The sequence below is a fragment of the Petrotoga sp. HWHPT.55.6.3 genome, assembly GCF_002895495.1.
Classification (GTDB): Bacteria; Thermotogota; Thermotogae; order Petrotogales; family Petrotogaceae; genus Petrotoga; species Petrotoga mobilis.
On record NZ_AZRJ01000025.1, the window covers coordinates 1 to 56,875 of the forward strand.

The following is a 56,875-nucleotide window of genomic DNA, read 5'->3' on the forward strand; positions in this document are numbered from 1 at the left end:
TGAAGGTGTTCGATCCTTATTACACAGAACTAGTTTAGTGAATTGAGATAAAACATTGTACAGGAGGAAAAGAAAGGTGATAGAGATGGTACAATACAACTATATAGATTTTTGTATTTTAACAAGCACAAGAGTCAAAGTGGCGGTATACTTTCTGAAAAGTGCAGAAGTTGAAAAGTGCATTAAAACCTTCTGATTTTGACCATATAGAGTTTCAGGGTTATTTATTGTTGAAAGAAAATTAAATGAGTTTACTTTAAATTAATCTTAAAATAGTTTTATTTTAACAATAGTATGTTGGAATATTTTCAGTAGTCAGTGCCAAGGTGTTCCTTGAGAGCCTTGGCCTTTTTTATATATATGGATGAGGTGGTAGTTTTGGAAAAAGTGTTTAAAACATTATAAGACTACAAAAAATACTTTGCTATATGAATATTTTGCAATTCCGAAAAATGTGCACTTGATAAACGAAAAGCGTACCTTCCCACAAATCTTGTATAATAAACTTAATAGCGCCCCTTTGCCCCGCAGCCCGTCCGGTTATAATGCAGGGGGAAGCTAAAAGACAAATATATTATCAATTGAGCCAAGAAAGAGCCAATTGAGCCAAAAATGAGCCAATAGGCAAATTTGACAATTACAAAAACGTAAGAATTCTAAAACAGGCATGAATAAATGTTATGTTTCGGCAATCAAAATTAGGAGATAAAAAATATCACTCCTCTTTTTAGTTTTATGAGGAGTGATATCTCTATTACTACAACATTTCACTTTAAAACTCTCAAAAATCTACCTGCAACAACTACTTCAATATTTCTTTTAGTTCTTCTATGGTTATACTTAAAATATTTTTCTTTATTTGGTTTATGGTTTCTTCATTTGCTTTTCTGATCTTTTCTTCTAATCTTTTATCAAAATCTTCTCCAAATCTTTGGTTTAGAATTTCTATGATTAATTCTTTTTCTCCTTCAATTTTTCCTTTTTCCATTCCTTCATTCTTCAACTTTTCAGCTATTGTCATTATCAATTCACCCCTTTCATCCATTACTTTTTTCGCTACTTCTTCTACCTTTTCTATGTTTATATCGTCCCTTGTATACATTAAATACAACATACATGATTCAAATAATTCATCAAACGTCTTTTTGTCTTTTATCCCAACAAGAAATTCAAACGCCTTTATTAATTCTTCGTCAAACTTTTCTCCTGTTTTTACTCTTGCCACTCTTGTCGTTTGTAATATCGCCTTTAAATTTGCTAACCCTACTATACCTAATTTTTCTTCTGGTGAGAAATCATATATCTCATATTGGTAAGTAGGTATGTATTGTTTCATTATTTCTGGTAGCTCTTCTATCCCTTCTATGAGATTTATTAACTTCGTCTCTATATTCCATTTGCTTTCTCCATTGTATATTACTAGTGGTATTATTATAGGTAATTTGTTCGTTTTGGTGTTGTATTTTTCTTCCCATATTCTGAGTATGTATTTTAAAAGTTGTAGAAGTACACTCGGATCATTGTAGCTTTTGTGTTCAAACAGAATGTATATGTATCCATCTTTTCCATTTATCTTTGTTTTGTACAACATGTCTGAGTGGCTTTCTTTTAAATCTTCATCCACATAGCTTTTGTCTTCTTTGGTTAAATAATTTAGGTCTAGTACTTTGGTAATCTCAGAAGGTAAATAGTTTTCTAAGAAATTTTGAGCTATTTTTTTGTTACCAAAATGTTTTTTGAAGAAAGCATCGTGTGGATTGTTTAATTCACTCATCTTTTGCCTCGCTTTATGCTATAGATTTTGTTTTGTTCAAAGTTAATTATACCATATCTTTTTGAAGGTGTGCTATCTTAACACACAACTTCTGTATAATGAGTTTTATAGCGCCCCTTTGCCCCGCAGCCCGCCCATAAGATTGGTGAAGTGTTTTCTTTGTTAACTTAATTATATCATTTCTTTTTGAAGACAAGTTTGTGAAAAAAGTTGACAAAAGCCGATAAAAATAGTAAAATTGAAGTGTATAAAAAAATAAAAGCCAAGGAACCCTTGGCTTTTATTGGTGGGCTCGGGTGGATTCGAACCACCGACCACCCGGTTATGAGCCGGAAGCTCTAACCAACTGAGCTACGAGCCCAATCACGTTGATTATTATAGCATTTAAAATGACATTTGTCAATACTTTTTTAATGAAGAAAATTTTCATCTATTATGATGGTTTAGCGAAGGGATAAATAAATTTTAAAGGAGCATCTAGTGAAATGAGCAACCACGTAGAAAGCCTAAAAAACCAAGATGACCCTGTTAAAACGCTAATAGGGAAATATCCAAGAATTATAGTGCTAAAAGCGGTCTTCAATCTCTTAGACAATGAAGAAAAGATAGATTTGGAAAGTCTTGAAAACGAAGTCGTCAAGTTATTAAAAAGATAAAGGGCTGATTAAATCAGCCCTTTAATTTTAATTATTTGGTACATTCACTAAAGGGTAAGAAAGCTCAACTCCCACCAAACTGGCTATTTTTCTAGGAAGGTCTGTGTTATCCATAATACCTACAAATTCCTCAGCTCCAGGTCCAAAAGCTAATACAGGTACTAACGCACCGGTATGATCATGTGTTGTCCAGCCAATACTTGCTCTTGCGCTTGTAATCTCTGCTAAAGCCTCTATTTTGTTACCAGCGGCTTCCAAATAAGCGACCTCTTCTTCTAACAAATCAAATCCATAATACTCTTTCACGTTAGATTTTAACTCTTCCATATTTTGAGAATTAGCTACAACCCAATCCGTAGTTTTCTGATAATTTCTAACCATTTCCAAATCCATCGTGTATCCACCCGTTGATAAACCCAAACCCCCGGTTTCGTGGTCAGCAGTGACAACTACCAAAGTATCAGGATTTTCTTTTGCAAAATCTAAAGCAACCTTCACCGCTTCATCGAATTCAACCGTTTCTTTCCAAACTCCAAAAGCATCGTTATCGTGACCCTCCCAATCGATTTGAGAACCTTCAACCATCAAAAAGAAAGGAGCGTCATCTTTTGACAAAATCTCTATTGCTTTTGCTGTCATCTCAGGTAAAAGTGGTTCAGCAGGCGTTCTTTCAGTAACGCTATTCATATGACTTGAAGCGAACAATCCTAAAACCTTTTCTCCGGAGTAAGCCATTAACTCTTGCTTAGTGGTTATATAATCGAAACCATTTTCCTTTGCAACAGATATAAGATCTTTTCCATCGGCTCTTTGTGTAGGATCAAAATATCTCCAACCCCCTCCTAAAGCAACGGTGAGGTTACTGTTAACCAACTGTTCGGCTAATACTTGTTCAGCATCTCTATCGTTCGTATGACCATAATAAGCCGCCGGTGTGGCGTGAGTTATCCTTGAAGTTGCAACTACACCCGTTTTGTAGCCTTGCTCAGCCAATACTTCCGCTATTGTTGGCACGATTTCACCATTTGGAAGCACGCCAATAAACCCGCTGTTAGTCTTGTAACCAGAAGCAAGGGCTGTTCCCGCTGCCGCAGAATCGGTAACGTTGCTATCTGCAGAATAAGTGATGGCGTAACCAGTGTAGGGCATTTGCATCATGTAAAGCTCACGACCTTCTAAATAACTGGATAACAACATCTGATTTGGGCCCATACCATCACCGATGAAAAATATCACATTTTTCACATCGCCCGCAAATGTGAGCAGTGACACCACAAGAACCAACATAACCAACAAAACAGTCTTTTTCATACTTTCTACCTCCCTGTGATTTTTTAGTTACTCTGTTTAGAAGCTCTGCAAACTGCTTTAGCGCCCCTTCGCCCCGCTCCCCACCCATTTCAAGGTAGGGACCTGCGGTTCCTTAGAGCCAAAGTCATTATAACCAAAAATCATTTGAGAGGTTTTAAGATATATAAAGAATTACTAAAAAAGCTCTCTATTTCTCAAAACTCCATCATCTATGTTCAATTCAAAATTCTTCGACTCTATTACCTTCATCAAGTCCATGAACCTTTCCTTTTCATTCCTCATTTGCCGTGAGGCTGTCTTTCCTTGAACCCCCTTCGGGGCGCTTGAGGCTGTCTTCCTTATTTGCCGTGAGGCCGTTTCTTTGATCCTATTTCTCAAAAAGTTCAAGATATTGATCTTCGTTTTTTCGTTCAAGTTATGATAATGAACTAAAAAACCACAATCTCTCTTTCCCAACTTCCAAACGATAGGCCTATCTTTATAAAACTTCTCATGAAGTTTTAGGTAATCTTTAAAGACATAATCTCTCAAATCTTTCTTCACAATACTCTCTAATTCAGAACGCTCCTTATTTGCCGTGAGGCTGTTTTTTTCGAATATTGAGGATAACAGTTTATTTTCTTCTTCAACTGAAAACCCAAAGGGGATAAAACCATCTTCGCAATTCAAAAGATACCTTTGGATCCCATTATCTATTCTTACAAAAGCTAATTTTGCTAAAATCTGATCTTGGTTACTCATACTGTTGTAGACGGAAATAGGATTTTGAAAACTTTCTTCTGCTTTTCTTTCCACATAGTTATCGTATGGCTCTCTTCGATGATAGTTGGTTACACCTTCATCAAAAGGCATAATGGAAATTAAAGACCTGATTTTATTATTATAAGCCTCTTTAATAAAATTTTCTATTTTGGTAAGTTGAGCTTCATTCAAACTAAATTCATAAAGATACTGGTTTTTCAACAGTTCTCTTAATGGAGGCAAACCTTTTACACCTTTACCGTTAGAAAAAGGAAAAAAGGCCGTAGGAATCCCCACTGTTTTATAAATCTCCTCAAATTTTCTTTCTTTCAAACTGTACAACTTCATCACCAGTATATCTATCAACCCTTCAGAAAGAAGCAGATAGGTATCAAGAGCGTTTTTCCTCTCTATAAACCCATAAAACTTAGAAACACTATCGATACTCTCCTCGTTGAAATGCAGTTCGTTTGGATATATCTCGGTATTCTGCTTTTTAATCGCCACGTTCAATCTGGAGAGGGCTTCTAACGCTTGAGTCTCAAAAGAATCCACAAACATACCTTGTGGAATAGGAAGTTTTTTCAAATCCCCAACCTCCAAATCCACGCTTCCTGCGATAAAACTCTCCAAGTAAGAAAACAAGCTACTATTGAGCAACCCCAAAAACCTAAAGATATCTTCATCTTTTGAAACAAACAAACTACTACCCTTACAATCGAACAAAAATCCAGAAGGAAGGTACCTAAAAGTTGCCCCTTTCGAGGTTGTCATCGTGTAAGTTATACCCTTTTTAAAATAATACTTTCTATTTGGAAGATAATTCCCCATTTTTGCCAACAGATTGTAATTCTCTTCATCGAAGGCTATAACCCACCACAAATTGCCGTACCATTTATTGTAAGGTCCACCTTTGGCATATGGGACCCATTTCTTTCCATCTTTAATATCTTCTCTTCTAACTTCCCAAAAGTACCTCAAAAACCTTTTGTTATCACCAGTAGCTATCCCCTGTCGTGCATCAGCGAACTTTTCTAACGGCTCGTTCTCAAAGGTACGTACAACGTCTGAATCCACCCAATAAATGAAAGGAACCCTCGGAACTTTTGTAAAAACGTTCTTATCAACCCTAAAAACATACTTAGAAAGATAATTCTCCCTCTTCTTTTCCTCACTTGCCGTGAGGCTGTCTTTCCTTGAACCCCCTTCGGGGCGCTTGAGGCTGTCTTCCTTATGTGCCGTGAGGCTGTTTCCCCAAATAGAAAATAAAGCCCGCTTCTTAGAATCTTTCCCGTTAAAAGAGGTCAAGTTTATGTATTCACCCAAACTCCCTTCATCATCTGCCGCGAGGCTGTCTTTCCTTGAACCCCCTTCGGGGCGTTTGAGGTTGTCTTGACCTCTTCTAAAAATAAACATCGCGGTGTCCACTAAAGCGTTATCAAACACCCCTCCAAGGCCAAAATGAACCAATCTCTCTATCTGAAAGTTATCTAATATGAACCTTCTTGTCTTCTCATAACTCCCAATAAACATAAAGGTTTGAGGGGTAATCATACCAACAAATCCATCCGTCTTCACCAATTCGCAACTCTTTTTGATAAAGCAGGCGTACAGATTTTTTTTAAACTCACTATAATCCTCGTTTATGTACCTCTTCAATTCAAAATCATAATCAGAGGAATCTAAATAAGGAGGGTTAGTCAAAACAATATCGTATTTCAAAGAAAGAATATCTAAAGCTTTCTTCAATGGTTCATCGTTTATGCCTGACTCCTTTAAACTTAAAACATCCTCTCTTCTCATCAAGCTCCCAATCTTTTCAAACTTCTTCAAATACTCATTCTGCCCTTCTTCATTTGCCGTGAGGCTGTCTTCCTTATGTGCCGTGAGGCTGTCTTTCCTTGAACCCCCTTCGGGGCGCTTGAGGCTGTTCCCTTTCGGAACAGCTACTATGTTTGTTTCAAACTTCTCATAAGCTCCATCCTCCAAAGCCTTCAATCTCAACAACAAATTTGTAATTTCAACAGCGTTCTCATCGATATCTATACCGTATAAATTCTTAGTAATTATAAGTTTTGGAATCGAAGCATCATCATAACCTTTATTTTGATACATCTCTCTCAACTTATCGTAAACCCCTATAACAAAGTTCCCACATCCACAAGCGGGGTCTATAATCTTAACATCCTCAAGGTCTACTCCCTTCTCATCACCTGCCGTGAGGCCGTCTTTCCTTGAACCCCCTTCGGGGCGTTTGAGGCTGTCTTCCTCATTTGCCGTGAGGCCGTTTCTTCCGTAATACTTCCCCAACGTATTTTCCACCAAATAATCCACTATCCATTTTGGGGTATAAAACTGGGAAATAACACCATTTTTACCCTTTAAATCCTTACTCGCCATGAGGCTGGCTTTGCTTGAACCCCCTTTGGGGCGCTTGAGGTTGTCTTCATTGAAATACTCGTAAGACCAAGAAATAATTTCCTCTTTCTTCCAATCTTCATCTTTCACACTCTGAAACAAATCTCTGATCTTTTCTATCGTTTGGCAAGTAATTCTGCTTTTAATGTCATCGACTAAATAACAACAATCAAAATTTCTATTCAGAAATTGCACCCCAGAAAGATAATCACCTAAAAGATTCGAATCTGAACCACTCTTTCCAAAAAGTTGTAAATCTCCCTCCATATTTGCCGTAAGGCTGTCTTTCCTTGAACCCCCTTCGGGGCGTTTGAGGGTGTCTTCCTTATTTGCCGTAAGGCTGTTCCTCTTTGCTTGTAATACTTTTAGAATAATAAAACTCAAAAACACATCCAACAAAACATTTTCCTCACCTGCCGTGAGGCTGTCTTTCCTTGAACCCCCTTCGGGGCGTTTGAAGCTGTCTTCCTCATTTATGACCTCTTTTTGCAGGATACGCTTAAGTTCCAATGCCATTTTTTTAACGGATCTGTTCAAAATAAGCCACCTTCTCTTCTCTCTTTTTCACCCTAAAATCCTCTTCACCCAAATAAATCAAACCTTCTTTTGGAACGATCTCTATCAACCTTGAAACGGTTCTATCGTCTAAAAAATTAACCAGCTCTTTTGGATTCAAGTTCGTAGAAATTATAACGCTTTTTTGGTTCCTATTAACCTCGTCTATAACGATTCTTATCTTCTGACCTATCCAATCATAACTCTTGGCACCAAGATCGTCTATAAAAATCAAATCAGATTCAAACGCTCTCTCAATAGCGGCATCGGCACCTTCAAAATTCTCAAAATCCCTCAATATATCCAAGACACCAATAGTACAACCCATAACAGCGGCCTCTTTCAACACAGTAAAACCTAACCTACTCTTCCCAGTACCGTATCCTCCATACAGTATCAAACCAACGCCCTTTTCCCACAACTTCTCCTCAACAAAGTAACGGCACTTCAGCAAACCTTTCTTCAAATGCTCATTCAGTGCAAGAAAATTATCAAACGATGCATCAAGATAAATCTTTGGAGAAATATCCCTGTAATTCCTACTCCCATTCAAATAATTCATAAAAATCGAACACATATATTTATTATCTAAAATCCCACGTGTTGGGCAATTTTCAGGATTCTTACAAAAACAACCCCTCTCAGAAGAATTTGGCATACTTGCTACCTCCCTTATCATAAACCTCTTTTTTCTCCTCCCTTATTTGCTGTGAGGCAGTCTTTCCTTGAACCCCTTTCGGGGCGCTTGAGGCTGTTTCCCTTAATTGCACTTCAGGAAACCAAAAAGTACTAGAAAAAGCCTCTTTGCCCTTCACATTTGCCGTAAGGCTGTCTTTCCTTGAACCCCTTTCGGGGCGCTTGAGGCTGGCTTCCTCATTTGCCGTAAGGCCGCCTTCCTCATTTGCCGTAAGGCCGCCTTCCTCATTTGCCGTAAGGTTGTCTTCCTCATTTGCCATGAGGCTGTCTTCCTCATTTGCCATGAGGCTGTCTTCCTCATTTGCCGTGAGGCTGTTAACTCTTCGCGGATAGCACGTAATCAATCCCCTATCCTCAAGCTCACTCAAAGACTTAGACACCGTATTCTTGCTAAAAGAAAGAAGTGAAGAAAGCTTTCGCTCAGAAAACATCAAAGGTCCCTCCCAATAACTCTTATTCGCCTCATAAATCAAAAAGAAATAAAGCTTTGTGGCAGAAGAAGAAACCTTCTCCCTCTCATTTTCCCTGAAAAAATGGTTCAAAAGACTAAAAACATTCACAAAATCACCTCAGCATTCCAAAAATTTTTTTCTTCCCAATAGTAATATCTGCAAAAAAAATAAAAAAATAATTTTTTAAAAATTAAAAATCCTCTAGGGGCGATACGCATCAAAAAAATAAATCCTTAAGGGGTGGCGGGCGGGAATAGATAAATAAAAATATTTTAAAAAAAACTCTAAAGCCTTTAAGGCTATCAAGTCTTCAACAAAATCATAAAGGGATTAAGCCCTTCTTCCAAAAAATCTATCAATTGCCCTTTTTTCTCAACCTACAAAATGAAAAAAAATATATTATATATTTTTATATATTTATATTAATAACATAAAACCTTATAGGGTGTCTCAAAAATTGACCCACAACTGGGTCAAAATTTGACCCAAAACTGTCCCAATTTTTGACCCAGGTGGATCAAAAATTTATCCTCTGAGGGTGGTGGGTGGGAATAGATAATAAATCTTAAAGTCAAAGCCTTTAAAAAAGTGTTCATAAGGGGCGAAGCCCCTTAACTCCTCCTAAGCTTCCCAAGCTTTAAAAAAAGGGGATCATAAGGGGCAAAGCCCCTTCATCCTCTGAGGGTGGCGGGCGGGAATAGATAATAAAAATTTTTTTAAAAACTCTCAAGCCTTTAAGGCTACCTAGCCTTCAGCAGTATCACAAAGGGCGCAGCCCTTTAACTCTCCCCAAAGCTTGATAAGCTTTAAAAAAAGGGATCACAAGGGACGAAGCCCCTAAACTTTCCTCAAGCTTCCCAAGCTTTAAAAAAAAGGGATAAAAAGGGACGAAGCCCCTTCATCCACTAGGGGCGGAGGGTGGGAATAGATAAATAGTAAACAATTATTTACCACAATTTAAGTATTCTTACGGATACTATTAGTGGAGGTGAGAAAATGAAAGAAATAGTTGGATTAATCCCTGACCTTGTACAAATGGTGGAAGTACCTGGTAACGGCAAAAAGAAAAAAGAAATCGTCCTAAACGCAGTGAGAGAATTCTTAAAATCCATCGGCAAATACTCTCCGATCATGGACCTAGTAATCTCCATACTCATCGACGGAGTAGTAGCGTTACTATTTCCAAAACCAAAAGAACCAGAAAAAGCATAAAATGATTTCTCCCCGGGGAAGCAAGGCAACACAAACCAAAGACAACAAAAACACACAGGAGGTGGTAACACATGGCAATGAACTTAGAATCAAGAAAGGGAAAGATCGTCTGGATAAGCATAGTAGACGGAAAAGAACAAAAAAAGTATAAAACCTACGACTTATTCACAGACGTAGAAGCAGACATAAAAACCGCCTTACAAGGATTAGTCTCACTCTGTGAAAACACCAACGCGGTTTATTACTTCGACGAAAGCTACGAAATAATCTAAAAAGGAGGAAATAGCGAATGAGAAGATTAAGAATGAAATTTTATGACTCAGCAGAAGGAAAAAGCAAAACCCTATCAGTTGACGGAGTATTAGAAACACTAACGCAAGCAGAAATAGAACCAGTAATGCAAAGCTTGATAGGTGTATTAGTACCAACAACCGCACAAGTAGACGAAGCAGAAATCGTTGAAACAACGACAAATGAAGTATTCAACCTCATTCAATAAAGAAACACACTCATGCCTCTTGACGGGGCATGAGTTTTTTTGATATATTAGTATACGCACGTATAATATACTTAAAAAATGCCACACAACTACCCATCCTCAAGGTCTTCCTTAGCCTTTAAACAGGGATCATAAGGGGCGAAGCCCCTTAAACCACAAGGGGTGGCGGGCGGGAATAGATAGATAAATGATAATAAAAAAGGGGGAAACCACCATAAACCATCAAAACTACACCAAACTAACGGACCACGAACTAATAGCACTCTCCAAAAGCGGCGACAAAAAATCAAAAGAAACCCTATTCACCAAATACAAAGGCTTCCTTGTCAACGAAGCAAACAAACTCACCAAAAGTTGCGGCATAGACTTTGAAGACAGCTTTGGAAGTTTAACTTACCTATTCTTATGTGCGATTGACAATTTCAATCTCAAAGGAAACTTCACAGGATACATGAAAAAATTCATACTACTAAAAATAAAAAGCGACATTGGAAAAAGAAAAGCAAAAATGCCCTACGTACCAAAAGAGTACCCCTTTTACCTAAGAAACTTAGAAGAAGTAATGATCGTTGAAGAAGAGATTGCCCACTACGAATAAATTTCTTTAAAATGGCCGGGCAGCTGAGTTTAAGGGACCGCAGGTCTCTTCCATAGAAGGGTGAGCTGCAGAATGAAGAAATAAAGATTTCCTTCCTTATGATCAAGCTGCAGGGTTAAGGGACCATAGGTCCCTTCCTTAAAATGGGTGGGGAGCGGGGGAAGGGGCACTAACAAAGACTAAGCGCAGCTTACATAAAAAGCACAAAAATTAATTCACAAAAGTAAAAATTTATTTTTAAAAAGGGTCACAGGGCGAAGCCCTCCCCCAGCCAGTTTAAGGGACCGCAGGTCCCTCTTCCACATGGGTGGGTAGCGGGGGAAGGGCGCTAACAAAGACTAAGCACAACTTAAATAAAAAAACACAAAAATTAATTCACAAAAATAAAAATTTACTTTTAAAAGGGTCACAGGGCGGAGCCCTCCCCCTGCCCGTTTAAGGGACCGCAGGTCCCTTCTTAAAATGGGCGTTATATAAAATAACAACATCCTCAATCAAAATGTAATCAAAATATAATAAAATATTTGACTTTTTAAAAAATTATGTTATAATAAAAACAATGAAAACGTTTTTTCATTTGAACAAAATGTCTCGGGGGAGGGGTTTCCCTATGTATATCGACATCAACACCCATCTTCTACCCAATGTTGATAACGGCTCACAAACTCTTGAAGAAACGTTAAGAGAATTAAATAAGTACAAACAACATGATATAACTCATGTTATCTTCACCCCACACATAAACCATCCAACCATAAAAACAGACATAACAAAAATAAAGGAAAAATACGCCGAAGTTAAAGAAACAATAGAATACAACACTGGTGTAAGAACTTATTTAGCATCTGAATTATACCTAACACCACAATATAACGAATTCATTCCATTCAACGATCACTTTGTTTTTATAACCCTACCAACACAAGAATTTCCAATATATCTCCTCGACTCAATTTTTCAATTACAGTTGGATGGATACGATATCGTACTACTACAAGTTGAAAAATACGATTGGCTACTCGAAATGAAAGACGTCCTTCACAGACTAAAAGAAATGGACGTTTATTTTTGTTTGAGCTTTAATGGCTTAAACTCAAAAGCAGCAAAATTCTATCGAGACAAACATTGTTTAGATTTTTTGGCAACGAACAACAAAGCCAACAACAACGAAAAAGAAATCGACTTGAGTCTGTTCAAAAAATACTCACAAATAACTGAAAAAGCCTTTGAAATATTGAACATAAGCAATGTACCAGAATAAAACAATTTTTAATATTCGTTTAATATTTAAACATTAAGATAATGTTATAATAAATCTCGAAAAACAAATTAGGGGGTTAGACTCGAAGATGCAAAAAGCAGCGGTTTACTTAATAGACATAGCGCTCATATTCATTATGAATGCCTTCTTAATGAACCTACCAATAACCATCTCAATAATCTCATCTCTAATAATATACCTCGGGATATACTCCTTCAGAACATACGACACAGAAACGATGAAAAGTTACACAGAATCTCTAATTAAAACCACCGTTGGAACTCTTGTGAGTTTCATCGTTATACTAATTATCTACTTCTTCCTCAGTAAGTACTTCAACAGATACTTTTTCCTTACCAACCTATTGTACACAATAGCCCTCTTGCCAATAATACACAAAATAGAATACAATATCTACGAAAAACACATGCCTGTAAAAAATTACCTCGTTATAGGCAGAAAAGAAGAAATAGGCAACATAATGGAAGAAATATCAGAAAAAGCGCTCAACAAAATAAAATTCACACAATACATAAACCCAAACCCAGTAACACTTGATGAAATAATAAAACAAAACACACAAAAAACATTAACCCAAACAATACACGGCATAGTAATAACAGACCCAGAACTAGAAGAAAGGGTAAAACCACAAATACAAAACTACAAAGCAGAAGGTTTAGAGATTCAATACTTACCGAATCTTGTTGATAGATACCTCAAAAGAATACCTATTGAGGTTATAGAAAAACATGAGGATTATTACAAGATGATTTTTGAAGGTTCAAGAACTTCTCCAATGATTAGAATATGTGATATAATTTTTTCTTTGATCTTGTTAGTTATTTCTTCTCCCTTTATATTAGCAAGTATGATCGTCATTTTGATTGACGATGTAATTCATAAAGAAAAAATCGAAATTTTCTTTAAGCAAAAAAGAGTCGGTCAAAATGGGAAAATTTTTAGAGTTTATAAACTTAAAACAATGAGAAGAATAACAAATAGCAATGGTGAAAAGATAGACGTTCTAACAAAAACGGGAAAGTTTTTAAGAAAATTCAGATTGAACGAATTTCCACAACTTTTGAACGTTATAAAAGGTGATTTGAGTTTAGTGGGCCCCAGGCCAGATATTGAATCAACAATACCTTTCTGTGAAGAAAATATTCCTTTCTACAATTATAGAACAAAAGTTCCTCAAGGGATCACTGGCCACGCTCAAGTTTTTTTTAGGTATCCTGAAGCATTAACAAAAGAAATATATTCAGAAAGATTAAGCTATGACCTATACTATGTAAAAAATTATAGTTTGATGTTATACATCGCAACTTTATTGAGAACGGTAGAAACAGTAATAATGGGGAGAGGCGAATAATGCTATATGGATTTAGGTTAGAAGACTGGATTTCAAAATCCTTTGCAGAAAAAATAGAAGGCTACAAGAAGTTAATAGACATTACCAGCAGGTCAGAATTCTATCAAATATTAGAGGGCGACGAAGTTAGCCTAGTATTTTCTTATCACTATTATAACAATTTAACTGAAATAGGACAAGTTTTAGATCACATTAATTTACTCGTAAAGTTAGAAAAAATTTCAAAAATAATCTTTGTATCCTCATACAACATTTACGAACCTGTTTATGGAAAACCATTCAAAGAAGACAGCCCCAAATCTCCCAGAAATTCTACAGGGATAAATGCATTAACAATAGAAGAATTCCTCATTTATCTACACAAGAAGTACAACGTCGATACTTACATCCTCAGGTTATTCAGCCTTTATGGGCCATATATGGACAATTATACCCTGATATCTAACTTATTTAAAAGTTATATCCACAATCAGATTGTAGAAATTGGAGATTTAAAAAAGGTTAGGGATTTTTTATTTATCAATGATTTAGTTGATATTGTGAATAGAATATACAAACAAGAAAAAACAGGCGATTTAAAGATATACAACATTGGAACCAGTATTCCAACATCTATTAAAGAATTAATATCAAAGATAAATGAATTAACCAACAAAACGCCAGACATAATCTTTAATCCAGATAGGATTAAAAATGAATATGACCATGATTATGTGGTGGCAGACAATAAAAAACTGTTGAATGAATTCCCTGATTTAAAAATCACCCCTTTAGAGAAGGGATTAGAATTAACCTATCTCTGGCAATTGGGAAGGGAGAAAAATGTTTGAAGAAGCATTGATTTTAGCAGGGGGACTAGGAACAAGGCTTAGGCCCTTGACATACGCCGTTCCTAAACCTCTTCTTCCAATCGGTGAAAAACCCATAATAGAAAGAATAATAGAAAATTTAAAAAAACAAGGAATAATAAATTTCTACATATCTATTAACTACAAAGGTGAAATGATCAAGAATTACCTAAAGGAAGGAGAAACATTGGGAGTAAATATACATTACGTTGAAGAAAAAGTTTTCACAGGAACAGCTGGCCCAATTCTCCATCTTCCTGATAATCTACAAGGAGATTTAGTAATATACAATGGTGATGTTCTAAGCAACATAGATTTAAAAAGATTGCATGAATTATTAGAAGAAGGCCAGTTCGATTTTGTTATCTCATCAGTAAAAAAAGAAGATTACATAGATTTTGGTGTATTAGAATTTGATGAAAATTCAAAATGCCTACTTGGTTGGAAAGAAAAACCTACATTATATTTTTATTTAAATACTGGAATATACGGTATAAAAAAAGAAACTATTGAATTTATAAAATCTCAAAAAGAAAAGAATATACAATTATCGATGCCTGATTTGTGGAGCCTTTTAATGGAAAAGGGCAAGAAAATTGGGATATATGAACATGATGGAGAATGGTTTGATATCGGTAAAATGGACGAATATTTGAGAGTGAACAAGGAAGTGGAAAAATGAAAAAAATAATATTAATTCTAATACTATTAACAACTATTATTACCTATGCAGAGATAGGAGAATATGCAGATGCAAGCATGTATGTTGAAACTAATTTTACCAGCAACGAGTTAAATATAAACTTAGATTTCAACGATCAAAAATACTTTTGGATACAATCAAATTTCTCGCTCCAAAATGATGAAAAATATAGATATGAGCCTTGGCAGGACGTTACAATGTTTGGTTATTACTACTTACTCAAAGAAGGATACGTAGGAATAAATCTAAACGAAAATACAGAAGTTGAAATAGGGCAAATAATACCAAAAGACGAAATTGAATCAAAATACTCCCTGTTTTTCAACGATCAAACCGAAATCGGAAAATACTCAGTTAATTTTAAATATGAAAACGATAATTTTTACTACAAATCCAATTGGATGTTGCTTAATAAAGATTCCGCACTGGACTTTCAAGATAGAGGCATGAATTACAAAACTTATGGAATTAAGGCAGGAGATTTTAAAATAGGCTTGCAGGATGTAATTTTATACAAAGATAGATCTTTTGACCCATATTATTTCTTGAACCCCTTTCCTTCCACCATGATTCAAGAGATTAGATACACTTACACAGCACCTTGGGTTCAAAAAAAAGAAATTGTTGATGATTCTGCCATTGTCGGATTTTTTGCAGAGTATAAAAAAGAAAAATCAGATTATTTTTTACAACTCTTTGTAGATGATTTAAATTTAAATAGGATTTTCAACCCAGAATCCTCCCAAAATCCTGATAAATTGGCATGGTCTATTGGAACTAAGCAAAATACGAATGTTGGTACCTTTGGTTTTTACCATGCCGGGGCAACAAAATATACCAGCCAACGTACAAGAGCAGACAGACAAACTGAATATACATATTATCCTTCATCTGAATACTATAATCCTGATTACTCTTCTGAAACTAAAATTTTAGATTACAAAGAAAATTACATAGGCTATCCTTATGGTGAAAACTCAATTTCGTTTTTGGTTGACTACAGTAATCATTATAAAAACACTGATAATTATTTATCATTAGAATACGCTATTTCGGGAGAAAAATCCCCTCATGTTCCATGGGGTGCAGATGAAGATCACGAAGGAACACAACTATTAAACGATGATGTTTTAGAACATTTCGCAGAATTATACCTCCAATCTATGATAAATGTAACTGATCGTATAACAATAATTCCCGGTATAAAAATAAATCATTATAGAAACAAAATAGAATACGTTCCAATACCAGAAGATCCAGAATATAAAATATGGAGACCGATAGAAGACAACAATCAAACGAATTTTGAAATAAGTATAAAATTCCAATTAGAGATCATTTAAAAAAGACTGAATTATTTATAAACTTTAAACAGCGGAGGATTGAATTAATGAAAGTACTAGTTACAGGGTCAGAAGGATTTATTGGCTCACACTTAACTGAACTCTTAGTTGAAAAAGGCTTTGAGGTTAAAGGATTTGTGCGGTATAATTTTAAAAATGATTGGGGTTGGCTCGAAGATTCCAAATATAAAAATGAGATAGAAATCTACACTGGAGACATAAGGGATTATGATTCTGTGTATGATGCTATGAAAGACGTTGATGCTGTGTTTCATTTAGCTGCTTTAATTGGGATCCCTTATTCATACATCTCTCCTCTTGCATATATAAAAACAAACACAGAAGGAACATACAATGTATTAGAAGCAGGTAAAAAATTGAATATAGAAAGAATCATTCATACATCAACGAGTGAAATATACGGGACAGCACAATACGTACCGATAGATGAAAAACATCCGTACAATCCACAATCTCCGTATGCAGCCAGTAAAGCTGGAGCAGATCACTTGGCATTATCTTACTATAGATCCTTCGAAACCCCTGTTACTATTATAAGACCATTCAACACATTTGGTCCCAGACAGTCCGCTAGAGCAGTTATTCCAACGATAATAAGTCAAATTTTGGCAGGGAAGGAACGAATAAAACTTGGTAATTTAACCCCTACAAGAGATTTAAATTATGTGAAAGACATAGCAAATGGGTTTATAACTGTTGGTTTGCATGAAAAAACAATAGGGGATGTGTACAACCTTGGCACGGGGGAAGAAATATCAATAGGAAATTTAGCCCAAAAGATCATTGAATTAATTGGAAAAAACGTTGAAATAATCGAAGATACCCAAAGAGTAAGACCAGAAAAATCCGAAGTTGAAAGGTTATTATCTAACCCAGAAAAAGCAAAAAACATTTCAGGATGGAAACCAAAGTACTCTTTAGAAGAAGGATTGAAAGAAACAATTCAATGGATTCAAGATAATTTACAGTATTACAAAACTGACATATATAATATTTAATAGAGGTGGTTTTTATAAAACCAATTTTACTTGATGCACCAAATTTAGGGGAATTAGAAAAAAAGTATTTGTGCGATTGTATTGAATCTCCGAAACGAATGGATAAAAGAGTAGAAAATATTTGAAAGGGGTTCTCTTTAATGAACAAAAATAGCAAAATATACTTAGCTGGGCACACAGGGTTAGTAGGATCAGCCATATACAGAAAATTAAAAAATGAAGGATACACGAATATAGTAACAAGGACACACAAAGAGTTAGATTTAACAAACCAACAACAAACACAAGAGTTCTTTCAAAAAGAAAAGCCAGAGTATGTATTTTTAGCAGCGGCAAAAGTTGGAGGAATAAAAGCTCAGGTTACATATCCAGCAGATTTTGCTTACATCAACATAATGATAGAAAGTAATGTAATCAAAGCATCGTATGACTACGGCGTGAAAAAATTACTTTTTCTTGGAAGTTCAGGTATATATCCCGATCTATGCCCACAACCAACAAAAGAAGAATATTTACTCACAGGACTTTTACAGCAAACAACCGAGGCATATGCAATAGCTAAGATAGCAGGATTAAAAATGTGCCAATACTTCAACAAACAATATGGGACTAACTTCATAAGTGGAATACCAACAAACTTATACGGTCCAAAGGGCAACTTTGATTTAGAAACATCCACTGTCTTGGCAGCACTGCTAAGAAAATTCCATGAAGCGAAAATAAACAACAGACCACACGTTGAGGTATGGGGAACAGGCAATCCAAGAAGGGAGTTCCTGCATGTAGACGATTTGGCAGATGCTGTATTACATCTTATGAACAACTACGATGGAAATGAACCAATAAACATAGGAACAGGAGAAGATTTAACGATAAAAGAACTCGCACAATTGATAAAAGAAGTTGTAGGATACGAAGGACAAATAAGATTCGACACAACCAAACCCGATGGAACGCCAAGAAAGCTTTTAGATGTAACAAGATTGCACAACACTGGATGGAGACATAAGATAGAATTGAAAGAAGGATTAGAACTTACATACCAGTGGTTTAAGGAGAATTGGGAAGGTTAAAGCGGGGTTGTACTCTCTCTTTATTATGAGGCAAGGCACAAGCTAAAGCGAGGCTTAACAGGCTGAGTAAGATCATATACAAACACTCATCCAATTTAGAAGAAGTAAAAACAAAACTCAGCTATGACCTATACTACGTAAAAAATAGAGACATATTCCTTGATGTGAATATCGTGTTCAAAACAATAGAAGCAGTATTTTGGAAAAGGGGAGCGGTGTGAGTGGGGGAAAAGGTAACAATAAAAGTAGTTTCTCAAATGTTTTATCCTGATATAACTTCAACTTCAAAGGTTCTTTCTGATTTGTTTTTTCATATTGGTGAATCATATCAAATCAATGTTTTATGTCAAAATCGTTCTTATGTCTTACCCGACGTTAGTTACGAGGAAGAAACACATTTGGAAAACCTTTTTATAAAGCGAATAAAAGTCAGAAAAACTAATAAAAATAATCTAATACAGAGAGTGTTTAATTTTATTGAATTATACCTAAAATTTAAAAAGGAATTAAAAGAAGCTAAGGGTGATGTTTTTTTCTGTGTATCCAATCCTCCTTTTTTGCCTTATATCACTATAAAGTGCGCAAAAAAAATAAATAAAAAAACAGTTTTCCTTTTGCATGATTTATATCCTGATGTTTTAATAAAACTTGGAAAACTAAAAAATACTAATCTTATCAGTAAATTAATACATTACATGAATAGTTATGCCTTTCAAAATTCAGACAAAATCGTTGTGTTGGGAAGAGATACTAAGGATTACTTAATAGAGAATTATGGCGTTAGCGATGAAAAAATAGAAATTATAACAAATTGGGGAAAAAATAATATACTATTACCTCAGAAAAACAATTTTAGAAAAACTCATAATTTACTTAACAAATTTGTGATTATGTATACTGGGAACTTAGGGGAAACCGCAGAATTTGATACTTTATTAAATACTGCAAAAATAATGAACAATGACGACATTAAATTTGTAATAATTGGGGATGGAAGAAAAAAAAGAGATATAGAAAAAACAATTAACGAAAAGCAATTAAATAATGTTATTATTTTGGGGTATCAACCAGAAGATGAATATTATGCAATATTAAATTCTGCAGATGTTTTGTACGTTTCTTTAAGAAAAGAGTTAAGGGGAATCTCAGTTCCAAGTAAGACATATACTTACCTTTCTGTTGGTAAACCCATTATTGCTGTGGTTCCTAAAGAATCTGAAATAGAACTTTCAATTAAAGAAGATAAATATGGAATATATAATGAATATGACTCGCTTAAATTAAAAGAACAAATAATAGAATTATACAGAAATAAAGATAAGTACAATGAATTATGTAAAAATGCAAAAACGGCTTTTACTAAAAAGTATGATTTAAAATTAATCGTAAAAAAATACGAAAAATTATTCAAAGAACTGGAGGAACCCACATGAAAACCGCACTTATCACAGGAATAACTGGACAAGATGGAAGCTATTTAGCAGAATATCTACTTGAAAAAGGATATACAGTTCACGGGATAATAAGAAGATCTTCTTCATTCAACACAAAAAGAATTGATAACATATACCAAGACCCTCATGAAAAAAATAGAAGATTGATCCTACACTATGGAGATTCAACTGATTCTACAAATTTGATAAGAATCATGAAAGAAGTTGAACCCGATGAAGTATACAATTTAGCTGCACAAAGTCACGTTAAGGTCTCTTTTGAATCACCAGAATACACGGCTGAGACGGTAGCTTTAGGTACATTAAAGATTCTTGAAGCTATTAAACTGTTAGGTTTAGAAAAAAAGACAAAATTCTATCAAGCAAGTACATCTGAATTATATGGAGAAGTGCAAGAAATACCTCAAACAGAGAAGACACCTTTCTATCCTCGAAGTCCATACGCTGCTGCAAAATTATACGCCTATTGGATAACCATAAATTACAGGGAAGCCTATGGATTACACGCCTCAAACGGCATACTATTTAACCACGAATCACCAAGAAGAGGAGAAACTTTCGTCACAAGGAAAATCACAAGGGCAGCGACAAGAATCCTTGTAGGAAGACAACAAAAGTTATACTTAGGAAATTTATCAGCAAAAAGGGATTGGGGCTATGCACCTGATTACATAAAAGCCATGTGGTTGATGCTCCAACAAGATGAACCAGATGACTATGTCATAGCAACGGGAGAAACACACAGTGTAAGGGAATTCTGTGAAGAAACCTTTAGTAATTTAGGAGTTAGCATAAAATGGAAAGGCGAAGGAAGTAATGAAAAAGGAATAGTAGACAGTTTAGACAAAATAAAACTCGAAGAAGTGCTTGGTGATATTAAGACACCACTAAAACTAGGGGATACAATAATAGAAGTTGATCCAGTATATTTCAGACCTACAGAAGTTAATTTGTTAGTTGGAGACTCAACAAAGGCAAAAGACAAACTAAACTGGGAACCACAAGTGAAATTCAAAGAACTTGTAAAAATAATGGTAGAAAACGATTTAAAACTTGCCTTGAAAGAAAATCAAAGAAACGAATGGATAAAAGAGTAGAAAATATTTGAAAGGGGTCCTTTTTAATGAACAAAAACAGCAAAATATATTTAGCTGGACACACAGGGTTAGTAGGATCAGCCATATACAGAAAATTAAAAAATGAAGGATATACAAATATAGTAACAAGAACACACAAAGAGTTAGACTTAACAAACCAACAACAAACACAAGAGTTCTTTCAAAAAGAAAAGCCAGAGTATGTATTTTTAGCTGCGGCAAAAGTTGGAGGAATAAAAGCAAACGATACATATCCAGCAGATTTTGCTTACATCAACATAATGATAGAAAGTAATGTAATCAAAGCATCATATGACTACGGAGTGAAAAAATTACTTTTCCTAGGAAGTTCTTGTATATATCCAAAACTATGTCCACAACCAATAAAGGAAGATTATCTACTCACAGGACCTTTAGAACCAACAAACGAGGCGTATGCAATAGCAAAGATAGCAGGATTAAAAATGTGCCAATACTTCAACAAACAATATGGGACTAACTTCATAAGTGTAATGCCAACAAACTTGTATGGTCCAAACGACAACTTTGATTTGGAAACATCCCACGCATTAGCAGCGATACTAAGAAAATTCCATGAAGCAAAAATAAACAACAAACCACACGTTGAAGTATGGGGAACGGGGAATCCAAGAAGGGAGTTCCTGCATGTAGACGATTTGGCAGATGCTGTATTACATCTTATGAACAACTACGATGGAAATGAACCAATAAATATAGGGACAGGAGAAGACTTAACGATAAAAGAACTCGCACAATTGATAAAAGAAGTTGTAGGATACGAAGGAGAAATAAGATTCGACACAACCAAACCCGATGGAACACCAAGAAAGCTTTTAGATGTCACAAGATTGCATAACACTGGATGGAGACATAAGATAGAATTGAAAGAAGGATTAGAACTTACATACCAGTGGTTTAAGGAGAAATGGAAGTGAGAATACTTCAAATTAACACTGTTTGTGGAACAGGAAGCACAGGAAGGATCGCTGCTGACATTCATAAAATGCTTATAGAGCAAGGACATGAAAGTGTTGTTGCATATGGGAGATAAGAAAATAAATCATTATAAAAAGAATCAATAGCCCAAAATTAGGTATTTCACTTTAAAAACTTTTCAAAAAATATCAATTTAAGGAGCTCTCCAAATGAAAACAGCGATGATATTTGGAACACGGCCAGAAGCAATAAAAATGGCACCATTATACAAAAAGATGAAAGAAGAAAATATGGAGATAAAAGTAATAGCAACCGCTCAACACAGAGAAATGCTCGATCAAGTGTTGAATCTTTTCGAAATAAAATCAGACTACGACTTAAATATAATGACAAAAAATCAAACTCTACCACAACTAACTTCAAAACTCATTACAGAGATAGATAAAATACTAAAAATCGAACCATTCGATTACGTATTAGTACAAGGCGATACAACAACCACTTTTGTAGCAAGTCTCGCTGCTTTTTACAATAAAATACCTATTGGACATGTAGAAGCGGGTTTAAGAACAAACGATGTATACAATCCTTTCCCAGAAGAAATGAACAGAAGACTAACAGGTACAATTGCTAAGCATCACTTTGCTTCTACACAAAAGGCAAAAGATAACTTATTAAAGGAAGGTATAGAAGAAAAAAACATAGTAGTAACTGGGAACACTGTTATAGATGCATTACTATGGGTAAAAGAAAACAAAAACAAAGATATAGAAAAGATAAAAGAAAAGTACAACATAAAGAACAAAAAGTTTATCTTAGTAACCATGCATAGAAGGGAGAACTGGGGAAAACCGATAGAAAACGTGATGAAAGCGATAAAAAGGTATCTACACGAAAACGAAGAAATGCACATAGTATTTCCAATTCACTTAAATCCGATAGTGAGAGAAAGTGTGTATAAAATACTTGGGAATGAGGAAAAAGCGATATTGATAGATCCTGTTGAATACTTAGATTTCATAGCGTTAATGGACGAAAGTCATTACATAATGACAGATTCAGGAGGGATACAAGAAGAAGCACCCACATTGGGCAAACCAACGTTGGTGTTAAGAAAAACAACGGAAAGACCTGAGGCAATAGAAGCAGGAACAGCAAAATTAATAGGAACGCAAGAAGAAAAAGTGTATCAGGCAATGAAAGAACTAGAAACAGAAAAATATGCACAAATGAGTGAAGCAAGCAACCCATTTGGAGATGGAAAGGCATCTCAAAGAATCGTTGAATTTTTGAATAAAAACAATTGTATTTAATATTCAATAAGAGTACTATTAATTTATACTTTTCATTGTAATGTTTAACTATTAAAATTGAAAGTAAGAAAAAGGGTATAATCTTAAAATTCGAAGCTGTTGAAATTATTAGGCACTTAAGAAATAGAAAGATTATCAAAAATAAGGTTTTGATTTTAAAAGTGTTACAGGGCGGAGCCCTTCCCACCCATCGGGGCGGGCTGCTGGGCGAAGGATAGCTAAAGCAGATTGTATGTAACTTAGAATGATGGAGGTATTTTAAAATTTTTTTGATTCTAGAAGTATTATTTAAAGCAGGTTTCAGATTTTTTAAAAGGGGGTATTGAAATTATTTTTAGGAGGGAAAATAATTGAAAAGGTTATTAGTTTTGTTTTCTCATGTACCCGATCCAAGAATAATTAAAAGAATAAAGACTTTAAAAAAAATAAGTAAAGAAACTCATTTAATTTATTGGGAAAGAGATTTTGGGAATGGCTTTTCTTTTTCGCCAATTGAAGATGTGTCGTTTGATTGCATACACACAGATTCTAATCCTTCTCTTCTCCAAAGATTTTTCCAAAATAACTATTTAGCAAATGAAACAGCAAAAAAAATTAATAATCTTGAACCAGAAATAATTTATATATCTGGAGTAGAGATGTTAAAGATAGTAAATAAAATAAAATGGGAGAAGAAACCTTTAGTTATTATTGAAATAGCCGATATTCCTGCTAATACACATATTTCGAAACATCCTTTTTTAGGTAAATTTTTGGAACGTTATTTAACTAACCTAATTAAAAAAAATGCTGATTACTATGTATTCACTTCTCTTGGGTTTTATGAAGGTTACTATAAAAAAGAGGGGTTATCTGAAAATACAATTTTTATTTTTGAAAATTTACCGTCAAAAAATGTATTTCAAAATTTAGCAATCAACCCTGAGAAAGTAATTAATAAAAATAAATTAACTATAGGTTATATCGGAGCAGTAAACTATTATTCCTCCCTCAAAATTCTTTTTGAAGCATGTAAAGGCATCAATAATGTTGAAATATTAATTGCAGGACGAGGACCAGATTCTGAAAAAGTGAAAGATGAAACAAAAAATTATTCAAATATTAGGATTTATGGAGAATATAATTACGAAAAAGATATTGCTAAGCTTTATTCCATGACAGATGTTGTTTATTCAGTATATAACACCGATAATTATAATGTGAGACTTGCCCTTCCAAATAAATTGTACGAATCTATTGTTTGTGGTAAACCCATAATCGTAGCGTCTGACACTTACTTAGAAAATTATGTTAAAAAACTTGAAGTTGGATTCTCTGTACCTTACAAAGATGTAAAAGCTTTGAGAAAACTTATAAAAGAACTTGTTACTAATAAAAAATTGATAACCGATATCTCAAATACATGTATGAAAATAAGAGAGAATTATTTTTATGAAAAGGTAGAAAATGATTTTTTAAACTGGATAAATGAGAAAACTTCAAAACACTTTGTTTAATAACTTAAAAGAATTCCTTAAAAAACAAGAAAGGTAGAGGCATTACGAAATATTTTGAACGAATGAAATAATTCCAATTAACTAAAATGAAGAGGAAATTAAATATGAAAAAAATACTTTATATTGATTTACTCAGCCCAAAAGGACATAAAAAATTCAATGAACTAAATATAAAAGCTCTATCAAGTGTATTTGACGTAACAATAGTCGCTAGAGAAAATTTTATTGATTCTAGACAACCTGATTTCATAATACCAGAGCCTTTTTTTAAATCTCATAACATAATAAATTATAGAATTAACGAACTTAAAAAAATTAATTGGATTATAAAAAAAGTAAAAAACTTTGACAAGTTCGAATTGTTATTATTATCTTCTTACGAAACGATTTCTTTTTCTTTAAAGTCAAGAACCCTAACTAACGTTGTTTCTAAAGTTGCAGTGTTTAATCATAATAATTTAGATGAGCTCGATACATCGTTGATAAAGAAATTCTTCTTTAAAAAAATTGAAAAAAGAGTAGTTCATAGTGTTTTTGAAAGTTATTTTAAAGAATATTTATTAAATGATATAAAAATAAATAACAATATTATTGTGCTTCCTCACCTTGTAGAAGAAATAAGTTTTTCTTCAAATTTTGACCTGGACAATATTAATATTTTCATTCCTACCAAAAATTATAATACAAACTATATTAATAAAATCTTAAATAATTGCCCTAGAAACATTGTTTTTACTATAAAAAGCGACACTTTTTTCAAACAAGAAAATATAAAATCAGAACCATATTTTGAAGAAAATGAATACAATCAAATATTTAATAGTTCCAATCTTATTCTATTACCTTTAAAAATCGAATATAACTATAGAGTAAGTAATATAATCTATGAATGTTTTTCCTTCTCAAAACCATGTTTTACGTTTGAAAATAAATTCTCTAAATATTTAAATGATAAATATCCTAACGTTGTGCATATAATCGATAAAGAAACAAATATCAAGCAAATTATAGAGGAATATAAACAAATTAATAATTTATTATTTGCAAAAGAAAGGGAACTTTTTTTAAAAGAGCATTCAGAAGATAGCTTCTTGACTGTAATAAAGAATTTGATAAATTAAAAATGAGGGTGGAGATTAATATATATTTAAAAAATATGAATTCAGAACTAACGATTTTTGTTCTATGTATTTCTAGCGTCATCTTAAACGAAACCATTGGTTATAGTACAGTAGGGATCTATTTTGTTTTGTTCCAAATTTTTTTAATTTTTATTTATTTTATAAGAAAAAACTATTTAAAATCATGGAATTTATTTTTAATTTTTTCTTTGACAGCTTTGGAATTTCCTGCAGACCTCGCATTACGCCCACAAATATATACTTTTAGAACCTTCAGCTTTTTTAATATTTCTGTTTCAACATGGATTCTGATGTTTTTTTTCCTTTATTTTTACTTTATTAAAGGACACATTTTAGAAGTCTTTAAAAATGTGAAAAGATATGAAATAATTATTTATTTGACATTTATTTGTAGTATTTTGATTGGTATTGTCGGTAATATCTTTTCAGATTATAAAATTCAATATTTTATTAGTGATCTACAGTACTATTTAGTTATCTTCTTTTCCCTTTATGTATTTCGAGTTTTTCAAGGCGACAGAGAAAGTTATATTATCGAAAATATTATTATTTATACCTTGGTAAGTAGAAGTTTAATAAATTTCATAGGTTATTCTTCTGGGTCATTGAAGGGTAACTATGGAGGAATAGTTACATTTTCTTATGACGCAATAGATATATTTTCCATATTTTTAATTTTTGCTTTATCCAAAAATAATAGTTTCCTTAAAAACTTTATAATATTAATTTCATGGATATTAGGAATTATTTCAAGCGTTATTTTCCAAAGTAGTGGAAAAAGTATTTTATTTTTGGGTATAGTTTTATTCGAAATAATATTTCTCATTCTTAAATCTAATTCTAAATGGGTGAGGGGCCCAATAATAAAAACTATATTTATTGTTCTAATCACTTTTTTGATAATATTTTCTTTTAATCTTTTAAATTACCTACAACAAGAAAATCAACTTTTACAAATAAAAATGAACCAAGCGATTTCCTTAATTAATTTAAAATGGGTTAATGATCCATATATTTTACCCCCTTCACCCCGAGATAGGGTATTTGAACTTTATAATACTTATTACTATTATTTAGAAAACCCCTTTTATTTTTTGTTAGGTACAGGTATAGGCGGGTATTTTGAAGAAAGCAAATATTATAATCCTACTGCTAGCTCTAAAGGAGGATATAGTGAATATGAAGTTAAAAGTAGACATTTCTATAATCCCCATGCTTCTCCAGCAAATTTATTACTTAAATTTGGTATAGTTGGAGTTATTATTTATGTATGGGCTTTACTTAGAATATTAATGGATAAGAATCGTAGCATATTTACTAAAAATATAGGTTTTTTTGTGGTGCTACTATTTATTGGATTCAGTTTGAAACTAGCCCTATTAGTAGGATACACATTATATACGTTCCTCCCAAAAAATATACAGACAAAGAATAACGTAAAAAATCCTGAGTAAAAGGAAGTTTTAGAATTAATTGTCCTTTGCATTTACTAAACAAAAAGTTTACAAAAAAGGAGTGCCCAGTAGTATTCATTTACCTGGCATCATAGATCATAATTAATTGTCATTGAAATAGTGTAATGGTTAGATAGTATTTATGTTTTTGAAATTGATTTGCTTTTTGTTAGTTGAATATTGTATAATTTTTTTATATTGTTTAAAAATTGAACAAAGGTGTTGAATATTTTGCAAGATAATGAGATACTCATTTTAGAAGAATTAGAAAAGAATTCTAATATAACTCAAAGAGACCTTTCAGAAAAAACAGGGTTATCCTTAGGAATGGTGAACATACTCTTAAAAAAGTTCATCAAAAAAGGGTTTGTCAAATTAGAAAGGTTAAACAGCAAGAGTTTCAGGTACATATTAACCCCTGAAGGATTCAAAGAAAAGAGTAAAAAGACTATAGAGTATATGAAAATATACTACAGAAGAACATTGTTGATAAAACAAAACATAGAAAGAATAACACAAAGATAAATTTGCGGAAAAAGTCCGTCTTCTAATAGTAATAGCAAATAGTAACATTGTTTATAGAATCATAAGCAAGAGAAGAAATATATAGACGAGGGGTGATCAAGATGGAAGGTAACCATAAAAAAATAGGTATCGCCACTTTAACTAATTATTTTAATTATGGAAATAGATTGCAGAATTATGCTTTGCAAGAAATATTAAAACCGTACAGCAAAGAAGTGGAAACTTTAGTAATACCAAAAAATTCTACAAGTTCCCGCCGAACAAAACATTATATAAAAAAACTTTTTTCACAACCTTTGTCAAAAACCGCCAAAACTTTTGCAAGCAAAATTAATTGGAAAATAAAGTATTTGACGAATAAAGATATATTAATTGAAAGAGAACGCAGATTTAAAGACTTTTCTCAAAACTATATTAAAGAAAGGCATTTTAGATCGCTTTACGAAACAAATGAAATATCAGACGAATTTGATTATGTTTTTACTGGAAGCGATCAAGTTTGGAATCCATACTTTATAAAAAATAGGGAACAATATTATTTTCTGCAATTTGTTGAAGAAGAAAAAAGAATCGCTTACGCCCCCAGTTTTGGAATATCTGAAATACCGCAAGAAGTAAAGCAAAAATACAAAGAGTGGTTATCTTCTATTCCCTATATTTCGGTTAGAGAAAAAGAAGGAGCAAGAATAATAAAAGAATTAACTGGAAGAGATGTTCCCGTTTTAGTAGATCCTACGTTGTTGTTAAATAAAGAAGAATGGATAAAAATAGCTAAGGAGCACAAAAATAAACCTAAATCAAAATATTTAATTTGTTATTTTTGGGGGAAAATTCCAAAAGAAAGAAAAACCTTGATAAAAAGAATTGCTGAGAAATATAACTTACAAATAATTAATATTGCAAATTTATCTGATAAAAAAACTTATACTGCTGATCCTTCTGAGTTTATAGATTACATTAACTCTGCTTCCTTGGTGTTGACTGACTCTTATCATGGTTCAGCATTTTCTATTCTTATGGAAACACCTTTCTTTGTTTTTGAAAGAATTGGAGGGCCTTCCATGTATTCTCGAATTAGAACTCTACTTGAAAAGACAAAATTAAAAAATAGAGAAGAAAAAGACATCGATTTGAACAAAAATTTATTAGAAATGGATTTTTCACACGTTCACAGTATTTTAAATGAGGAAAGAAAGAAATCTTTTGATTTCTTAAAAAAAGCTATGAGAATTGAATAGAAAGGAAAACAATTTAGGGGGAAGCGTAGTGATAAACATAACCAAAAAAGAAGAATGTGCGGGTTGTTATGCATGTGTAAATATATGCCCTCAAAATTGTATAATAATGAAAACCGACATTGAAGGATTTTGGTATCCTCTCGTTGAGGTTGATAAATGCACTAATTGCAACCTTTGTGACAAAGTGTGCCCAATTATCAACAAACCAAATGTAAAAAATGAGCCATTAGCTTATTCTTGCTTCAACAAAAATGAGGAGATACGACTAAAAAGTTCATCAGGAGGTATTTTCACCTTAATAGCTGAAGAAATAATAGCTGAAGGGGGAATAGTATTTGGGGCAAGATTTGATAATGATTTTAATGTTATCCATGATTCTGTAGATAATTTAGAAGATTTGAGTTTGTTTGTAGGTTCTAAATATGTTCAGAGAAAAATTGGAGAAACTTATAAAATAGCTAAAAATTATTTGAAGCAAGGAAGAAAAGTACTGTTTTCTGGAACCCCCTGTCAAATAGCTGGATTAAAATCTTTTTTAATGAAGGATTATAACAGCTTATTAACTTTAGATTTTTTTTGTCACGGTGTACCTTCCCCAAAAGTATGGGAAAAGTATGTGGCCTATATGGAAAATAGCGTTGGTTCGAAGATGGTTAGTGTATCTTTTAGAAGTAAAGAGAAAGGTTGGAAATTGTTTTCGATGAGCGCTAGCTTCGAAAACGGATTCAAGTATTCAGAACCTTTGAATAAAGATCTGTATTTAGTGTCTTTCTTAAAAAATCTTTCTTTGAGACCATCATGTTACAACTGCCAATTTAAAGGTATAAATAGGATAAGTGATATTACACTTGCTGATTTCTGGGGGGTTCAAAATATTCTTCCTGATATGGATGACGATCGAGGCACCTCACTAATTTTAATCAACACCAGTAAAGGTCATGAAATGTTTCAAAAGATAAAAAGCAAAATGATGTTTAAGAAAGTTGATTTGGACAAGGCTGTTTTATATAATTCTAATGCAATAACTTCTGTAAGATATAATCCCAAGTGAGATAAATTTTTTCAAGATTTAGATCAATTTCCTTTTGACCAGACAGTGAAAAAATATTCTAAAGAAACTATATTTGCTAAGGTAATAAAGAAAATCAAAGGAAAGTTGAAGTCTATTTTGAAAAAGTTTAATATTACAAATTTAACTTAAAAAGATTTTTTGCTAAGTATATAAAAAATCACCTTAGTAACTATTTTAACTCTCTTCCAAAAAGTGTAGGTAGAAAAAAGATATGAGCAGATGATTAAAGAGTATGTATTTCTAATGGATTTAATTACATTAGGAAAAGATATCTAAAAGAACAAGCATTTATTATTGCTATATCCAGAAAAACTTTGTCTAAAATAAAATACATGGTAAAAATAATTTTGAAAATGATTTTATCCAAGCAAATGGAGGATTGAATTTGAAAGGTGAAAAGAATTGAATCAGTATAAATCCTTAGTCAGAAATTCTTTTTTGTTTGTCGTTGGAAGCTGCAATTACCTACTATTTTAGTGAGAGAATCAAAAGCATTTAACAAATACCAAAATAGTTGCTATAATCTTTTTATATTGTTCAAAAATTGAACGAAGGTGTTGAATATTATGCAAGATAATGAAATACTCATTTTAGAAGAATTGGAAAAGAATTCTAATATAACTCAAAGAGACCTTTCAGAAAAAACAGGGTTATCCTTGGGAATGGTGAACATACTTTTAAAAAAGTTCATCAAAAAAGGGTTTGTTAAATTAGAAAGGTTGAACAGCAAGAGTTTCAGGTACATACTAACCCCAGAAGGATTCAAAGAAAAGAGTAAAAAGACAATTGAGTATATGAAAATATACTATAGAATAACATTGCTGATAAAACAAAACATAGAAAGAATAATACAAACATATGGAAGAAATAGAACTTACGTTCTATTTGGGAAAGATAAAGAAATGAAGGAAATAATAGAAGGGATATTGAAAGAGTTGAGGGTTAGACACATAGCAGAAAACGATGTTGAAAAAATAGAAAGTACAAACGTTGTACTATACTGGAATGTTGAAGATTGGGAAAAACTTGAAGGCTTGAAGTGTGAGTTTTTGATGGGGGAATGTAAAGATATTTTTAATAAACTAATTCCATTTTTTCTTAATTTATTTTTATAAATTAAAGCTATTAAAAGTGAGAGGATGTGATTCATATGAGAATTCTGCGTTTGGGCCATGCGTTTCCTCCTATATCGAGATTTTTAGATTTATTAGGACTTGATGAAATCGAGAAAGTTACTTTCGTTGCATTTAAAAATGAGGAAAAACTTTTTGAAGACCTTCATCGTGCAGCAAAATTTTTCGGCAAAGAAGATATAGTGAAACAAAAAGCTGATTTTAATTTTGTTGACCGTAATTTACTACAAAAGGTGATTAATCGATTTAATAGGAAGTTTGATACAGACTTTCTTGTCAGTAAAATTTATAATTTTAAAGATTTTAATGATAATTATGATTTTGTATGGATCGGAGACAATGAATTCGATGGTTCGAATTTATTAGTAAAAAAAGCAAAAAAATTTTTTAAGATACCAGTATATAGAAGTTATAAAGTAACCCATTTTAAAGAATCAAAATCAGAAAAAAATATGCTTGAATATTCGGATAAATTAATCTTCCCACATGAAGAGTATTTGAACTTTTTTTCTGAGTTATATCAATGGGATTTATCAAACAAAACTTATTTTGCGGATTCAGATTGGCGCTATTCTAAAACCGTTGAATGGGTTAAAAATTTAGAAGTTAAAAAGTTATCGTATTTTGATAATACTCCTCATGTTGTTATTTTGACTGGTAGGGCATTTTGGTATCCTTCTGACAAGCAAACTGGTAATAGGCACTATTATATAGATATAATTAAAGACTTAATAAAGATAGGTGCAAAGGTTCATCTCGATACCTTTAGCATCATTAACAATAGAAAAAGCAAGTCAGTTGATAAGAATAATCCATATTTAGATTTGGCAAAAACAGGTAAATTAATTATTGAACCACCTTCAAAATTATATCCAGGTTCTAAGGATTATTCAAAATTGAAAAGATATGATGCAGGTATACTGCACCCAAAAATGTATGAAGAATTAAAGAAAACAAACTATCCTTTATACAAGTTTCATCAAATCAATATTCCAAACAGATTTTATGAATATGAAATTGCGGATGTTGTTCCTTTATTGGAGAAGAATTCAGCTTATTATATGGAACAATTAATTAATCAAAAAGGTTTTGGTATAGTTTATTCGGATCTAGAAGACCTTAAAAATAAGTTGTGGAAACTTCTTGATCGTCCTCAAGATCCCTCAAGTAACATAAAAACTTTTAAGGATTTCTCAAAAGTTTTAATTCAAAAAATGTAGATAAATAAATTACCTGATTGAGTTGTTTTAAATGGATTGTGATGTTTTATTATTGGGGCAGAATTAACAGGTTCAACAGCCGCAAGAATGTTGGCTGAAAAAGGTAGAAAAGTCTCAATAGTTGAACAGCACAAACATATAACTGGTCACTGTTATGATTACAAAAATCAAGAAGGAATAACCGTACATAAATAGGGACCCCATATTTTCCATACAAACAGTAAAAAAGTACGAGATTTTGTTAAGAGATTTACAGAATTCAATTATTATCAACATAGAGTACTAAGCTATGCAGATGGTAAGTAAGTGCCTTTTCCAATAAATCGAGATACAATAAAAGAAGTTTTTGAAATTGAAATACCAACATTTTTTTGTTTGAACTATAGTAAATTGAATTAAAGTTACTTCTGAGATTTCTGAATCCTATACTAATTAATTGTAACAGGAGGGTTGAATAAAATGAAAGTCGTAATCTTGGCAGGTGGATATGGAACAAGGTTAAGTGAAGAAACAGTAAACATACCGAAACCCATGGTAGAAATTGGTGGAAAACCTATATTATGGCATATTATGAAGATATATTCTCACTATGGCTATAATGATTTTATCATATGCTTAGGATACAAAGGTTATGTAATAAAAGAGTATTTTATGAATTATTTTATGCATATGAGCGATATTACAGTTGATTTAAGCAATGGCGGAATAAAAGTTCACAATTCTAAAGCTGAAAACTGGAAAGTGACTTTAGTAGACACAGGTCTGGATACAATGACTGGTGGTAGAATTAAAAGGATAAAAGATCATTTGAACGGAGAAAGGTTTATGCTTACATACGGGGATGGAGTAGGAGATGTAAACATTAATTCTTTAGTCAAATTCCATGAATCGCATGGAAAATTGGCAACTATGACAGCTGTACAACCTTCTGGCCGTTTTGGAGCGTTGAGAATAAACAACGATAAAAAAGTTGAAAGCTTTGTCGAAAAACCTGCTGGAGACGGAGCTTGGATTAATGGAGGTTTTTTTGTTTTAGAACCTCAGGTAATAGATTATATTAAAGACGATAGTACTACCTGGGAAAGAGAACCCTTGGAAAACTTAACAAAAGAAAGTCAATTATTTGCGTATAAGCATGAAGGCTTTTGGAAACCGATGGATACGTTAAGAGACAAAATCGAATTGGAAAGATTATGGAGTACAAAAGAAGCGCCGTGGAAGGTATGGTAAATTGAATGGTATAGAAAAAGATTAGGAGAGGAAAAAGGTGTTTGATAATTTCTTTAAAAACAAAAAAATATTATTAACTGGACATACTGGTTTTAAAGGAAGTTGGCTAACTGCATGGCTATTAAAATTAGGTGCAGAGGTTTGTGGCCTCGCTTTAGAACCTAATACTAATCCAAGTATGTTTAATATTTTAAAATTAGAAAACAAAATTGAGCACAATATAGGAGATATAAGAAACTCCTTAGAAATAGAAAAAGTTGTAGCTGAGTGTCAACCAGAGATAGTTTTTCATTTGGCAGCTCAACCGCTAGTTAGGGTATCGTATGAAGAGCCGAAATTTACTTATGAAACGAATGTAATTGGGACACTTAATCTTTTTGAGGCAATAAGAAAAGTTGACAGTGTAAAAACTATAATAAATGTAACATCGGACAAATGCTATGAAAACAAAGAATGGGTGTGGGGGTATAGGGAAGATGAACCTATGGGAGGCTATGACCCTTACTCTTCAAGTAAAGGTTGTGTAGAACTTTTAAGTTCTTCCTATAGAAGAAGTTTTTTTGAGAAAAGAAATATAAATTTATCAACTGCAAGAGCAGGAAATGTTATTGGTGGGGGAGATTGGGCAAAAGATAGATTGATACCTGATGTAGTAAGAGCACTCTCCAAAAATCAAGAAATAAAGATTAGAAATCCTCGAGCTATAAGACCATGGCAACATGTTCTTGAACCTTTATATGGTTATCTTTTATTAGCAAAGAAAACATATGAGAAAAATCAATTTGTAGGCGCATGGAATTTTGGACCGTACGATTCAGACATTTTAACAGTTGAAGAAGTGGTGAAATTAGCAATCAAAAAATGGGGAAAAGGAAGTTACATCGAAGAAAAAAATATTGAAGAGCCTCATGAGGCAATGATGTTGAAGTTGGATATTAGTAAAGCGAGATACTATTTAAAATGGGAACCTACTTACAACTCTATACAAGCAATAGAAAAAACAATAGAGTGGTACAAAAATTATTTTGAAAACATGTCAGATATGTTTGAGTACACGAAAAAACAAATAGAAGAATTTGAAAATGAAGAGAGAAACAAAAAATAAAATCTAACAAAATTAATGCAAATAAAGTAATATAAAAAGCCAAAATTATTTAAATTCTTATCAAGTGAGGTAATAAATAAAAATGGGAAAAAAGGTAGTAATATTAGGAGCTGGCATCAGTGGACTTTCAACAGGGTATCATTTAAAATTAAAGGGAATAGATTCTTTAATTCTTGAAAGAAATGAAAGTTATGGTGGGTTATGTGATAATTTTACAATTGATGGATTTAGGTTTGACAAGTTTGTTCACTTTTCATTTACAAAAAACAAATACGTTATGAACCTATTTAAACAATCTACAGATTATTATGAACATCCGCCCTTGTCTTCCAATTATTATAAGGGGGTTTGGTTAAAACATCCTGTTCAAAACAATCTATACCCTCTTCCCGCTAAGGAAAAAGTAAAAATCATAATGGACTTTATAAATTCACCTAAATACGAAAAAATCAAAAATTATCAGGAATGGTTAAGGGCATCATATGGCGTTTATTTTTCTGAAAATTTCCCAGAGGTGTATACAAGAAAATATTGGACGGTAGAAGCTAAAAAAATGAACACCGATTGGATATCGAATCGAATGTATAGACCGAGCTTAGAAGAAATTTTATACGGTGCTATGTCTCAAGAAACGCCAAATGTTTACTATGCTTCTGAAATGAGATATCCAAAAAAAGGTGGTTACAAATCTTTTCTCGGGTATATAAGGAATTTTAATAATATTGAATTCAATAAAGAAGTAGTGAAAATAGATTTAAAAAATAAAATTATATTTTTAAGTGATGGAACAACTGAAAAATATGATATCCTTGTTTCAAGCATTCCTTTACCTGAAATAATAAAGATGAGTTTGAACGTTCCACAAGAAATTTTACAAGCCAGCCAGAAACTTTCCTTCACTTCAGGTGCATTAGTTTCTTTAGGCTTAAAAAAAATTAAACCAACTAAAGACTTATGGCTTTATTTTTATGACGAAGACATCTTTCCAGCACGAATATATTTTCCACACTTAAAATCACCTGATAATGTTCCAGAAGGTTATTATTCTTTGCAAGCTGAGACTTACTTTTCGGCTTATAAACCTCTAAATATGGATGACACAGCAATTTTAGATAAAACCATAAAACAACTTAGCGATGTAGGATTGTTTGATAAAGAAGATGTGATTGTGAAAGATATTAGGAAAGAAAAATATGCGAATATAATATACGATCACAATATTCATGAATCAAGAAAAACTATACATAACTTCTTAAAAAGCAACAATATATTTTATGTAGGAAGATTTGGTCAGTGGGCTTATTTATGGAGTGATCAAAGTCTAGTTTCAGGTAAAATTGTTGCAGATAAAATTTCAAAAATTTTTGTATAAAGGGGCATACAAAAATGAATATAGTTGTTACCGGAGGAGCAGGATTTATTGGAAGGAACTTAATAAAGGCTTTATTGAAACTTGGTCATAATATTACTGTAATTTATAGAGAAACCATTCCATTTGAATTTAACGGAAAGGTTCAGTTGGTTAAGTATTCGGGTAATTACCTTGACTTGGAGAAAAATTTAACAGACAAACATATAGATATAGTTATACATTTAGCTACTTATTTTACATCAAGTCATAAAACTGAAGAAATTTTAAGACTTTTAGATTCAAATATTTGTTTTGGGACTTATTTATTGGAATTTATGAAAAATCATAATATTAAAAATTTTATTAACACTACTACTTTTGCAACCTCTATTGATGAAAGCTCTTACAATCCACAGAATCTATATAGCGCTACAAAAAAAGCATTTGAAGATATCCTAATATATTATGCCCGGGCAGAAAAAATAAAGGTCATAAATTTAGAATTGTCAGATACTTACGGCCCGGGTGATACGAGACCGAAATTTTTAAATCTCTTGTTAAAGGCAATAATAAACAACGAAGAATTCAATATGTCACCAGGGGAACAGGAAGTTTGTTATATTCATGTAAAAGATGTTATAAATGCTTATTTGAAAGCTATGGACTTGTTAATTCAAGGCACTGAAGAACAATATGCTAGTTATTCTGTATATGGACCAAAAGTAATGACGCTAAACAAATTGGTAGAAGATGTGCAAACAATTCTAGGGAAGAAAATAAAAGTAAATAAAGGATTCTATCCATATAGGAAAAGAGAAGTAATGCAATATTTTCCTAAATATCCAAAATTACCCGGTTGGCAGCCTCAAGTTAGTTTAAAAGAAGGAATACTCGAATTAGTAGAGGAGGGGAAAAATAATGAGAATCATACAGACGAATATTGAAGGTTTGTTTGTTTTTGAAAATTTGCCTAATTTCTCCGATTTACGTGGAAGATTATTTAAACCTTTTAGCTACTCTTTTTTTGTGGAAAATGAAGATATAAATACTCAGATAAAAGAAGTTTGGTTTACCTTTTCTCATCAAGGGGTTATAAGGGGAATGCATCTACAAATAGGAGAATTTGCATGTGAAAAAATTGTTTCTGTGATCCAAGGTGGAGTGCAAGACGTTGTTCTTGATTTGAGAAAGGATTCAAAAACTTTTAAGGAAGTTTTTGAAGTAACGCTAAATGAAAATGAAAATGCTATTTATATTCCAAAAGGTTGTGCTCATGGTTACAAGGTTCTTAGGGATTATACAATTACTATGTATATGGCAACAGATATACATTCTAATGACAATGATGTTGGGGTAAAATGGGATAGTTTTGGGTATGATTGGGGGATTAAAAATCCCATCTTATCTACTAAAGATGAATCTTTACCGTCTTTAGAAGAATTTTTGAAAAGATATAAAATTTAAATATATTAAATATAATAGAACAAATAATCTTTAATGTGAGTTTTAAAAACAATCTACTCATAAAAATAAAATTAGGTTCCAACACGAAAATATTGGGTAATTAAGCTGGAGTTAAATTCAGTTTACCAAGGGCAACAAAGATAAACAAAAAATACTTAGCTGCATAAGAAGGTTTTTTGTAATCGAACATCTTTTTAAACTCAAGTACCAATCCGTAGGCTTGAACTGTGTCAAGATGTTGATATTCCATCAATTCATCGAGTCTGGTTTTATCTTTCTTGGTAAGGTTGTTAGGATTTTTTAATAGCAAGTATTTTGTCCTTTTGAGTATTTCATGGTACCCTTTATTCTCTCTGGCTCTCACTTTATCAAGTTGGACACTTAATACATTAAGCACATGGAATTTGTCAAATATTATCTTTGCTTTTGGGAAATGTTTCCTTGCTCCAGCTTTGAAAGGTACCGACATATTCTTTGAAACGTAAAAGTCTAATATTCTCCACAATCTATTTTGGGTTATATTATACTTTTTAGCCATCTCGGCAACCGTCATGTGGTTGTACAACTCGAGGATAAAAGCTTCAAACAACAAGGTGAATCCAGAGTTTTTTCGATCGCAAGGAACCTCTACAATCTTTGTCCCATCATCTGTTTTTATCCTAGCTACCCTAGCATGTATGTATGTTTCATATTGGAATAGGTTTAAGTGTCTCCAACTTCTTTGAACCGTATCGTATGCGCTGTAATATTTACCGTTGTATTCAAACTTTGCACCTTTTTTGAAATCCACATATATGTTGATTGTATTTCCTTGTTGTTCTATCTTTGCTATGTACCATGGCTCTGTTATATTCAGTATCTGTTCAAAGAATTTGGGTAGCTCTTTTCTCATCTGGTATCACTCCTTATGTATTTTGTGTTTTCTTATCTGATACCAGATTATTTAATCATTTGTTCATATTTCATTTTTTCTACCCACACTTTTTGGAAGAGAACCTAAAATATTCCCTTTTATTACTAAAGAAAGAATTCAAGGTTTTCCAAACAGAAGAATTGAAATTGAAGATATTATGAGTAATATTGTGCAGGGTGATAATTATAGTTTTTATATTTGTGGTAACGATGAATTTGTTGAAAAATATGCCATGGGGCTCAAAACGAAAAATATAGATACTATTTATACAGAAAGTTGGGATAAGAGTTTTATTCAATAGTAGAGAATTTCCATGCTATTGTTAATCGCATATTCACTTGCTTCATCATGAGTTACCTAATTTCAGATTTATATTTTCGCTAACAATGATGACAAAAAAAGTTAGGCTACGAACCAGAAACAAAGTTTGAAGAAGGGATAAAAAGAACGATAGATTGGTACCTTGAAAACAAAGGATGAATGGAGATAGAAATTCAGCTTCTTGATAGATATACTTGGGATTCGACAAGCAGGAGAAAGTTTCAGTATTTGGTTAGCTATAGCAACAGTCTGATTGATGGTAGTTATTTAAGAAAAAAAGCTATGGGCTTTTCGTGGAGGAGTATTGTAGAAAGAGAAATAGAGGTTTATAACGAAGTCTTAAATAAATTTGGAGGAAGTAATGCCTAAAGAAAGAGAGTTTATTAAATCTTTTTTTCAATTTTCAATAGGTCAATGGATAGCTGCTTTGATTTCTTTCATCACTACCCCTATTACCACTTGGCTTATAATCCCAGAAGAGTTTGGTAAGGCGTCGATGTTTACCCTCGCTTTCAATTTACTTCTCAACGTTGCACTTCTTGGAGCAGATCTGAGCTTTATTAGGATGTTTTATGAAAAGCCTGAGGATAAGAGAAGAGATTTGCTTTGGGATTCTTTGCTGCCGAGTTTGAGTATAGGTGTTGTGGTTTTTTTTGTAATCGGTATTTTTTGGAGAGAGCTGTCTTTCGTTCTTTTTGGAGATTATAATCATTTTCTTCCGATTTTTTTGTTGGGGGTTACTATATTAGTTGGTATTTTAGAGAGATTTTCCACTTTGGCTGTTCAGATGAAAAAAAGAGGTATCGCTTTTTCTACGTTGAGGGTAGTAAACGGAGTAACAAATGCGGTTTTTACGATTTTATACGCCCTATTCGTTTCAAGAAGTTTTTATGCCGTTATCGTTGGTTTGTTTTTTTCTCATGTAGTTACCGCTATATTAGCGATCTTTTTTGAAAGAGAATTGTGGTTTGGTAAGTTCAAGATTGATTTTAAATCGATAAAAGCGATTGTTAGATACGGTCTTCCTTTTGTTCCTACTTCTCTAATCATTTGGTTTTTTCAATCGATAGATAGGTTGGCACTAAGAAATTATTCTGATTTTACAGAAATAGGTTTGTATTCTGCTGCTTTCAAAGTGGTTTCAGTGATGAGCTTAATTCAAGCAGGGTTTACTACGTTTTGGATTCCTGTTGCTTATGAAAGTTATGAAAAAGATCCCCAGAGTAAGGGAATTTTTGAGAAGGCCTCCGTGTTTATGGCAGCTGCGATGTTTGTGTTTGGATTGCTTATAGTTGTGTTTAAAGATGTGATATTTTTGCTTTTAGAAAGTTCTTATAGGCAGGCTGCTGGGATTAGTTCTTTTTTGATTTTGATGCCTATTATGGGAACTGTTGACTATGTCACTCGCCAAGGGATAAGTTTTAAAAAGAAAACCTATTGGCATACAGTAAGAGCAATTATATCTGCTGGTGTTAATGTATTTGGGAATTTGATGCTTGTTCCTGTATATGGTGCAAAAGGTGCAGCTCTTTCCACAGGACTCTCTTACATTGTTTACTTTTCAATAAGTACATATATTTCCCAAAAACTGTATCCGGTGAATTACCATTTGGGTAAATTTTATATTAGTACCTTTGTTTTTGTGGTCGTTGCTTTTATAAACGCTTTTGTTCCTAATATGGTTTTTCAAGTTGTGTCTGCTGTTTTGGGTTTAGTTGTTGTGATGTTCGTGTATAGAGAACAGGTGAAATATGTGTTTGATTTAGGGATTGATTTGATGAAGGAAGTGAAGGGAAGGGTTGTTAGTAGGTGAGAGGGTTATTGGTAGGGCTTCGCCCTGTCACCTTTCAAAAGTTAATTGTTTTGATGTAAATGCGCTTAGTCTTTGTTAACGCCCTTTCGTTTGGCTCTGCACCCCACAATTGGCCTTTATGAGGTTTGCTTCTTCATTCCACAACTCACCCACAAGGAAAGAGAGCTTTACCCGTTTTTCTCAGTTCGTACCTATGCACATACTAAACGTACGTGTTTTTTCTATATATAGTAGTTTTGTATTGTTTAAGATTTGAGCTAAGGTGTCGCGTGTTATGATAGAGCGGTTATATAAAATTCCATTTGCAAAAGAGGAAAAGAGAATGTTTGAAACCGATCAACCAATTGAATCTTGGAGAGATGATATTTTAGGCAGAACTTCATTTGCTCAAGCCGTTGGTGAAGCCATTCTTAGTTATAAATAAAAAGATAGTATCGTAAGATGATTGGAAAAGGATTCTAATATAATTCAAAGAGCCTTCTAGAAAAAACAGGGTGCAATTCCTAAACTGGGTATGGCAAGTGGCATTGTATCATTTTTGTCTAGAAATACTATTAGTAAGGAAGAAAAAAGAAGTATTTTAAGTTTTAGTTTACTTTTATCTGGGGTCTTAAGTTTAATCGTCATTGTTGTTAGTTATCTTAATAAGATTCTCATTGCCTTTGTTGTTCACTGGTGTGGTATCGATCATCACTCATAATGTTGATCAGTACATGATTGGGTATATGAGAGGGGCAACTGAGGTGGGTATTTACAGGATAGCCTTACAGTTTGGTACATTTTCCAGTATGGCTTTGATAGCTGTGAACACCGTTTTCGCACCCCTCATTTCCAATCTTTTTCACGATAACAGAATTAGTGATCTATCTAATATGTATAAATTAACTACGAAATGGATTACCGCGATAAATCTGATGATATTCGGGATGATACTGGTTTTTTCTGAAGACATCATGCATCTTGCAGGAGAAGAATTTATGGCAGGTTCCGTTGCTTTGATCTTGGTGTGTCTTGGCCAGATTATCAACTCAATAGTTGGTTCTGTAGGAATGCTAAATATTATGACAGGACATCCTCAGTTGAATTTAATTGCAAGTGGTATTGGTATGACTAGTAATGTGGCTCTAAATTTGCTTTTGATAAAGCCGTTAGGTGTCAACGGAGCTGCTATCGCAACAGCAGTTTCTCTAGGGACACAAAATATAATAAATTTCATTTTTATGTACAAGAACTTAAAGATTCATCCGTATGACAAGAGTTATATTTCTTTGTTTGGAGTTTTAGCCTTATCTACTGTCACTGTTTTTATTTTGTCTAGTTTTATGGATATTAATTATCTACTTAGGCTTATTATTTGTGGGATTGTATACAGTGCTTTATTCGTATTTTTGGTGTTTAAATTTGTAATGAGTGAGTATGAGGTAAATACTTTAAAAAGAGAAGTTAAGAAAGTTTTCAAAAAAGCTTAGGGGTTGATTAAATGGAGAAGTATCAAGAAAAAGCGAATTATCTTAAGTCTTTGGTTATCGAAGCTGGGAAGGCGATAATGGAGGTATATGAAAGGGAGTTCGATGTTGAATTAAAAGAGGATAATTCGCCTCTGACCGAGGCAGATAAGAAGTCAAATTCTATTATAGTCAATAGACTTAGAGAGGTTTTTACCAATTATGCTGTTCTTTCTGAAGAGTCAAAAGATGACAAAAGTAGGTTAAATAACAACTTTTGTTTTATAGTTGACCCTTTGGATGGTACCAAAGAGTTTATAAAACAAAACGGGCAATTTACAGTTAATATAGCCCTTTGTTATAAAAAAAGGCCTATTTTGGGGGTTGTTTATGCACCTGCAATTAAAAAACTTTATTATGCCTTTAGAGGTGAAGGGGCATATTTAGAAGATGTTGAAAGCCGTGAAGTGAAAAGGCTTAAAGTTACGGATAAAACAAACAATCTGATCATAGTAGCCAGTAAATCTCACTCTTCTCAGAAGGAGAAGGAGCTTATAGAAGAGCACAAAGAGCTTATCAGTGATGTGATATATGCCGGAAGTTCACTCAAGGGTTGTATGGTAGCAGAGGGTAAAGCGGATGTTTATTATCGCTTTGGGCTTACTTCCGAGTGGGATACAGCCGCTATGCACTGCATAGTCGAAGAATCTGGAGGGATATTCAGGCAGTTGGATGGTTCAGAAATGTTGTACAATAGAGAAAGCGTTCTCAACGAAAAAGGTTTTTATGTTGTGAATAGAGAAGAAAATATCTGGGTTTAAGTAGGAAGGAGTAAAATGTTCGATATAGCGTTGATACCTTTATTGGCAGCAATATTCTTGGCAATAAATATGGGAGGAAGCGGGATAGCAGCCGCTTTTTCCTCTTCTTATGGGGCGAACTTGATTAGAAAAGATTTGATCCCAGGTTTGTTTGGCGCCTTTGTGTTGATGGGGGCGTTATTTTCAGGGGAGAAGGTAACTCAGACCATTGGTACTGGAATAGTTCCTGAATCTTATTTCACGTTAGCTGTGACAACGATTTTATTGATTTCTGTTGGGATCTCTATTCTTCTTGCGAACCTTTTGAGGGTTCCTCAATCTACTAGCCAATCAACCGTATTTGCCCTTATGGGTATTGGAATTTATCTATCTGATATCAATACCGAAAAACTTTTATTCCAAATTGTGCCTGCGTGGTTTTATTTGCCTTTTTTCTCTTTTTTGTTCACCTTTATTCTGGGAAAGTTTATATACAAGCCTATTAGGAAGAAAACGTTCATCAACTTCAATTTGATTAAAGATCATCCCGTTATTAAATATTCCGTTATTTTTAGTTCTTGTTATGTTGCATACGCTATAGGGGCTAACAATGTAGCCAACGCAAGTGGAACGATCTTTTCTTTGTTGTACAACACCATGGGTGAGGCTGTAGATGGTGCTTTTTTGTTTATTATAGTGACTTTATTGATTGCTCCATGGTTTGGAATCGGGGGTTCTATATTTAGTACCCGTGTGTTAGAAACAACGGGGAAGAACATCATAGAATTTGGACCGTTGGGGGCCCTGTCTATTTCAGTGATAACCGGAACTTTGTTGATTTTAGCTTCCGTGTATGGTGGAATTCCAGTCGCCTTGGCACAACTTAATGTAGGTGCGATACTTGGATTGGGGGTGTACAAAGAAGGACTTAGAAATACTTTTAATAAAAAAACGGTGAAAAGAATACTGATTGTTTGGGTCGTTTCACCTATTATTGCGTTTGTGATTTCATATTTATTGATGAGTATTTATATGGGATGAGCTTTGGATCGATTAATTTTAGGATCTTTAAACTGTTAAAATTTTAACTTGACTTTACCCTCCGATCAGAGTATAATACTCTAAATAGAGTGTTATGAGGAGGGGTAGTGGATGGAGACTTTCTGGTTTTTTGTAATCGTTGGATTTTTGGCTCAAGTGGTTGATGGGGCATTAGGGATGGCTTACGGGACTGTTTCAAACGCTCTTTTGCTTACTGCAGGTGTGGCCCCTGCGATATCAAGTGCCTCTGTTCATTTTGCTGAAATTTTCACCACCCTTATATCAGGATACTCTCATCTTAAGTTTGGTAATGTTGATAAAAGCCTTTTTAAAAAGCTTGTGATACCAGGTATCATCGGTGGAATTACTGGAGCGTATATATTATCTAACATTGACGGAAGCAAAATTGAACCTTTTATCGGGATCTATTTGTTGATAATGGGTTTAAGAATTTTATTTAAAGTATTTACTATTAACAAACCTTCAAAAGAAAAAATAACGAAAAGAAGGCATTACTCTATCTTAGGATTAGTGGGAGGCTTTTTTGATGCCATTGGTGGTGGAGGATGGGGACCAATTGTTACTTCTACTTTAGTGTCTGATGGCAAGCACCCTGGAAAAACAGTTGGTTCTGTCAACGCTGCAGAGTTTTTTGTGACTGTCTCTGAAGTAGCTACCTTCATTACTTTATTGGCACAGTTTAATTGGCAAGTGATTATAGGATTGATTGTTGGTGGTGTTATAGCAGCTCCCATGGCTGCTTTTATGACCAAAAAGATTCCTACAAAAGTACTGATGGTTTCATTGGGGTGTATAATAACCATATTAAGTATAAGAATGATTGTGTAGTGAATTTTAACTTAGACATTTTAGAAATTTAGATAATTTTCAACAATAAAATTATGATTTTAAAAGGGTTACAGGGCGGAGTCCTCCCCCAAACTATGGGGCGGGCTGCGGGGTGAAAGGGCAAAGACCCTTTTATCCTTAAGGGTGGGCAGCGGGCCAAAGCCATACTCTTTTATCCTTAAGGGTGGGGAGCGGGGGAAGGGCGCTAAAACAAGCTTTAAAGTTTTTAAAGACAGTAAGCTTTTGGGAGGTATAAAAGTGGAAAGAAAAAAGAGTGAAAATGTAGTATGGCATGCTGGAAAGGTAAAAAAAGAAGACAGAGAAAAACTTTTAGGACAAAAGGGAGTAATCCTTTGGTTTACGGGGTTATCTGGATCTGGAAAATCTACTATAGCACATGATTTGGAAGAAAGATTGTTAAAAATGGGAAAGTTGTCGTATGTTTTAGATGGAGATAACATCAGACATGGTTTAAATGGTGATTTAGGATTTTCTCCAGAAGATAGAGAGGAAAATATTAGAAGGATAGGCGAGGTTGCAAAATTATTTGCAGATCTTGGGATAATTACAATGACAGCATTCATTTCTCCATACAAAAAAGACAGGCAGAGGGTAAGAGAGTTAGTAAAAGATGGAGAATTTATAGAGATATACGTAAAATGCCCAATTGATGAATTAAAAAACAGAGACCCAAAGGGTATGTACGAAAAAGCTATTAAAGGAGAAATAAAAAATTTTACAGGGATTTCAGCTCCCTACGAAGAACCAGAGAATCCCGAATTAATTTTGAACACTGATGTAGAAAGCGTAGAAGAATCGGTTGAAAAGGTTATTGAATATTTAAAAAACAATGATATCATTTGAATAAATCGGGTGGGGAGCGGGGGAAGGGCGCTAAAACAGTTTTATGAATAAAACCTATGGAGGTCTGAAAAATGATTGAGCCACATGGTGGGAAATTGGTCAACAAAATAGCTACTGAAGAAGAAAAGAAAGAATGGTTAAATAAGTCGAAAGAGTTGAAAAGTATAAGCGTAACTTATTTTGATCTATCTGAGTTAGAAAACATTGCGACTGGTCTATTCAGCCCCTTAGAAGGGTTTATGACAAAAGAAGATTACGATTCTGTTTTAAACAACATGAGGTTATCTAACGGAACGGTATGGTCTATTCCAATAATTTTATCGGTAAAAAAAGAGATTGCGGACGAATTAAAAGTGGGAGAAGATGTATTGATAAAGAACCAAGAAGATTCAAAAGAGTACGCTATACTACATCTTCAAGAAAAGTACGAAAGAAGGAAAGAAGAAGAGGCGTTGAAGGTTTACAAAACGCAAGACAAAGCCCACCCTGGGGTGAAGTTTCTCTACGAGCAAGGAGAAATAGCATTAGGTGGGGAGATTACCTTACTCAACAGAATAGAGCATGAAAACTTTCAAGAGTTCAGATTCGACCCAAAAGATACAAGAAAGATATTCTCTGAAAAAGGTTGGAAAACGATAGTAGCCTTTCAAACGAGAAATCCCATACACAGGGCACACGAGTATTTACAAAAAACAGCGCTTGAAATCGTCGATGGTTTGTTCTTAAACCCGTTGGTGGGGAAAACCAAAGATGAAGACATCCCCTCCGATGTGAGGATGAAATCCTACGAAGTTATACTGGACAAGTATTACCCAAAAGAAAGGGTATTTTTAGGGGTGTTTCCTGTTAACATGAGATACGCAGGACCAAAAGAAGCGATCTTTCATGCGATATGTAGAAAGAATTATGGATGTACACATTTTATTGTAGGAAGAGACCATGCAGGTGTTGGAGATTACTATGGAACTTATGAAGCTCAAGAGATATTTGACCAGTTTAAACCCGAAGAGATAGGGATAGTACCGCTAAAATTTGAACATGCATTTTATTGCAAAAAATGTGAAAACATGGCAACGGCAAAAACATGTCCACACGGAAAAGAAGACCATGTGTTCCTCAGTGGAACAAAGGTAAGGGAGATGCTTTCAAAAGGAGAAAAACCACCAAAAGAGTTCACAAGAGCCGAGGTTGCAGAAATACTAATGGAATACTATATGAACAAATGATTTAGTTATTTTTTAGATAAAATATTAGATTGTTGGGAAATATACAAGGCGTCTGTATAAGGCGTCTTTTTTATTGGTTGAGTCTTTATGTTTTCGACTGTGGAACAAAGATTGGCAAATTCTGTGGATTTTTGATCTATGTTTAGATTAGTAAGTGAAGGTGCAATGTAAGGAGAAAATTTGTTGTTAATTATGTAGTAGAGAGATAAAATTTTTTTGAGAAAGGATATGAGAGTTATGATTAAAAAAATAGGAAAAATGTTATTAAAATAGCTATAGGATACTTTTATTGGATACTTGTACTTTTTTGGAGAACAGTTGAAAAATTTAAAAGAAGGTAAAATATTCAAATGTCTCTTCGAAATATCGGTTTTTTTATAGTTATTGTAGATTGATAATTATTTGATTGAGTTTTTAATTAATCTTTAGATAGGTATTATAGAGGAACTTTTTTCCACTAAAAACTGATTATTAAGATTGAATTTATACCCAATCTTTTCATTACCATATAGTATAATCTAATGCGGGATCATATTTCCCCCCCACTTTAGTATTGTTTGAGAATCCGCCTTAATCCTTAGACCTCTTCTAGGGCGTTTCCTTCTCATACGGCCTTGAAAGGACAATCAAGTATTGGTCCTTTAAATTTTGCAAATTCTAATGGTATAAGGTTTAACCCAATAAAATATAAACATCAATCAATTTGCATAGAATGCACTATAGATAACAAAAATGGTTTATCTACAGGAACATGGAATTAGTTATTAGTGGTGATAATATGGATGCTGATATGGTATTTTCAATGAAGAATTCTGACCATAATAAAATTTATGTTGTTAGAGATAATAAAATACTTTTTCGATTAAAAATTAAAGAACCAGATAAAGACAAATATGATTCTTATGACGGGGAATTAGATATAATGATGGATGGAATCAAAAATCATCCTTTTGATAATTTGTATTATCAAAAAGATAATCACAAAGAAAAATTCGAAAAATCGATATATAAGGTATCTTGGCATGGATTTAGCTATAATCAAAATGGAAATATAAAAATGCCAGTTATAAATCTCAAAAACCAAAAAAATCAAAAAGATTCAGGAATAAGACATGAAGGTAAAATTAAAAGCGATAAATTGTTTCCATTTCCAATTTGTAGCTTGTACATTCCTAAAAATTTTTTTGATAATTCAATAAAATTTCAAAAAATTCAAGAGGGAATACCCAAAGACAATATAATTAATGTAAAAAAGATGTTTTTTCTAGGATTGATTTTTTTATTTTGCCAAAAAATTATAGTGCAAAAGACTTTTTTATGACATCGGCGAGTTTGTTATATTTAATTTCAGATAATACTTTATTTTCTAGAGAATATCATGGTGAAGTTAGAAAACTGAAAAAATATCATCCATACAAATCTTTAAAAATTATCGATCATGATATTCTTTATAGAATAGTAGAAAATGAAGAAACATATTTACCTGAGTTGGATAATACATATAGCCTATTTATACATAATCCAAATAATTCTTTTGAAGTGCTATATAATAGACTAGCAATGATAGGGGAAGATAGATATTTTCTAAGAGACGAACATGATAAAGAATTAGAAAGAATAAAAAATATAGATAAAAGCAATGATTAAAAAATTAAAAAGCAGACGATTTGAACAAAGAATTTTACGATTTTTGTATTTTAACAAACACAAAAGTCAAAGAGCGATAGGAATACAAGCATGTAGAAAAGGAAAACAAATGGAATATTGTTTAGGTTGCCAAACTAAAGGAGGTTTATAAAATGATAGAATCAGAGATGAGAAAATTAGATCCTGAAGAATTAATCAATTTGTCTGAAACGAACACTTCTGACTTTCGTTGGAATCGTTCTAATATTTATAAAGTTGCATTTGAAAAATATGAGAAAAGTGGTGAGAAAGATAAAGCTGAAGATTTAAGGAAAGAAATATTGATTTTCGATCTTTCTACACATAACTCTCCAGAAAAAAGATTTGATTCTCTGATGAGTGGAACTACTGATAATGGAGAAGAATGGAAATATCCTGATTTAGAAAAGCATTTCCCCAAAGAAGCTATTGAGTACTATAAAAACAGGGCGAATGTTACTAATAATCCCATATTAAAAGCTAGATATAGTGATGTTATATGGGAACTTGATAGAGATGTTGATTATGCTCGTTTGGCTGTAAGTGCCTATCTTGATTGTTGTCCAATTTATTTTACTAACGAATGGGATCATGAACTCGCTGACTCCCTGGGTAGAGCCATCGCAATCGCTTCAATGATAAAAGACCAGAGCTTAATAGATAAAAGTTTGAAAAAGCATTACGAATTCATAAAACAATTGGTAGAAAAAAGAAGATTCCGATATTTGCTTGAAATAATTGAGTCAATTTTGAATTGGGAAAGAAAGATAGGAGATCAAATAGATTACGAATATCTTATTTCAATAATAGAAGCTGCTATTACTGATTATGTTCTAAATATTCCAGATAGTTTTCATTTACAGCGAAGTTTTTTGGAGCTATTAGTAAAAATATGGCAAATTAGAAAAAATGAAGATGAACGCCAAAAAATAAAAATCAGAATTGCTGAGTCTTTTATCGAAGAAGCTGAGTGGAAAAAAGTGAATTATCCCAACGGGGACATGGTTGCTACAAGCTTTTATGAAAAAGCACTGCAAGCATATATGGATTTAGGTAATTTTCCTGAAAAAGTGCAGGAATTAAAAGTCAAAATACAAGAAACGAATGAGGCTGCATTGAAAACAGAATATGAAACAATAACTGCAAAGGTAAGACTACCAAGAGAGGAAACAGATGAATATTTAAGAATGTATGAAGGACGTGAGACAATAGAAATATTCAAAATAATGGGTTTAGATATGAACCTTATTCCTTCATATGAGAAAGCGCAACAGGAAGCAATCGAGCTGGCAAAGCAATCTGTTTTTCACCATATTGCTCCATTATCACTAATGAAAGGAAATATTTCTGTTAAACATATTTCTGAAGAAGGTGAAAAATTGGAATATGAAACGATACTAAATTTTCAAATGAGATACCGAATAATCGCTTCTATGTTATTAAGTGAAATATTTACATTACTTGAAAAAGAACATCCAAAATATATTGATTCTTTGACTCAATATTTATCATCATCTGAAATAATAGATGACAAGAGAATAGAAATTATTCAACACGGTCTTCGGGCTTACGAAAAGAAAGAATATGTAGCTGCTATTCACATTTTAGTATTTCAAATTGAAGGGGTACTGAGGGATTTACTGGGGAAACTTGGTTTATCAACATTTTCTTATAAAAATAATGAGAAGCGTAAAAGAGTGCTTTCTGATATTTTAGCAACTTTATCTCAAATAGAAGGGATAGATAAAGACTTTTTGAAATTTATTGAGATATTTCTTAGTGATATTAGAGGAGACAATTATCGAAATGAGATTGCTCACGGACTTTTGTCATTAGAAGATTTTACGAAAGAAAACGCTCAACTACTACTCTTGGTCTTAATACAATTAGCTTCATATAGTATCGATAAAAAGGATAAATAGACATTTTAAAAATAGAAAAATGTTGAAAATGAGAGTAGGTTTTTCCTGAGTTTGACAGTTACAAAAACGTAAGAATTCTAAAACAGGCATGAATAATTGCAAAAAAGCGTTTTTTACTTTCTCTGTTTTTCAAAAGTGTCACTACATGCCTTTCTTTTCCTTTGTTTATCAGTATTTTAGTCTTACGCTTTTACTTTGCTTCTTTCTAATCCTTTATTTTCCTCATTTTTCCCTGTAGTTTTAGTTTCACTATGAATTCCTCATATGGGGTTACCACTTTTGGAATTTGGTATATTAAGTATGGTTCTATCACGAAAATAGTGGGTAATTAAGCTGGAGTTAAATTGAGTTTACCAACGGCAATAAAGAAAAATAGTCCCCAATTGATACCAGATTATTTAATCATTTGTTCATATTTCATTTTTCTACCTGCACTTTTTGGAAGAGAAACAAGAAATATTGTATATTTTAAAAAAACTGATTTCCACCACAACTACTTTTAACAGTTATGCTCAAATTAATTGTTTTTTATTCCCATATAGTAAAGGTAAATCAATTTCTTTAATCCGTATCCCTGTACCATGATTTCTTATAGTATTATTTTCTTTAATATGCATTCTGAAATCTATTTTGACTATTGATTTTTCTAATGCATCTATAAAATTATCTGTTAATGGATTATACAGCATATAAGCCTCATTGAAATGAAATTGCTCTATTTTATCTACCTTTTTAGTATCAGCTAATACAAATAATACCATCCCTAATTTATTTAAAAATTTTCCGACTAAACTATAAATACTCCACAAAGCTAATAACTTATTTCTTTTATCCAACAACTCTAGAGATTGATTATCTTTTCGTACTTTAATTATCAATCCTTGATTGTTATAACTATCACTCGATACCGTACAATATATTGATTTTCTTCCGTTCTTATCAATATATCCATACTGTTCTATAAAATCGATCGTACGTATTTGCCAAACACCTCTGTTAAATGTAAACAATGTAATAAGAGAGTTCGAGTCTCTTCTTGCAGCTTTGATTTCTATCCTCCCACCAAGATCAGGCACAGGTATATTTGTTTCCGTCAATCCTAAAAGGGATTCCAAAGTAAACCCAATCCCTGTAGGTCCTTTCCTTAATGATGGTACGTATCCCATGTTTTTTATATCATCTAATTTCTTTTTTAATTCTGTCTGTGTCATTTGTCACCTCCTGCAAACAACTATGTATTCCTTTCTCATAGTTGAAGACTTAAATCCCTGTATATTAGTAGGAGAGTTCAATAATGGCATTCTCTTATTACTAATTTCTCTTACTAAAATATCTGTACATTCCAATCCCAACGAAGTAAATAATTCAGCGGTTATATAGTCCATTGGAATCTCTATATCAGCTACTCTCCTATTCCCTACAATAAAACAAACAGTTGCGTGCTCACTTAAAATATTAACTATTTGTTCGGAACTTAAATACAAATCATAAAAGAAACTATAAACTTCTTTAGCCCTTACTGGGGTTTTACTTTGGATCTTTTCTAATACAGTATTTAACTTTTTAGATGGTAACGAGATATAATCAACTTTTTTACCACCTAAACTTTCTTTGTCTAAAGATAAATCGGCGTCTCCAAATGGGTTTAAGCCTTTTATCCAATCAAGAGAAAAACTTGAGAATTGTCCATAAGCGACAGTTGTACGGCTATCACCATAAGGCGGCGACGTTATAACTAAATCTATTTTTTCATCAAATGGCATAGGTTTCCTTGTGTCATGTAGGTATAAATAAAACTGTCCATCGGGTATTTTGTATTTTTGTACTATCTCAACATATTCTTTAAATAATTGAACAAATGTATTTAACGCATCTGGTTTATATACTTTTAATTTTTCGTCGTTTAATCTAAACCTTTTGAATTCACCACTTTTATTATTCGATACTTTTCTAACTGTTTCAGAGAATACCACTAAGAAAAATTCTCTAATTTTGTCATCAGTAATTTGAGTTATAAATGTTCTAATTTTCCCCAGATCATTAATTACTTGAGGTTTAAACCAATATTCTAGATTTTTCACAGCTGGAATTTCAGGTCGTAAATTATTATAATTATCTTTAAGCTGTTGAAAAGTGTTTTGTAATTGATCAACATCATAATTTGAACTTCTCACCTTAGCAATTAATAAAGCTAAAGGATTAATATCTGTACCGTATACTTTTCTATTTTGTTTTATAGCTTCTGTAATAACAACACCGCTCCCACAAAAGGGATCATATACAACACCATCATATTTTTTCAATAAACTTCTTACCAACATATAGTGAAGCATGGCTGGATATTGATGTATTCCATAACGTTCATTAGATGCGGGAATCCCTTTGAAATCAAAAATATTTTGGGTTGTTCTAAACATATTTTGCATTATTTTTGCCATTTTGATCACACCCCCATAGTAATTATAACAAAATAATATAAAATTATTTCATCTTTTAGCTACAAAAAATATGTTAATTATAATTTGAAAAGGTTCCCTCACGAAAATAATGGGTAATTAAGCTGGAGTTAAATTAAGTTTACCACGGACAATAAAGAAAAATAGTCCCCAATTGATTCCAGATTATTTAATCATTTGTTTATATTTCATTTTTTCTACCCACATTTTTTGGAAGAGAACCGAAAATTCATTTAAAAACTGATGAAACATTTCCACCAATCAATTCTTGTAATAAAGGTGTAATTTGGGAATTGACCTCGTACGAATGATTTTATGATTTGAACTAAGCAGCAGACGATCTTTATTATTTAAATCGTCTGCTTTTTGATTTTTTAATCATTACTGCTATGGCTAACCGAATACTGGCTCTTTCCACTGATTGTTGAATCCTCTCCTTTATTCTCAAGAAAAAGAACTTTCTGTCTCAACATCTCAAATTTGTTTCCTTCCATATATTATCCTTTTAATAACTTTCAGTTTTTTCACAGAACCTTCTGCTAGCCCATTGTTGTATTTATATATGATAGCATTTTTAACCGCTTGCATATCTCTTTTTAACCCGTTCACAAATTTATCTATCTTTCTGATTTTTAGATTATTAGCTTTTTCTCGAAAAGTGTACCACCCCATCACACAAATCCTGTATAATGAATTTGGTCAAAAAAAAATTGTACAGGGGGAAATGAAAGATGATAGAGACAGTACAATACAAATATATAAGATTTTTGTATTTTAACAAACACAAAGGTCAAAGAGCGATAGCAAAAGAAATGGGGATACACAGAGCGACGGTTAAAAGAGCTATCAAGAACCCAGAACAGAAGTATCATATGAACGTTGAGAGAGATAAACCAGTAAATGGTGATTTTGAAAAACGTATCAAACACTTGTTAGAATACAATTCAAACCAACCTAAGAACCAAAAGTTAACCAAAAGGCGTATATATGAACTCATCTGTGAAGGAGGATACAAAGGAAGTTATTCCTCCTTCACCTATCAAGCAAGGAAGATAGAAGAGAAACTCGGTATCAATAGCTATAGCAAATGCTGAAGAGAAAGTATTTATTAAGTAAGAAAATGCTAAAAAGGTGAAATTTATTTGTTTTATAAGAGCCTTATATAGGATTTGTCTGAGAGGGAGGTATAGTTTTCGTTTAGTAAGTGCACCAGCTGTTGGACCAATTGTTAGGATACTTTCTAAAACACTTAAAAGTATCGAAAGCTGTGCAAAAAGCGGGGGTGATAAAAATAAACGATAAGAAAAAAAAGGAACTTAAATCATTAAAACATTTTATCTGTGATTATTATAAAATTTTTCATGAGTATCTTTTTCCTGAAAATTATCAATTAGAATGTAGTGAATCTCCTGATTTCATAGTTAAATTTGATAATCAAAAAATTGGGATAGAGATAACAGAAACTATTCATGAAAGTAGGAAGGCAAGCGAAAATTTACAAGATGAGATTTGTGAAAACATAAAAAAATACTTAGAGGAAGAAGATATTAAAATAGATATTTGGCTTTTTTTCTCTGATAGCTTAGCTTCTGATATAAGCAAAAGAAACCAAAAAACCAAAAGAAACCAAAAAACCAAAAGAAACCAAAAAAACAAAAGAAACGAAATAAAAGATAGCCAATTTATTAAAGACTTTACTGAAGAATATATAAAATATATAATAGTAAGAAGAAAAGGGGAATATTCCTCATTTGAAGAGTTTTGTGAATCAAATAAAAATTCTTTAATATGTAAATATTTAGTAGGTGAACCAATAGTAAAACTTTATAGTGAGGAACTTAAAATACGTGAAGGAGTAGGGAATTATGTTTCGATTAATTATTATAAAAAGGAATTACCCGAAATAATAAATAAAAAAATTGAAAAAATCCCCCTTTACAGAGAGAAAGTTGATAAAATATATTTATTAATAATCACATCATGTGAGTCATCTAAAGATCTGAATTTTCTAGCTGGCGACATCGAAAATGTAAGGGAAATACTTAATTCATATACTAAAGGAGAAAATAATTTCGATAAAATATTTTTATATAATGAGAACTACTATGAGCCACACATAATAAAATCTGATTAATAATTAAGTCAGCCGTTCTTGCCAAACGAAAAGTGTATCCGATTAGGCAAAGTGTGTCCGCCCCTCCATGCGGAAAGAAGGCCTTTTTCCATTTCACTCCGCAACTCACTTATGAGGAAATGGAAAAGGTTTTTGCCCTGTTACCTATCCAAAAATATCAGATAGTGTTTTACTTACTACTATTATTTTAATAACTCTTTTAGTTCTTCTATGGTTATTTCTAACAAGTTGTCTCCTATGTAATCTATCGTTTTTTCATCCGTTTTTCTTATCTTATCTTTTATCTCTTCGGTTAATTGGTCACCAAATCTTTTGCTTAATATTCTAATTGCAAATTCAAGTTTCCCTTCTCTTTCACCTTCTAATTTACCTTCGTTTCTCAACTTTTCAGCTATCGTCATTATTATTTCACCCCTTCCCTACTTTCCCTTCAATGTAGCTTTTGTGTTTCATCAGAATGTATATGTATCCATCTTGTTCTTTTATCTTTGTTTTGTACAACTTTTTTATGTGCTTCATTAATTTATCTTTAAAGGAATTAATTGATAGACCTACTTCAAAAGATGTCTTCAAAATCTGTGTAGAAACTTTTAGTGAGTTGGCTTGCTTCGTGGACTAGGTTAATTTACCTGAAGGATTAGCATTAATGGTGTAATAAGAAATGGGAAGAATTCTTTTTATTGTTAAAATGTGAAAAAATTTTTGCTTTTAATAAGCCCCAATATAATTGAATAGTTTTAGTTAATTTTTCTTCTTTTAATAGAGTTGCAGGGTTTAACTTGCCTTTTTCTATAAATTCTTGGTATTCGCTTAAAACTTGCTTTGTTTCATCAAGAGATTGTTTTATGGAGTCTCCATATAACATTAAACCCATGGAGTATAGGTAAGTATAATAGAGTTTTTCTTTTGTATCGTGGTATAGAATTAAGCCCGAATCTTTGCCTAATTTGTAGGCTCCCATCACCTTAAGCATTACAAGCTACCCCCTTCTTTTCAAAAAGCAAATAGAAAATTTGAAGACTCTAGAACTTAAGATATAGCACCCTTCGACCCCCTGCCCGACCCCATAAAGAAAAGAGAAGTTTTATCTCCTCGCTTCCCTACTCTTTAAGAAAGTGGGAAAGGGCTTCGCTCTGTAACACATCCAAAAATATCAGATTGTGTTTTGCTTACTACTATTATTTCAATATTTCTTTCAGTTCTTCTAATGTAATACTTAGAATATTTTTCTTTATTTGGTTTATAGTTTCTTCATTTGCATTTCTGATCTTTTCTTCTAAACTTTTATCAAAATCTTCTCCAAACCTTTGGTTTAGAATTTCTATGATTAATTCTTTTCTTTCTTCAAGTTTTCCTTCTATTTTTCCTTCCGCTTTACCTTCCAATTTAGCTTTTTCTCTGTCTCTTTTTGCTATCTCTTCTAATGTGTTAAACATTTTTGGCACCTCCATTTCTTTTAGCTCTTCGAACCTTTCTTTTATCTCTTCGTAATCTGTCCTCTTTCCGAACAGTTCTATGAATGCGTTTCTGTGTTTATTAAATTTCTCTTGTTCTTCTTCCGGTAATTTCAATAATATATCTTTATTTATAATCTTTAGCAACTCTTCTGCGTTTTTTATCCTTACGTTTGGTTTGTCCGTT

57 protein-coding genes, 1 tRNA gene and 1 pseudogene are annotated in these 56,875 nt (G+C 32.8%); 46 read left to right on the plus strand and 13 right to left on the minus strand.

Annotated features, from left to right (window positions below; translation table 11 throughout):
• Positions 1-802 precede the first annotated feature (802 nt).
• A complete protein-coding gene (locus tag X926_RS07525; RefSeq protein ID WP_103065609.1) occupies positions 803-1,774 on the minus strand; it encodes an Rpn family recombination-promoting nuclease/putative transposase in 972 nt (323 codons plus the stop codon).
• Between the two features lie 284 nt (positions 1,775-2,058).
• A tRNA-Ile gene (locus X926_RS07530) sits at positions 2,059-2,135 on the minus strand.
• A 124-nt stretch (positions 2,136-2,259) separates the two neighbouring features.
• On the opposite strand from X926_RS07530, the gene X926_RS10170 reads away from it, so the two are divergent.
• A complete protein-coding gene (locus X926_RS10170) occupies positions 2,260-2,430 on the plus strand; it encodes a hypothetical protein (protein ID WP_158245218.1) in 171 nt (56 codons plus the stop codon).
• Positions 2,431-2,457: 27 nt separating this feature from the next.
• Here X926_RS10170 and X926_RS07535 read toward each other — a convergent pair whose 3' ends face one another.
• From X926_RS07535 to X926_RS07550, 4 genes are all read right to left on the minus strand, one after another.
• Positions 2,458-3,741 carry an alkaline phosphatase gene (locus tag X926_RS07535; protein ID WP_233186710.1) on the minus strand — a complete coding sequence of 428 codons (1,284 nt, stop codon included), beginning with the start codon at positions 3,739-3,741 and terminating at the stop codon, positions 2,458-2,460.
• Positions 3,742-3,915: 174 nt separating this feature from the next.
• Positions 3,916-7,437, minus strand: a complete 3,522-nt coding sequence (locus X926_RS07540) for an N-6 DNA methylase (RefSeq protein WP_103065610.1) — start codon at positions 7,435-7,437, stop codon at positions 3,916-3,918.
• Entirely contained in the window at positions 7,421-8,113 is a 693-nt protein-coding gene (locus X926_RS07545; protein WP_103065611.1) for an ATP-binding protein, read from the minus strand. Before X926_RS07545 ends, X926_RS07540 begins: the two co-directional genes overlap by 17 nt.
• The gene (locus X926_RS07550; protein ID WP_103065612.1) at positions 8,097-8,582 is read right to left on the minus strand and encodes a hypothetical protein; all 486 of its coding nucleotides are present in this window, start codon (positions 8,580-8,582) and stop codon (positions 8,097-8,099) included. The genes X926_RS07545 and X926_RS07550 overlap by 17 nt, the downstream gene beginning before the upstream one ends.
• A gap of 1,017 nt (positions 8,583-9,599) precedes the next feature.
• Between X926_RS07550 and X926_RS07555 the strand changes: the two genes are divergently transcribed.
• The 30 genes from X926_RS07555 to X926_RS07700 all read left to right on the plus strand — a co-directional run bounded on the left by X926_RS07555 (position 9,600) and on the right by X926_RS07700 (position 37,785).
• A complete protein-coding gene (locus tag X926_RS07555; protein ID WP_103065613.1) occupies positions 9,600-9,815 on the plus strand; it encodes a hypothetical protein in 216 nt (71 codons plus the stop codon).
• A 71-nt stretch (positions 9,816-9,886) separates the two neighbouring features.
• A complete protein-coding gene (locus X926_RS07560) occupies positions 9,887-10,087 on the plus strand; it encodes a hypothetical protein (protein ID WP_103065614.1) in 201 nt (66 codons plus the stop codon).
• Between the two features lie 17 nt (positions 10,088-10,104).
• Positions 10,105-10,314, plus strand: a complete 210-nt coding sequence (locus X926_RS07565) for a DUF2922 domain-containing protein (RefSeq protein ID WP_103065615.1) — start codon at positions 10,105-10,107, stop codon at positions 10,312-10,314.
• Positions 10,315-10,501: 187 nt separating this feature from the next.
• The gene (locus tag X926_RS07570) at positions 10,502-10,912 is read left to right on the plus strand and encodes a hypothetical protein (RefSeq protein WP_103065616.1); all 411 of its coding nucleotides are present in this window, start codon (positions 10,502-10,504) and stop codon (positions 10,910-10,912) included.
• 610 nt (positions 10,913-11,522) lie between these two features.
• The gene (locus X926_RS07575; protein ID WP_103065617.1) at positions 11,523-12,173 is read left to right on the plus strand and encodes a CpsB/CapC family capsule biosynthesis tyrosine phosphatase; all 651 of its coding nucleotides are present in this window, start codon (positions 11,523-11,525) and stop codon (positions 12,171-12,173) included.
• Positions 12,174-12,261: 88 nt separating this feature from the next.
• Positions 12,262-13,548, plus strand: coding sequence for a sugar transferase (locus tag X926_RS07580; RefSeq protein WP_103065618.1), 1,287 nt, complete (start codon positions 12,262-12,264; stop codon positions 13,546-13,548).
• Positions 13,548-14,378 (plus strand): NAD-dependent epimerase/dehydratase family protein, encoded by an 831-nt coding sequence (locus X926_RS07585; protein ID WP_103065619.1) that lies wholly within the window; start codon positions 13,548-13,550, stop codon positions 14,376-14,378. The genes X926_RS07580 and X926_RS07585 overlap by 1 nt, the downstream gene beginning before the upstream one ends.
• Complete coding sequence (locus tag X926_RS07590; RefSeq protein WP_103065620.1) at positions 14,371-15,078, plus strand: sugar phosphate nucleotidyltransferase; 708 nt, start codon at positions 14,371-14,373, stop codon at positions 15,076-15,078. The genes X926_RS07585 and X926_RS07590 overlap by 8 nt, the downstream gene beginning before the upstream one ends.
• Positions 15,075-16,442, plus strand: coding sequence for a hypothetical protein (locus tag X926_RS07595; RefSeq protein ID WP_103065621.1), 1,368 nt, complete (start codon positions 15,075-15,077; stop codon positions 16,440-16,442). Before X926_RS07590 ends, X926_RS07595 begins: the two co-directional genes overlap by 4 nt.
• Before the next feature lie 47 nt (positions 16,443-16,489).
• On the plus strand, positions 16,490-17,461 hold the full coding sequence (locus X926_RS07600; protein WP_103065622.1) for an NAD-dependent 4,6-dehydratase LegB: 972 nt from the start codon (positions 16,490-16,492) through the stop codon (positions 17,459-17,461).
• Between the two features lie 140 nt (positions 17,462-17,601).
• On the plus strand, positions 17,602-18,534 hold the full coding sequence (locus tag X926_RS07605) for a GDP-L-fucose synthase (RefSeq protein WP_103065623.1): 933 nt from the start codon (positions 17,602-17,604) through the stop codon (positions 18,532-18,534).
• 74 nt (positions 18,535-18,608) lie between these two features.
• Complete coding sequence (locus X926_RS10455; RefSeq protein ID WP_369973686.1) at positions 18,609-18,755, plus strand: sugar transferase; 147 nt, start codon at positions 18,609-18,611, stop codon at positions 18,753-18,755.
• Between the two features lie 177 nt (positions 18,756-18,932).
• Complete coding sequence (locus X926_RS07610; RefSeq protein WP_158245219.1) at positions 18,933-19,967, plus strand: glycosyltransferase family 4 protein; 1,035 nt, start codon at positions 18,933-18,935, stop codon at positions 19,965-19,967.
• Positions 19,964-21,085 (plus strand): GDP-mannose 4,6-dehydratase, encoded by a 1,122-nt coding sequence (gene gmd, locus X926_RS07615; protein ID WP_103065625.1) that lies wholly within the window; start codon positions 19,964-19,966, stop codon positions 21,083-21,085. Before X926_RS07610 ends, gmd begins: the two co-directional genes overlap by 4 nt.
• Positions 21,086-21,111: 26 nt before the next feature.
• Complete coding sequence (locus X926_RS07620) at positions 21,112-22,041, plus strand: GDP-L-fucose synthase (protein WP_103065626.1); 930 nt, start codon at positions 21,112-21,114, stop codon at positions 22,039-22,041.
• A 210-nt stretch (positions 22,042-22,251) separates the two neighbouring features.
• Positions 22,252-23,355, plus strand: a complete 1,104-nt coding sequence (wecB, locus tag X926_RS07630; protein WP_103065627.1) for a non-hydrolyzing UDP-N-acetylglucosamine 2-epimerase — start codon at positions 22,252-22,254, stop codon at positions 23,353-23,355.
• Positions 23,356-23,705: 350 nt separating this feature from the next.
• Entirely contained in the window at positions 23,706-24,851 is a 1,146-nt protein-coding gene (locus tag X926_RS07635; protein WP_103065628.1) for a glycosyltransferase, read from the plus strand.
• Positions 24,852-24,955: 104 nt separating this feature from the next.
• Complete coding sequence (locus tag X926_RS07640) at positions 24,956-25,972, plus strand: hypothetical protein (protein WP_103065629.1); 1,017 nt, start codon at positions 24,956-24,958, stop codon at positions 25,970-25,972.
• Positions 25,973-26,343: 371 nt separating this feature from the next.
• Positions 26,344-27,447: an O-antigen ligase family protein gene (locus X926_RS07645; RefSeq protein ID WP_158245220.1), complete on the plus strand. Its 1,104-nt coding sequence runs from the start codon at positions 26,344-26,346 to the stop codon at positions 27,445-27,447.
• A gap of 231 nt (positions 27,448-27,678) precedes the next feature.
• On the plus strand, positions 27,679-27,972 hold the full coding sequence (locus tag X926_RS07650; RefSeq protein ID WP_233186711.1) for a winged helix-turn-helix transcriptional regulator: 294 nt from the start codon (positions 27,679-27,681) through the stop codon (positions 27,970-27,972).
• Between the two features lie 101 nt (positions 27,973-28,073).
• Entirely contained in the window at positions 28,074-29,210 is a 1,137-nt protein-coding gene (locus X926_RS07655) for a polysaccharide pyruvyl transferase family protein (RefSeq protein WP_103065631.1), read from the plus strand.
• A gap of 28 nt (positions 29,211-29,238) precedes the next feature.
• Positions 29,239-30,261 (plus strand): Coenzyme F420 hydrogenase/dehydrogenase, beta subunit C-terminal domain, encoded by a 1,023-nt coding sequence (locus tag X926_RS07660; protein WP_158245221.1) that lies wholly within the window; start codon positions 29,239-29,241, stop codon positions 30,259-30,261.
• Between the two features lie 587 nt (positions 30,262-30,848).
• On the plus strand, positions 30,849-31,397 hold the full coding sequence (locus X926_RS07665) for a winged helix-turn-helix transcriptional regulator (protein WP_103065632.1): 549 nt from the start codon (positions 30,849-30,851) through the stop codon (positions 31,395-31,397).
• 35 nt (positions 31,398-31,432) lie between these two features.
• The gene (locus X926_RS07670; protein ID WP_103065633.1) at positions 31,433-32,635 is read left to right on the plus strand and encodes a hypothetical protein; all 1,203 of its coding nucleotides are present in this window, start codon (positions 31,433-31,435) and stop codon (positions 32,633-32,635) included.
• A gap of 51 nt (positions 32,636-32,686) precedes the next feature.
• Positions 32,687-32,830 carry an NAD(P)-binding protein gene (locus tag X926_RS10460; RefSeq protein ID WP_369973687.1) on the plus strand — a complete coding sequence of 48 codons (144 nt, stop codon included), beginning with the start codon at positions 32,687-32,689 and terminating at the stop codon, positions 32,828-32,830.
• A gap of 264 nt (positions 32,831-33,094) precedes the next feature.
• Complete coding sequence (gene rfbF, locus X926_RS07680; RefSeq protein WP_103065634.1) at positions 33,095-33,865, plus strand: glucose-1-phosphate cytidylyltransferase; 771 nt, start codon at positions 33,095-33,097, stop codon at positions 33,863-33,865.
• A 37-nt stretch (positions 33,866-33,902) separates the two neighbouring features.
• The gene (rfbG, locus tag X926_RS07685; protein ID WP_103065635.1) at positions 33,903-34,970 is read left to right on the plus strand and encodes a CDP-glucose 4,6-dehydratase; all 1,068 of its coding nucleotides are present in this window, start codon (positions 33,903-33,905) and stop codon (positions 34,968-34,970) included.
• Positions 34,971-35,052: 82 nt separating this feature from the next.
• Positions 35,053-36,342: an NAD(P)/FAD-dependent oxidoreductase gene (locus X926_RS07690; protein ID WP_103065636.1), complete on the plus strand. Its 1,290-nt coding sequence runs from the start codon at positions 35,053-35,055 to the stop codon at positions 36,340-36,342.
• Positions 36,343-36,356: 14 nt separating this feature from the next.
• Entirely contained in the window at positions 36,357-37,265 is a 909-nt protein-coding gene (locus X926_RS07695) for an NAD(P)-dependent oxidoreductase (protein WP_103065637.1), read from the plus strand.
• Positions 37,240-37,785, plus strand: coding sequence for a dTDP-4-dehydrorhamnose 3,5-epimerase family protein (locus X926_RS07700; protein WP_103065638.1), 546 nt, complete (start codon positions 37,240-37,242; stop codon positions 37,783-37,785). Before X926_RS07695 ends, X926_RS07700 begins: the two co-directional genes overlap by 26 nt.
• 100 nt (positions 37,786-37,885) lie before the next feature.
• Here X926_RS07700 and X926_RS07705 read toward each other — a convergent pair whose 3' ends face one another.
• The gene (locus X926_RS07705) at positions 37,886-38,677 is read right to left on the minus strand and encodes a transposase (RefSeq protein WP_103065639.1); all 792 of its coding nucleotides are present in this window, start codon (positions 38,675-38,677) and stop codon (positions 37,886-37,888) included.
• Positions 38,678-38,855: 178 nt separating this feature from the next.
• On the opposite strand from X926_RS07705, the gene X926_RS10175 reads away from it, so the two are divergent.
• The 13 genes from X926_RS10175 (at position 38,856) to X926_RS07760 (ending at position 50,644) form a co-directional block, all read left to right on the plus strand.
• Complete coding sequence (locus X926_RS10175; RefSeq protein ID WP_158245222.1) at positions 38,856-38,999, plus strand: hypothetical protein; 144 nt, start codon at positions 38,856-38,858, stop codon at positions 38,997-38,999.
• Positions 39,000-39,247: 248 nt separating this feature from the next.
• The gene (locus X926_RS10085; RefSeq protein WP_158245223.1) at positions 39,248-39,388 is read left to right on the plus strand and encodes a hypothetical protein; all 141 of its coding nucleotides are present in this window, start codon (positions 39,248-39,250) and stop codon (positions 39,386-39,388) included.
• The gene (locus X926_RS07710; protein ID WP_103065640.1) at positions 39,381-40,832 is read left to right on the plus strand and encodes an oligosaccharide flippase family protein; all 1,452 of its coding nucleotides are present in this window, start codon (positions 39,381-39,383) and stop codon (positions 40,830-40,832) included. The genes X926_RS10085 and X926_RS07710 overlap by 8 nt, the downstream gene beginning before the upstream one ends.
• Before the next feature lie 274 nt (positions 40,833-41,106).
• Positions 41,107-41,256, plus strand: coding sequence for a hypothetical protein (locus X926_RS10180; protein WP_158245224.1), 150 nt, complete (start codon positions 41,107-41,109; stop codon positions 41,254-41,256).
• 205 nt (positions 41,257-41,461) lie between these two features.
• Positions 41,462-42,301 (plus strand): polysaccharide biosynthesis C-terminal domain-containing protein, encoded by an 840-nt coding sequence (locus tag X926_RS07715; RefSeq protein WP_255408803.1) that lies wholly within the window; start codon positions 41,462-41,464, stop codon positions 42,299-42,301.
• A gap of 11 nt (positions 42,302-42,312) precedes the next feature.
• Positions 42,313-43,098 carry a 3'(2'),5'-bisphosphate nucleotidase CysQ gene (gene cysQ, locus X926_RS07720; RefSeq protein ID WP_103065642.1) on the plus strand — a complete coding sequence of 262 codons (786 nt, stop codon included), beginning with the start codon at positions 42,313-42,315 and terminating at the stop codon, positions 43,096-43,098.
• Between the two features lie 15 nt (positions 43,099-43,113).
• Positions 43,114-44,118, plus strand: a complete 1,005-nt coding sequence (locus X926_RS07725) for an inorganic phosphate transporter (RefSeq protein WP_103065643.1) — start codon at positions 43,114-43,116, stop codon at positions 44,116-44,118.
• 111 nt (positions 44,119-44,229) lie between these two features.
• Positions 44,230-44,967 (plus strand): sulfite exporter TauE/SafE family protein, encoded by a 738-nt coding sequence (locus X926_RS07730; RefSeq protein WP_103065644.1) that lies wholly within the window; start codon positions 44,230-44,232, stop codon positions 44,965-44,967.
• A gap of 258 nt (positions 44,968-45,225) precedes the next feature.
• Positions 45,226-45,831 (plus strand): adenylyl-sulfate kinase, encoded by a 606-nt coding sequence (gene cysC, locus X926_RS07735; RefSeq protein WP_103065645.1) that lies wholly within the window; start codon positions 45,226-45,228, stop codon positions 45,829-45,831.
• Positions 45,832-45,902: 71 nt separating this feature from the next.
• Positions 45,903-47,057, plus strand: a complete 1,155-nt coding sequence (sat, locus tag X926_RS07740) for a sulfate adenylyltransferase (RefSeq protein WP_103065646.1) — start codon at positions 45,903-45,905, stop codon at positions 47,055-47,057.
• Positions 47,058-47,835: 778 nt separating this feature from the next.
• Positions 47,836-48,378, plus strand: a complete 543-nt coding sequence (locus tag X926_RS07750) for a hypothetical protein (protein WP_103065648.1) — start codon at positions 47,836-47,838, stop codon at positions 48,376-48,378.
• On the plus strand, positions 48,375-48,704 hold the full coding sequence (locus tag X926_RS07755) for a hypothetical protein (RefSeq protein WP_103065649.1): 330 nt from the start codon (positions 48,375-48,377) through the stop codon (positions 48,702-48,704). The genes X926_RS07750 and X926_RS07755 overlap by 4 nt, the downstream gene beginning before the upstream one ends.
• A 152-nt stretch (positions 48,705-48,856) precedes the next feature.
• The gene (locus X926_RS07760; RefSeq protein WP_103065650.1) at positions 48,857-50,644 is read left to right on the plus strand and encodes a DUF4209 domain-containing protein; all 1,788 of its coding nucleotides are present in this window, start codon (positions 48,857-48,859) and stop codon (positions 50,642-50,644) included.
• A gap of 512 nt (positions 50,645-51,156) precedes the next feature.
• Here X926_RS07760 and X926_RS07765 read toward each other — a convergent pair.
• The 3 genes from X926_RS07765 to X926_RS07775 all read right to left on the minus strand — a co-directional run bounded on the left by X926_RS07765 (position 51,157) and on the right by X926_RS07775 (position 53,772).
• A complete protein-coding gene (locus X926_RS07765; RefSeq protein ID WP_103065651.1) occupies positions 51,157-51,855 on the minus strand; it encodes an MvaI/BcnI family restriction endonuclease in 699 nt (232 codons plus the stop codon).
• Between the two features lie 3 nt (positions 51,856-51,858).
• Complete coding sequence (locus X926_RS07770) at positions 51,859-53,082, minus strand: DNA methyltransferase (protein WP_103065652.1); 1,224 nt, start codon at positions 53,080-53,082, stop codon at positions 51,859-51,861.
• 492 nt (positions 53,083-53,574) lie between these two features.
• Positions 53,575-53,772, minus strand: coding sequence for a transposase (locus tag X926_RS07775; protein ID WP_103065653.1), 198 nt, complete (start codon positions 53,770-53,772; stop codon positions 53,575-53,577).
• A 59-nt stretch (positions 53,773-53,831) separates the two neighbouring features.
• Between X926_RS07775 and X926_RS07780 the strand changes: the two genes are divergently transcribed.
• Both X926_RS07780 and X926_RS07785 read left to right on the plus strand, forming a co-directional pair.
• Positions 53,832-54,194, plus strand: coding sequence for a hypothetical protein (locus X926_RS07780; protein WP_103065654.1), 363 nt, complete (start codon positions 53,832-53,834; stop codon positions 54,192-54,194).
• A 122-nt stretch (positions 54,195-54,316) separates the two neighbouring features.
• Entirely contained in the window at positions 54,317-55,234 is a 918-nt protein-coding gene (locus X926_RS07785; protein ID WP_103065655.1) for a hypothetical protein, read from the plus strand.
• Positions 55,235-55,416: 182 nt separating this feature from the next.
• Here X926_RS07785 and X926_RS07790 read toward each other — a convergent pair whose 3' ends face one another.
• The 3 genes and pseudogenes from X926_RS07790 to X926_RS07800 all read right to left on the minus strand — a co-directional run.
• A complete protein-coding gene (locus tag X926_RS07790) occupies positions 55,417-55,635 on the minus strand; it encodes a DUF4351 domain-containing protein (RefSeq protein WP_233186712.1) in 219 nt (72 codons plus the stop codon).
• Between the two features lie 242 nt (positions 55,636-55,877).
• Entirely contained in the window at positions 55,878-56,207 is a 330-nt protein-coding gene (locus tag X926_RS07795; RefSeq protein ID WP_103065656.1) for a hypothetical protein, read from the minus strand.
• 205 nt (positions 56,208-56,412) lie between these two features.
• Positions 56,413-56,875: pseudogene (locus tag X926_RS07800) on the minus strand (hypothetical protein); the annotation flags it as partial.

Excerpts from the sequence above, each read along its gene's own strand:
- X926_RS07605 (WP_103065623.1), top strand. The coding sequence starts at position 17,602 with ATGAACAAAAATAGCAAAATATACTTAGCTGGGCACACAGGGTTAGTA.
- X926_RS07730 (WP_103065644.1), top strand. The coding sequence starts at position 44,230 with ATGGAGACTTTCTGGTTTTTTGTAATCGTTGGATTTTTGGCTCAAGTG.
- X926_RS07555 (WP_103065613.1), top strand. The coding sequence starts at position 9,600 with ATGAAAGAAATAGTTGGATTAATCCCTGACCTTGTACAAATGGTGGAA.
- X926_RS07795 (WP_103065656.1), bottom strand. The coding sequence starts at position 56,207 with ATGCTTAAGGTGATGGGAGCCTACAAATTAGGCAAAGATTCGGGCTTA.
- X926_RS07560 (WP_103065614.1), top strand. The coding sequence starts at position 9,887 with ATGGCAATGAACTTAGAATCAAGAAAGGGAAAGATCGTCTGGATAAGC.
- X926_RS07775 (WP_103065653.1), bottom strand. The coding sequence starts at position 53,772 with ATGGGGTGGTACACTTTTCGAGAAAAAGCTAATAATCTAAAAATCAGA.
- sat (WP_103065646.1), top strand. The coding sequence starts at position 45,903 with ATGATTGAGCCACATGGTGGGAAATTGGTCAACAAAATAGCTACTGAA.
- X926_RS07725 (WP_103065643.1), top strand. The coding sequence starts at position 43,114 with ATGTTCGATATAGCGTTGATACCTTTATTGGCAGCAATATTCTTGGCA.
- X926_RS07640 (WP_103065629.1), top strand. The coding sequence starts at position 24,956 with ATGAAAAAAATACTTTATATTGATTTACTCAGCCCAAAAGGACATAAA.
- X926_RS07750 (WP_103065648.1), top strand. The coding sequence starts at position 47,836 with ATGGATGCTGATATGGTATTTTCAATGAAGAATTCTGACCATAATAAA.
- X926_RS07655 (WP_103065631.1), top strand. The coding sequence starts at position 28,074 with ATGGAAGGTAACCATAAAAAAATAGGTATCGCCACTTTAACTAATTAT.
- X926_RS07535 (WP_233186710.1), bottom strand. The coding sequence starts at position 3,741 with ATGAAAAAGACTGTTTTGTTGGTTATGTTGGTTCTTGTGGTGTCACTG.
- X926_RS10180 (WP_158245224.1), top strand. The coding sequence starts at position 41,107 with ATGATAGAGCGGTTATATAAAATTCCATTTGCAAAAGAGGAAAAGAGA.
- X926_RS07585 (WP_103065619.1), top strand. The coding sequence starts at position 13,548 with ATGCTATATGGATTTAGGTTAGAAGACTGGATTTCAAAATCCTTTGCA.
- X926_RS07575 (WP_103065617.1), top strand. The coding sequence starts at position 11,523 with ATGTATATCGACATCAACACCCATCTTCTACCCAATGTTGATAACGGC.
- X926_RS07665 (WP_103065632.1), top strand. The coding sequence starts at position 30,849 with ATGCAAGATAATGAAATACTCATTTTAGAAGAATTGGAAAAGAATTCT.
- cysQ (WP_103065642.1), top strand. The coding sequence starts at position 42,313 with ATGGAGAAGTATCAAGAAAAAGCGAATTATCTTAAGTCTTTGGTTATC.
- X926_RS07690 (WP_103065636.1), top strand. The coding sequence starts at position 35,053 with ATGGGAAAAAAGGTAGTAATATTAGGAGCTGGCATCAGTGGACTTTCA.
- X926_RS07755 (WP_103065649.1), top strand. The coding sequence starts at position 48,375 with ATGACATCGGCGAGTTTGTTATATTTAATTTCAGATAATACTTTATTT.
- X926_RS07695 (WP_103065637.1), top strand. The coding sequence starts at position 36,357 with ATGAATATAGTTGTTACCGGAGGAGCAGGATTTATTGGAAGGAACTTA.
- X926_RS07595 (WP_103065621.1), top strand. The coding sequence starts at position 15,075 with ATGAAAAAAATAATATTAATTCTAATACTATTAACAACTATTATTACC.
- X926_RS07780 (WP_103065654.1), top strand. The coding sequence starts at position 53,832 with ATGATAGAGACAGTACAATACAAATATATAAGATTTTTGTATTTTAAC.
- X926_RS07705 (WP_103065639.1), bottom strand. The coding sequence starts at position 38,677 with ATGAGAAAAGAGCTACCCAAATTCTTTGAACAGATACTGAATATAACA.
- X926_RS07590 (WP_103065620.1), top strand. The coding sequence starts at position 14,371 with ATGTTTGAAGAAGCATTGATTTTAGCAGGGGGACTAGGAACAAGGCTT.
- X926_RS07670 (WP_103065633.1), top strand. The coding sequence starts at position 31,433 with ATGAGAATTCTGCGTTTGGGCCATGCGTTTCCTCCTATATCGAGATTT.
- X926_RS07760 (WP_103065650.1), top strand. The coding sequence starts at position 48,857 with ATGATAGAATCAGAGATGAGAAAATTAGATCCTGAAGAATTAATCAAT.
- X926_RS10175 (WP_158245222.1), top strand. The coding sequence starts at position 38,856 with ATGAGTAATATTGTGCAGGGTGATAATTATAGTTTTTATATTTGTGGT.
- rfbF (WP_103065634.1), top strand. The coding sequence starts at position 33,095 with ATGAAAGTCGTAATCTTGGCAGGTGGATATGGAACAAGGTTAAGTGAA.
- X926_RS07620 (WP_103065626.1), top strand. The coding sequence starts at position 21,112 with ATGAACAAAAACAGCAAAATATATTTAGCTGGACACACAGGGTTAGTA.
- X926_RS07700 (WP_103065638.1), top strand. The coding sequence starts at position 37,240 with ATGAGAATCATACAGACGAATATTGAAGGTTTGTTTGTTTTTGAAAAT.
- wecB (WP_103065627.1), top strand. The coding sequence starts at position 22,252 with ATGAAAACAGCGATGATATTTGGAACACGGCCAGAAGCAATAAAAATG.
- X926_RS07710 (WP_103065640.1), top strand. The coding sequence starts at position 39,381 with ATGCCTAAAGAAAGAGAGTTTATTAAATCTTTTTTTCAATTTTCAATA.
- X926_RS07765 (WP_103065651.1), bottom strand. The coding sequence starts at position 51,855 with ATGACACAGACAGAATTAAAAAAGAAATTAGATGATATAAAAAACATG.
- X926_RS07550 (WP_103065612.1), bottom strand. The coding sequence starts at position 8,582 with ATGTTTTCTGAGCGAAAGCTTTCTTCACTTCTTTCTTTTAGCAAGAAT.
- gmd (WP_103065625.1), top strand. The coding sequence starts at position 19,964 with ATGAAAACCGCACTTATCACAGGAATAACTGGACAAGATGGAAGCTAT.
- X926_RS07565 (WP_103065615.1), top strand. The coding sequence starts at position 10,105 with ATGAGAAGATTAAGAATGAAATTTTATGACTCAGCAGAAGGAAAAAGC.
- X926_RS07770 (WP_103065652.1), bottom strand. The coding sequence starts at position 53,082 with ATGGCAAAAATAATGCAAAATATGTTTAGAACAACCCAAAATATTTTT.
- X926_RS07600 (WP_103065622.1), top strand. The coding sequence starts at position 16,490 with ATGAAAGTACTAGTTACAGGGTCAGAAGGATTTATTGGCTCACACTTA.
- X926_RS07525 (WP_103065609.1), bottom strand. The coding sequence starts at position 1,774 with ATGAGTGAATTAAACAATCCACACGATGCTTTCTTCAAAAAACATTTT.
- X926_RS07545 (WP_103065611.1), bottom strand. The coding sequence starts at position 8,113 with ATGCCAAATTCTTCTGAGAGGGGTTGTTTTTGTAAGAATCCTGAAAAT.
- X926_RS07570 (WP_103065616.1), top strand. The coding sequence starts at position 10,502 with ATGATAATAAAAAAGGGGGAAACCACCATAAACCATCAAAACTACACC.
- X926_RS07580 (WP_103065618.1), top strand. The coding sequence starts at position 12,262 with ATGCAAAAAGCAGCGGTTTACTTAATAGACATAGCGCTCATATTCATT.
- X926_RS07790 (WP_233186712.1), bottom strand. The coding sequence starts at position 55,635 with ATGACGATAGCTGAAAAGTTGAGAAACGAAGGTAAATTAGAAGGTGAA.
- X926_RS10170 (WP_158245218.1), top strand. The coding sequence starts at position 2,260 with ATGAGCAACCACGTAGAAAGCCTAAAAAACCAAGATGACCCTGTTAAA.